This is a genomic window from Brevibacillus borstelensis, from assembly GCF_037834415.1.
In the GTDB taxonomy this organism is placed as follows: domain Bacteria; phylum Bacillota; class Bacilli; order Brevibacillales; family Brevibacillaceae; genus Brevibacillus; species Brevibacillus borstelensis_A.
Genome location: NZ_JAUMSJ010000017.1, coordinates 55,100 through 101,686 on the forward strand (window position 1 = coordinate 55,100; position 46,587 = coordinate 101,686).

The following is a 46,587-nucleotide window of genomic DNA, read 5'->3' on the forward strand; positions in this document are numbered from 1 at the left end:
CCTGCCGTTCATCCTGCACCAAGAGGAGCTGGTGGAGCACTTATGCAAATTACTTTTGAAGAGGTAAGTCATGTGTATGGGGTAGGCACACCATTTGAACGCCTCGCGCTGCAGGATGTTTCCATAAACATTCCATCCGGCTCTTTTGTGGGGATCATCGGACAGACTGGCTCGGGAAAGTCTACGTTGATTCAGCATGTCAACGGCCTGCTTCAGCCGACGAAAGGAACGATCAGGCTGGGCGATGCGACGGTGACACCGACCCAAAAGCTGCCGCATGAACGCAGACGCAGCATCGGACTTGTCTTTCAGTATCCCGAGCATCAGCTGTTCGAGGAGACCGTTGCCAAAGACGTGGCTTTTGGTCCGCTTAACTTTGACATGTCTCCAGAGATGGCTGAAGTTCGGGTGCGTGAAGCATTGGAGATTGTCGGCCTCGATTACCAGGAAATGAAGGATCGTTCTCCGTTTCTTTTAAGCGGCGGTCAAATGCGGCGCGTTGCCATAGCCGGCGTGCTGGCGATGCAGCCCAAGGTGCTGATTCTGGACGAGCCGACAGCAGGTCTCGACCCGGCAGGGAGGAAAGCGATTCTGGAGGCCATCTATCGCATACACCGGGAACAGGCCCTGACGACTTTGCTGGTGACGCACAGCATGGAGGAAGCCGCCCGTTATGCAGATCGGCTGATCGTCATGGCAGGCGGCAGGGTAGCGTTGGAGGGGAAGCCTGATGAGGTATTTGCCCAGGCTGATGCTCTGCGCGAGCTTGCATTGGATGTGCCGGAAACGGTCTCCTTGATATCGCAGCTGAACCGGCATCTTCCCAAAGAACAACAGCTCCCCGCTTCCATCTATCGGGAAGAAGAACTGATTGGGCATCTGCTGGAACGGATGTCGGTCCGAGGGGAGAGATAACGGATGCTGCAAAATATTGCTATCGGCCAGTACGTCCCTGGCACTTCCTTTCTCCATCGGGCTGATCCTCGCAGCAAGATGCTGTTTATCATTTTGTTTGCGGCTTTGGTCTTTCTGGCCAACAATGCAATCACCTACGGCATCCTGATCGCATTTACCGCAGTGACCGCCATGCTCTCGCGACTGTCTCTCGTCTATATTTTGAAAAGTCTTCGCCCTGTTTGGTTTCTCGTCTTGTTTACCGTGATCCTCCACGTGTTGATTACCAAAGGCGGAGAGGTTTACTTTCAGTGGGGCTGGTTTTCCATCGAGGAGACCGGTGTCAGGCAAGCGATATTTATCTCGCTTCGGGTCAGCTTATTAGTGCTGGTCAGTTCATTGCTGACACTGACGACCTCGCCGATCGATCTGACGGAAGGCCTGGAACGCTTGCTGAAGCCATTTGGCCGAATGGGCGTGCCGGTTCACGAAATTGCACTTATGATGTCTATTGCACTGAGGTTCATCCCTACGCTTATGGAAGAGACGGATAAGATCATCAAGGCGCAAATGGCGCGTGGCGCCAATTTTACGAGCGGCAATCTGATTCGGCGTGCGCAAAATTTGATTCCCATCGTAATCCCCCTGTTTATCAGTGCTTTCAGGCGTGCCGAAGAACTCGCATTGGCTATGGAAGCGCGCGGGTATCGCGGCGGCGTTGGACGGACGAGGCTGCGGACGTTGACGATAAGCTGGCGTGACGGCTCGATCGCCCTCGCTGCATGCGTCTTGGCCATCGTGATAGGATGGTGGCGTACATGAAGCGGTTAAAATGCGTGGTAGCCTATGACGGTACAGATTTTAGCGGCTTTCAGGTACAGCCGGACCAGGTGACGATTCAGGGAGAAATCGAAGCGGCGCTGCAGCGGATCACGGGGGAGACGATACAGATTTCCGGTTCGGGCCGGACAGATGCAGGTGTGCATGCACGCGGCCAGGTGTTTCATTTTGATACCAACAGCGAAATTCCGTTGGACAAATGGCGGTTTGTTCTGAACAACCAGCTGCCTGACTCCATCGTGCTCGTTTCCGTGGAAGAGGCACCGCCGTCGTTTCACGCCCGCTTTGACGTCAAGGTCAAGGAGTACCGCTACTGCATCGACAACAGTCCGGTTGCGGACGTATTTCGCCATCGCTATGCCGATCACATCCGCTCTCCGCTGGATGTGGAAGCGATGCGGCAAGCTGCCCGGCATCTGGTCGGCAGGCACGATTTTACCTCCTTTTGCTCGGCCAAGACCTTTGTGGAAGACAAGGTGCGGACCGTGTACGACGTGAGGGTCGAGACGCAGGGGCGGGAGATCTGGGTCATCTGCCGGGGAAACGGCTTTTTGTACAACATGGTCCGGATCATCGTCGGAACCTTGGTCGAAGTAGGGCAGGGGAAGCGGCATCCAGATGAGCTGCGGACGATTTTGCTCGCCCGGAACCGGGAGCTTGCGGGAAAGACAGCTCCAGCCAAGGGTCTTACCATGTGGGAGGTTTTGTACGAGGATTAGCTGTTTTTTGCCGCGAACAAATCCCGAAAAAAACAATGGTGCCAATGTTTAACATGCTCCGGGGCACTTGACTCAAAAGCTTCTATGTAGTACGATATTCCTTGGTATTTTCATACCCCGCCTAGCCCCACTCTAGCCCCGGGATTGAAAAACAAGTTCGTGTTTTTTTTTGAAACACCTGGAGAAGTTGCTCTCCCGTTACAAGACAGCTTTTCCAAAATCGATTTTCCCTGATTGTATATGGATGTGTAAGATATTTAGGAGGGACAAACATGCGTACCACATATATGGCGAAACCGCTCGAAGTCGAGCGTAAATGGTACATCGTTGACGCAGAAGGTCAAACGCTTGGCCGTCTGGCTAGCGAAGTTGCTTCCATTCTGCGCGGCAAATTGAAACCGGAATTCACTCCGCACGTTGATGCCGGTGATTTCGTAATCGTGATCAACGCCGACAAAGTCAAGCTATCCGGCAACAAGCTGCAAGACAAGAAATACTACTCCCACTCCCTGTATCCGGGTGGTCTGAAAGTAACCTCTGCAGGTGAAATGTTGAAAAACAAGCCAGCCCGCATGTTTGAAATCGCTGTAAAAGGCATGCTGCCGAAAAACAGCCTGGGACGTCAAATGTTCAGCAAGCTGAAAGTGTACGCTGGTACTGACCATCCACACACAGCTCAAAAACCAGAAGTATGGCAAATCCGCGGTTAAGGTAAAGGGAGGAAAGACACGTGGCACAAGTACAATACTACGGCACAGGTCGTCGTAAGCACTCCGTCGCACGCGTTCGCCTGGTTCCAGGTGAAGGTCGCATTGTGATCAACAAGCGTGACATGGATACTTATTTTGGTCTGGAAACACTGAAACTGATCGTAAAACAACCACTCGTACTGACTGAGACTCTGGGTCGCTACGATGTATTGGTTAACGTAAAAGGCGGCGGTACCACTGGTCAAGCTGGTGCGATCCGTCACGGCGTATCCCGCGCTCTCCTGAAGGCAGATCCGGAACTGCGCGGCGCTCTGAAGCGCGCTGGCTTCCTGACTCGCGACCCTCGTATGAAAGAGCGTAAGAAATACGGTCTCAAAGCAGCTCGTCGCGCGCCTCAATTCTCCAAGCGCTAAGAGCCTGCTGTATCAAGGATTATTGCCCTTGGCCTTCATTGGTCAGGGGCTTTAATTTTTTCTCCGGAACACCGTGACCATATTTTGACCATATTTGAGCGGTCATTTCTCCATGAATTTTTCAAATCGAGATGCAGTTTGTTCTTTGACCGTTCTGGTCACATGGGTGTAGATGTTCATGGTCATTTTTATATCAGAGTGACCTAAACGTTCCTGAACCTCCTTGATGCTTGCACCAGCTTCAAATAACAGTGAAGCGTGGGTATGACGTAAACCGTGAACAGTGATAGGGTGGAGATCATGGGATTCGATAATCTCATCCAATTTATCATTAGGGTAAGCAAGGCGCAGGGGTGATCCATCTTCACGAGTAAAAACCATTTCGTTGTCTTTTGAGTGGAGATGCACGACTGACGCTCCAGATTGCCCTGTACGGTACTTTTTGAGTAACCCTGCCGTTGTGTCATCTAAGCTGATAAAACGCCTAGAAGCGGCGGTTTTGGACGTCAGCGATACATACTGTCCTTTTTCATAGAACAAGGTTTTGTGGAAATGAATAGTTTTGGTTTTAAAGTCGATGTCTTTCCAGCGCAGCGCTAAAACCTCACCCTTACGCCCGCCGGTGTAAATTAAGAGATGGAACATCATATAATCTCGCATGGAGCATTCACGTTTTACGATCTCAAGGAATTTCTTTATCTCCGACTTCTCCCAATAATTTCTATCCTCGTCATAATGATCGACAACAAACGCTTCATTTTTCTTCGGAATAATAACTCCTTTTAACGGGTTGCTTGTAATAATGTCCATTTTTATCGCATACTCAAAAATCTGGTTAATATACATTTTTGTGTTTTCAACCGATTTTATTTCCTTTGCTATTTTATTGATTACTTCTTGGCAATAAGATTTTGTAATGTCCTTCATTTTCAAGTTACCAAAGTGGGGGAGAATCCGTTTTTTGAATTTTGATATGACTGCTTTTTTAGTGCTAGGTTTATAGGTGCTAGAAATTGTCTCGTACCATTGATGATAGACCTGTTCAAAGGTGGTAACCTTGTCCTCAGTAATGAAAGTGCCGTCTGCTATCTCCTGTTCTGTACGAGATGCATCTAGTTGAGCTTCCTTTTTCGTTTTGAAACCTCTTTTTGTAGATTGTTTTCTTTTGCCTGTGGCCGGGTCAATTGTTGAGTAATACTTGTACATCCACCTTACACCGTCTTTGGTTGTATACTTCTGAAAACTTGCCATGCGTATTTACTCCCTTCTGTGTAGTCTACATGAATTTTTGAGGCAATCGGTTTATCTATACCACCCCCTTTTTTGCGAATGTTTGTTCGGTTTTAAGTGTATAGTAAACAGCCTAACGACGAGGTTGTTAGGATTAGTAAAAGACATGTAATTCTTCCGGGATGCAGCAACGCAAAAGGAAGGATTTTTTTGTCTCGCCGTATTCAGGCTGGCTGTTTCCGATTATCAGCTTAATTGCAAAACGGTTAGCTTCTCGCTCAATTTTATCAATCGAAAAAAGAGTGTTTTTACGTAGAAACGGTGTGTTTATGCCAGGATGTAAAAAGTGATGCCCTAGTTCGTGGGCTATTGCAAATCTTGCTCGGAATTCATCGAGTCGAAAATTTATGTGGATGCTTGGGATGCGGTTAAAGCATGCGTAATATCCCCAAATGTTTTTTCCTAAATCCTCAAACAGAACCTCAATTCTTTTCTGAGCTGCAACTCTCATGGGGTCGTTGGTTCCATGTATTTTGATAAGTTGTGTAATAGTTCGTTCCGTTAAATCCATGAGACAACCCCCGGAGCTTACTTACGATATTTTTTCGGTGTGAATTTCTTTTTAGCCATTTGCTTTGACATACGCAATGCGTTTTCTAAAGAAATTCGCAACAGTTCTTTATCCTCCTCATCCATAGGCTCTCCCATGAAAGCAATTGTCGAATCGCCTTCAAGCTCATCCATCATTTGTTGCAGCTTAATAGCTATATCCTTTTCCTCTTTACGGGTAAGAGGGTAGTGGTCAACCTGATCGGCCAGATCGGTTGCTTCAGTTGCACTCGTATCAGTGGAAAGGCCAAGTAGGTAGTCTGATGTGACACCGAATAAACTAGACAATTTTGCTGCCATCTCGGCACTTAATCTCTTTTTGCCTCTTTCTATCTCGTAATAATACTGTGGTGTAATCCCGAGAAATTCAGAGACCGTTGTCCCCGCAAGACCTTTCTTCTTACGTATTTCGCGTATTCTATTCTCCATTTTATTATTTCACCTTTCCAAACATAATGAACGGACTTTTTTAAACCATCTGCTTATAGATTATCAGCTTCCAGCTTAACAAACAACAAGCAAATAGTTGAAAATCAGAGCATTTATGAGTAAATTGAAGCAAATAGATTCATAAGCTTGTTTTTTGTGGAATTTGAAGCTAAATGCTTCATTTTCCTCTTTGTACCTATGAAGCTATTGGTTTAATATTGTTTCAGGAGGTGATCAACTATATGAGTATTTCTGATTCGATAAAAAATTTTTTACATGCTGAAAAATTAACGCCATCTGATCTAGCGAGGATGACGGGGTACACACCTCAATACATCCACGAAATACTGTCAGGTAAAAAAAGATGGAACGAGACAACCATTCAAAAAACATGTGAAGCATTAGGGCTGGAAATCAGTGTGACAAAACGTAAAGAGGACGAAATTGGCGAGAAGGGAGGAGTAGTTGTTTGACTACATCATCTGCAATTCAAGTAATTGTCGATGAGCAGTATATCCGTGAGCTTGTTAAGGAGAATGTCAAGAATGCCCTTGAGGATTCTGGTATCGGCTGTTGGTGGGATTTGAAGCGCCTTGAAGCAGAAACCTGCAGAAAACGCGATTGGCTCATCGAAAATATCCTTCTAAATCCTAATTTTAAGGAAGAGATGACATTGATATCTAACGGCCGGGAAAGCAGTAGGTGGATGTTTAGGGCTGAAGAAATGCGGAAGTTTTTAGATCAACACTTTCACTACCTGAACGCAAAAATGCGTTGAGTGGGTACACCTGAAAGGGGTGAACGGTGTGAGTGCAGTTCAAAAACGGCTTCTTGTCCTTGTCGGAATCCTTCTTGTACGCCCGCTGACAATTGAAGAAAGAAGAGACCTGCAGCAGGCGCACAAGTATCTGGTCAACCGTGAGTGGAAGCTCGGGCTATTGGAAACGCAATCGTATCTTGCGAGCCTGACAAATGATGTGGAGTGGCAGCACAAAATTTGTAAACAAATCGACGCTCTGGATGGGAGGTGAGGCGGTGAACGACGACAGACTGGATCGACTTGGAACGTACTTTGTTTTCCATCGGGTACGTCAGAGGTACGGCATCACATTCGAAACATTCGTTCAGAGGGTGCTGACAGGCGCCTGGGAAGCTCATCTGGCGTGAGAGGAGGGATTGGGAATGCCAAACCTGGCGACGCCAGCGGAAATGGTTGAGGACATCCTGGCCTATCCGGTTCTGCAAAGTCGGATTAGTGCGGATGCCTTTATCGGGCTGCTGATGATGGCAAACATGTCAGAAAAAGAAAAAGCCAACTGCGGCGAACAGTCGGCTTAAACAAAAATATCGGTACCTGTAGCTTATCACAGGGCTACGAAGGAGGGCAAGATCATGGCGCGTAAAGTGCCAACACACTGCGAAGACGGCTTGAGATACGACAGCATGGGCCGTATTCAATACCATCCTGATTTCCATTTCAGTCACCGGAAGCCTTTCACAGAGGAAGAGTTAGAGTACCTTTGTCGGTTTTATGAAGTGGATGACAGTCGAACAATTTCATTTGCTCTTGGAAGAACAGAATCAACGATTATGAGTAAGGTTTCAGATCTCAAAAAGCAAGGTCTATTCGAATACTACAAGCAGCGTTGGGATAGTCAGTATGCATAAAAAGAATGTCAAGCCTATGGAACTTCTTTCAACATAAGTCGAAACTGGGGCTCTCCGCCTCAGTCTGCCGGGGATGACCGTCCGGCACTGATGAGACAGGTCATACATAGCGAGGCCAAAGCGTGGAGCATTCAAGGAAGTGCAACGGCCGGCAGAGAGGTTGGGCTGTCGGCGGCCTCGTGTCTAAGGCGAAAGGAGGTGTATGAAATGGAGAAAATTTACCGCATTATCGCTCAAACTGAAACATTGACTATCACTGCTCAAACAAAAGAGACAACTGAAGATCAAGCGATCGCTGATGCAAAACAACATGTTCTTAGCCCTTCGGTTGTTGAAGCAGGAGGATATCAGCCATTTGTTATTTTGCCCATATGCACCGAGGAGCAATGGAAAGGTGGAAATATTAACTTTTGCCCAAGGTGTGGTGCTAGTTTGTTGGACGAAGATGACGATTCCATTAACGATTCTTTGTCACTTGATTGTTTAGAATGTAACGCCAGTTTGGACATTTCCATCCACGTCTACTCGGGCGCGGATTGAAAAAGACCCAGCGCGGCAACGCTGAGTCCTGAAAAATACCATGTTTCCTTCATCATATCACAGGTAAGGCCTGGGGGGGAAGAATGTTGATTTGTGTGAAGGGCGATGAAGTCAAGATGAAGTCGGGAGAAATAGGGGTAGTAACCGACACATGGGGAATCGCTCGGAACTGGTGCAAATTGAAGATGAGCGACGGAAGCATCGTTATTACCATGACTGAAAATATCGATTCGATCATTCGATGCAACCATCTGAAAAGGACAGGGAGGAAGCAATGATCAAAATCAACAAGCTCGAAATCGAAAACGTCAAGCGCGTCAAAGCGGTCAAAATCGAGCCGACTACTTCCGGCCTGACTATTGTCGGCGGGAAGAACAGTCAAGGCAAGACGAGCGTGCTGGACGCGATTGCATGGGGCTTGGGCGGCAATAAGTACCGCCCTTCTCAGCCCGCCCGCGAAGGATCGGCTGTTCCGCCTTATCTCCATATCGTGCTGTCGAATGGCCTGATCGTTGAACGTAAAGGCAAAAACAGCGACTTGAAGGTCATCGATCCGAACGGCCAGAAAGGCGGCCAGCAGCTGCTCGACAGCTTCGTCGAAGAGCTGGCGATCGATTTACCAAAATTCATGAACGCTACCAACAAGGAGAAGGCAAATATTCTGCTTCGCATTATCGGTGTTGGCGACCGGTTACATGAGCTGGAGACCAAGGAGCAGGAGATTTACAACCGGCGCCATGCCATCGGGCAAATCGCCGATCAGAAAGTCAAATTTGCCAAGGAGCAGCCGTATTATCCAGACGCACCGAAAGAGCCGATTTCGGCGTCGGAGTTGATCCGACAGCAGCAAGAGATACTTGCTAGAAACGGCGAGAATCAGCGTAAGCGCCAGCGATTGACGCAGATTCAGGCGGATTATGCCAGACAAGGACAGGAAGTCGAACGGCTGAAGTTGCTGCTGAACGAGGCTCAGGCCAAGTATGCCCAGCTCGCCGCCGATCTGGAGATTGCCCAAAAAGACACACTCGACCTGATCGACGAGTCGACCGAGGAACTGGAAGCCAATATCCGTCAAATCGACGAGATCAACCGTAAGGTCAGAGCGAATCTGGACAAGGACAAGGCTGAAACGGATGCCAACGACTACCGCGTGCAATATGACGCGCTGACAGCTGAAATCATGGCAATCCGCCAACAAAAGACGGACCTGCTGACCAATGCTAACCTTCCGCTTCCGGGCCTGTCCGTCGAAGATGGCGAGCTGATCTATAATGGCCAGCGCTGGGACAACATGAGCGGTTCCGAACAACTGCGGGTAGCCACGGCCATCGTCCGCCGGCTCAAACCGGACTGCGGGTTTATCCTGCTCGACAAGCTGGAACAGATGGACCTGGAGACTCTGCGCGAGTTCGGGGCGTGGCTGGAGCAGGAAGGGTTGCAGGCCATCGCAACGCGTGTCAGCACCGGTGATGAATGTTCAATCATCATCGAAGACGGCTACGTCACGGGGCAGGAACAGCTTCCGGAGCAGATGCCGGCGCAGGCCGAAACGAAGACATGGAAAGCAGGTGAATTCTAATGCAAGTCATCAGCGGTAAAGTTCAAAAGGCGAAGAAGGCCGTCCTGTACGGACCGGAAGGAATCGGGAAATCTTCTCTGGCCGCGCAATTTCCGAAGCCAATCTTTATCGACACGGAAGGATCTACCACGGAAATGGATGTCGACCGTCTACCGAAGCCGACAAGTTGGGAAATGCTCAAGCAGCAAGTCGCATGGGTAAAGCAGCAAGTAGGCCGGTTCGGTACGCTCGTCATCGATACCATCGACTGGGCTGAAATGCTTTGCGTGGAAAGTGTATGCGCGCAATACGGCAAGAAGGGAGTTGAGGATTTCGGTTACGGCAACGGCTATGTGTACACCAAAGAGGAATTCGGTCGGTTCCTTAATCTGCTAAGCGATGTCATTGAAGCCGGCATTCATGTCGTTCTGGTGGCTCACGCTCAGATCGTGAAATTCGAACAACCAGACGAAATGGGCGCCTATGATCGCTACCAGCTCAAGCTTGGAAAGAAAACGAGTTCGCAGACTGCACCACTCGTCAAAGAATGGGCGGACATGGTCTTGTTTATCAATTACAAGACATTCAGCGTTGCTGTTGACGATAAAGGTCGCAAGCACAAGGGGCAGGGCGGCGCGCGTGTGGTCTACGCTACACATCATCCGGCGTGGGACGCGAAAAACCGGCATGGTCTACCGGACGAGTTTCCACTGGACTATGCCCACATCGCCCATATCTTCGATGGATCCAGGACGGTAGCGTCATCTACGCCCCCACCGCAAACGTCTACCTCACCGCAGCCTGCAACTACAACGGTAACGCCGCCGGTAGCCGCTGAACTGCCGACACAACAGTCCGATCAAGCAGCGCAACCGCAGCCTGACGCCATTTGGCCACAGTTGGATCCGAACATCCCGCGATCATTGCGGGATCTGATGGTACAACATCAGGTGTCAGAAAACGAGATTCAGATCGTGGTAAGCAAAAAAGGCTACTATCCGATGGATACGCCGATCACCAATTACGATCCGGGTTTCGTCGAAGGGGTGCTTGTTGGGGCTTGGCCGCAAGTTTTCAAGATGATTCAGGAAACTAGAAATGATTTGCCATTTTAACAACGGGAGGAATAACACATGAGCCAAATTGAACGCGAATTGGGTTGGGACGATGAGATTCAAAAGGACGGCGGGGGCTTTGTTTTGCTCCCTGCCGGTGACTACAATTTCACGGTCACCAAGTTTGAACGCGGTCGGTTTGCCGGCAGCGATAAAATGCCGCCGTGCAATCAGGCGAAGCTAGAAATAACCGTCCACTCTCCAGAACATGGTGACGTAGTGGTTCCCCATAATTTGTTCCTACACAGCAAAACAGAAGGGCTGTTATCCAATTTCTTCACTGGAATCGGACTCAAAAAGAAAGGTGAACCCCTCAGAATGAATTGGAACGCTACGCTCGGGCGTAGAGGGCGGCTGAGACTTGAGGTGCGAAATTACACGTATAACGGTGAGGAACGTTCAAGCAACCAAATCAAGAGTTTCTATGCTTACGATGACGTACCCACACAACAGCAGCAGCCACAATACAACCAGGCTCCACAATACAATCAGCAGGCACAGCAAAACTTCCAACAACCGCCTCAACAGACATATCAGCAGCCACAACAGCAGCATCAACCTCCGTTCCCAACCGGCCAACAGAACGGCGGCTGGTCGGCTGGCCAGTTTTAGGAGGGGACCATGGAACTCAGACCATACCAACAGGAGGCGCGCGATTCCATTCAAACCGAGTGGGAAAAAGGTGTTAAGCGGACGCTTCTGGTACTTCCGACAGGCTGCGGAAAAACGATAGTATTTTCGAAAGTCATCGAAGACCGCGTAAGGCTGGGCGAGCGTGTGCTCGTCCTGGCTCACCGCGGGGAGCTGCTGGATCAGGCAGCCGACAAGCTGGAAAAATCCACTGGTCTGAAATGTGCCAGGGAAAAAGCAGAGCAAACTTCGGTCGGCAGCTGGTTTCGCGTTGTAGTTGGCAGCGTACAAACGATGATGCGTGCTAAGCGGCTGGAGCAGTTTGACCGCAGTTTCTTTGATACGATCATCATCGATGAAGCGCATCATTGCATATCCGACAGCTACCAGCGCGTACTGCAATATTTTGAGTCGGCTAACGTCCTGGGCGTTACGGCCACGCCAGACCGTGGAGACATGCGGAATCTGGGAGCGTACTTCGAAAGCCTGGCCTACGAGTACACACTTCCGAAGGCGATAAAGCAAGGCTATCTCAGCCCGATCAAAGCGCTAACCATCCCCCTGCAGTTGGACCTGTCCGCAGTCGGCCAGCAGGCCGGCGACTTCAAGTCGAGCGACCTGGGCACGGCCTTGGACCCGTATCTGGAGCAGATCGCAGCCGAAATGTGGCGGGTAGCGCATGATCGTAAAATCGTCGTTTTCCTGCCGCTGGTCAAGACCAGCCAGAAGTTTACCAACATTCTGAACGCGGTCGGCTTCCGGGCTGCCGAGGTAAACGGCGAATCGCAGGACCGGGCTGAAATCCTGGCCGACTTCGAAAACGACAAGTATAACGTCCTATGCAATTCCATGCTTCTGACGGAGGGCTGGGACTGCCCAAGCGTCGATTGTGTCGTTGTCTTGCGGCCGACAAAAGTCCGTAGCTTGTACAGCCAGATGGTCGGGCGTGGTACCCGGCTGTTCCCCGGCAAGACAGAGCTTCTGCTGTTGGATTTCCTTTGGCATACCGAACGGCACGAGCTCTGCCACCCAGCGCATTTGATCGCTGAAAATGAGGAAATTGCCAAAGCCATGACCAAGCAGATCGAACAGGCTGGCATTCCGTTGGACTTGGAAGCGGTCGAGAAGCAAGCTGCGGAAGACGTAATAGCACAGCGCGAGGAAGCCTTGGCAAAGCAGCTTGCTGAGATGAAAAAACGTAAGCGGACGCTTGTGGATCCGTTGCAGTTTGAAATGAGCATTCAGGCGGAGGATCTTGCCAGCTATGTGCCGTCGTTCGGATGGGAAATGGCACCGCCGAGCGAAAAGCAAATCAAAACGCTTGAGAAGCTGGGCATCTTGCCTGACGAGATCGATAACGCGGGCAAGGCGACTAAGTTGCTGGAGCGCCTGGATAAGAGACGAGCGGAGGGGCTGACGACGCCGAAGCAGATCCGTCTCCTGGAGCAACGCGGCTTCCAGCATGTCGGGACATGGTCGTTTGAGTCGGCCAGACGCCTGATTGATCGAATAGCAGCCAATGGTTGGCGGACGCCAAGTGACATCGATCCGAAAACCTATCGTGAGGATATGATCTATGGAGCATAAATTGGACTTGATTGCGCTGCTGGCGTACATCGATCCGACTTACCTGAGCTATCAGGAATGGGTCAACGTCGGCATGGCACTGAAATATGAGGGCTATACGGCCAGCGACTGGGACGAATGGAGTAAACGGGACATGGCCCGGTATAAGCCGGGCGAATGCTTCAAAAAGTGGACGTCGTTCGAGGGATCCGGCACGCCAGTCACCGGGGCCACGATTACCCAGATGGCCAAGGACAACGGTTGGATGCCAAGGTCGTCAGATCGTGAAGACCGGGAGTTGGGCTGGGACGATGAAATCGCTGGAGACTATGTCGTGGTCGACAAAAACTGGATCGAGGGCAAGGAGATCCACGAGCCAGCCGTCTGGAACCCTGTGCAGCAGCTGACCACGTATTTGGAAACGCTGTTTGAGGCGTCCGAAAACGTCGGGTACGTCGTAGATACGTGGCAGAACGATGACGGAAAGTATTTGCCCACCAAGGGGGCATGGGACCGGACGGCGGGCGAGCTGATCCAACTTCTTAACCAATGCAATGGTGACATCGGATCTGTCCTGGGCGACTACAATCCGGAAGCCGGCGCATGGATTAGGTTCAATCCGCTGGATGGCAAGGGCGTGAAGAACGAGAACGTGACCGAATTCCGCTATGCCCTAGTCGAATCTGACGACATGGACATCGAGAAGCAAAACGCCATCATGCGGGAGCTGGAACTGCCGATAGCCGTCATGGTGTACAGCGGCGGGAAGAGTCTCCACGCCATAGTGAAGGTCGAGGCGGCCAACTATGACGAATACCGCAAACGTGTCGACTACCTGTATAACGTCTGCAAACGTAACGGCCTGAGCATCGACAACCAGAACCGGAATCCGTCCCGGCTGTCGCGGATGCCGGGCGTCGAGCGGAACGGAAAGAAACAGTTCATCGTCGACACCAACATCGGAAAAAGCAGCTGGGCCGAATGGCATGAATGGATTGAGGGAGTCAATGACGATCTGCCGGATCCGGAGAGCCTGGCAAACTATTGGGACAACATGCCCCCATTAGCACCGCCTCTGATCGAAGGCGTGCTGCGGCAGGGACACAAGATGCTCATGGCCGGACCGTCTAAGGCCGGCAAGTCCTTTGCGCTGATTGAGCTCTCCATCGCCATCGCAGAGGGGACGAAATGGTTCGGCTGGCAATGCAGACAGGGCAAGGTACTCTACGTCAACCTGGAAGTAGACAGCGCGAGCGCCTTGGATCGCTTCAAGAATGTGTATAACGCTTTAGGGCTGCAGCCGCGGAACATCGATAAGATCGACATCTGGAACCTGCGCGGGAAATCCGTTCCAATGGATAAGCTCGCGCCGAAGCTGATCCGGCGCGCGGCCAAAAAGAACTACATCGCCGTCATCATTGACCCGATTTACAAGGTTTTGACAGGTGACGAGAACAGCGCTGATCAAATGGCCCACTTCACGAATCAGTTCGACAAGATCGCGACGGAGCTAGGGGCCAGCGTCATCTATTGCCATCATCACTCCAAGGGTGCCCAGGGCGGCAAGAAGTCGATGGACCGGGCCAGCGGCAGCGGCGTGTTTGCCCGCGATCCGGACGCGCTGATCGACCTGGTTGAGCTGGATATAACGGAGGCTCTGCTGAAGCAAGAAGAAAACAAGGCCATTTGCGCGGTCTATCAACAGCTCTTTGAAAAATTCAATCCGGACTATTTGGACGAACACGTCTCATTGGACGACCTGCTGAGCGCTAAGGCCATGGAGGACCACGCCAAACGAGCGATTCCGGAGCACTTGGACGCAGCTCAGGAAAGTATCAAGCAGGCCGTCAGGAGCGTCCGTATACGCTCTGCATGGCGCGTGGAGGGCACGCTCCGGGAGTATCCGAAGTTTGAGCCGGTGAACATGTGGTTCCAGTATCCGATCCATAAGGTCGACGAGGTCGGAAGCCTCAAGGACATCGAGCCGGAAGGGGATCGGCCAGCCTGGCAGAAGGCAGCTGGCAAACGGAAGGACAAGGCGAAAGAGCAGCGCAGAACCAAGGCGGAGGAGTTTGAGGACGTCGTCAATAACTCCAAATTTGGCGAGCCGCCTACGGTTAAAGACATCGTCGAATGGTATTCTTCAACCGGCAAAGAGGTCCCGGAGCGAACTGTGAGGGACTGGGTGAAGAGGTACGGATACAGGATCGATAAAGAGAACGGCAACGTCATTGTTAAGGTAGACGGCGGCGATGACCATGATTAATGCCGCCGCATGAAAATTCGCCGTAGGTCGGCGGCAACCATAAATTAATGGTTATCGCCGCAAATGATCATCGGCGGCAATCACAAAAATGATGGTCGCCGCCATTCATGAATTTTGCATAAATATACGGCGGCAATCATGATTTTAAGGTCACCGCTGCATGCTTTATACGGCGGCGGCAACCACTATATATAAATATATAGGGATAAGGGAAGGGCGTATAAAACGCGCCCTTCCCCCTCCCCCTAAATTTATTTGAAAGTCTGCCGCCAACAAAAGTTAATAAATGGAAGGGTGATTACGAGTGTCTTTGATCGCTAATATTAAACTGCTTTGTAAGCTAAAAGGAACATCAATCCTTAATACAGAAAAAACACTCGGTTTTGGACGTGGCACGATGTATAAGTGGGATACGAATTCCCCTTCAATTGATAAAATCCAAAAAGTATCTGAACATTTTAAAGTCTCAGTGGATCGTATTTTATACGGGTTTGATGTAAACGAACACCAAGAGACTAAAAATAAAACTACCCCAAATATAGCGCAAACGACTCATGACATCCGCATGTGGGCAACCGAAAGAGGTTTGATTGACGCAGACCCAAACAAACAAATGCTGAAACTGGGAGAAGAGTTTGGAGAACTTTGCCAAGGTATGGCTAAAGCGAAACCTGATCAAGTCAAGGATTCGATTGGTGACATTTACGTCGTGCTTACCATCTTGGCTCTACAGTTGGGGTTGAACGTAGAGGATTGCGTTCAGTCGGCATACGACGAGATCAAAGACCGTAAGGGTCGAATGATCAACGGTGTGTTCGTGAAGAAAGAGGACTTGTCATGATCACTGAATTCTTTATGCCGATGAAAAAAGTGCCGACCGTCACCCATCAGCAGAAACAGGTTACCGTCGTGAATGACAAGCCAGTTTTCTATGAGCCGGCCGAGTTGAAAGCAGCCAGGGCGAAGCTGATGGCTCATCTGGGGCAGCACGCACTGGAGAAGACGTATACCCGGCCTGTCAGGCTGGTCGTGAAGTGGTGCTTCCCAATCACAGGCAAGCACCAGGATGGGGAGTATAAGGCGACGCGCCCGGATATAGACAACAGCCAGAAGCTGCTGTTTGACTGCATGACGGATTTGAAGTTCTGGAAGGATGACGCCCTAGTGGTCAGCCTGATCGCCGAAAAATTTTGGGCCAGGCTGCCGGGAATCTATATCCGGATCGAAGAGGTATAGCTCATGGACTACAGGGCGTTTTATGCGGACGTCGTCGAGTGGATCAACCAGGCCAATCAGGCAGCTGTCAGATACGGGATGCATGACGAGAAGTTCTGGGTATGGGTGGTCGATTCATGCGCTGCTATAAGCAAAAAGTATCAAGATAATCAGCTGGTCAGAAAACAAATGCTTATGCTCGTTAACTGGCTCGAAGATGTGTATGAAAACATTGCCCAAGGAGGTAGGAAGCCATGAAACAAAGCAACGATGTTGATACTTTGGTTCAAGAACATTTGCCTTTCGTCCACTTTATCCTAAAGAAATATTATCCGCCCGCGGGGCTTGATTACGATGACCTATTTCAGATTGGTTGCATCGGGTTAGTCAAAGCTGCCAAGAAATTCGATCCTTCACTAGGTTATCAATTCACTACCTATGCAGGAGGCTGGGTAGAGAATGAAATCAGGAAAATAATTCGCTCTCAGAGGGCGACAAAGAGAACAGGCGATGTCTTTTCGATGGATTGGGCCGGTGATGAGGAAGAGGGATCGCTTGCAGATTTGCTGGCAAACTACGATTCGGTGGAGGGAGAAGTTGAAGCAAAATGGCTGTTCTCCGAACTGATTCGTCAGGAGCCCGCTATTACGGTTCTAGCCTTGCAGGGATATAACCAAACAGAAATCGGTCGGAAATTAGGGATCAGTCAGGTGCACGTATCAAGGAAAATGCAGTTCATGAAACAAACAGCAGCTGCACTGTACTGATATGGTTTCCAGGGCAAGGTTTTTTGGACGATCCTCTCGACGTGGTGACATTCGCTTTCCAAGCAAGGAAGAGGACATGCAGCCTGGAGAGGTTGTCACCTACCAGTTGCCGCCCGAAGAGTTGAAAAAGTACAAGGAAGGGGATGGGAAGCAGATGGGAGCTGTAGTGAAGATAAAAGGTGACCAGCAGAAGCAAAAATTAACCAAAGCCGATCTGACCAAAGCTGTCTACCTGAAGCTGGTCAAGGAGGGGATGCTGGATGCGCAGATCCGGAAGCAATACAACATTTCAAGCTGGACCATTTTGAAACGCCTAAAGGATTCCTGGGGGATTACCACCGATCCGCAAAAGAAAACTAAGACGAATCCAGTGGAACCAAACGTATCTAATGAGCAAGTCTTGAACCAATTAAATCAACTGGCCGAAGAGCAAGTGGAAACAAAAAAACAGCTGAATGAGATCAGAGAACTGCTCATCCAACTGTCAAAAGAGATAAAAACACCTAATTGTGAGTATATCCAAAAAGAGGACGAAGAGTCCAACAAAGATCGAACCGTTGAATTGATTCGCAAGCTGCTGAAAGAGTTGTTGTGAACGGCAAATGATGTCACTAGGGGGGCGGCCGGCTCGGCTGCTCCTGGATACACAACGGTAATTATGTTAAGAGGGAGGATATACATGCGAGATCGTCACAAAATCGGCCTGCCTCCAGAAGAGCAGGAGGAATATATCTTGCTCAAGACAGATCCTTACCTGGGGTATTACGGATGGAAGGCAGGAGATCGGCTGAAACGAATCTCCATTTGGCTTTCGGGAAATGGGTGCGGGGTACGGCAAGCTTATTTTGAACGGATAGATCGGCCGGGGCTCGATGGAACTGCTTGGGAAGATCACGTTAAACCATTGCTCGGGCAGATAGAGCTTGAAATATAAAAAGGCGGTGACGGCATGCTGCAGGAACATTGAGCAGTTGGAATATGTGGGGAAACGCATTTAACAATTTGTGTAGGAGGATAAAACCATGAGTGTAAAATTGTATGTTTCCGAAGGACAAAAATGCGTTGATCTGGAATTGGCCAAGGCGAATAACTTGCAGGTGATGAGTATCATTCAGGGGTTGTTTGGATTTCTGGGCTATGAAGTGGAGCCGGTCCTGTTGAAGGGGAAAAATAGCGTGAACGCTTCACCTCAGATTACAAAAGAGTCTGAGAACGAAGAGGATGGTAACCAGGTGGATCTACCAAAAATCACAGAAGAGATTTCAAAATTCGTAGATAACCCTAATGCAGATCAGGCAGTTGTCGAAAAAGGCAACCCGAAAGGACCGGCTCAGAAATCAAGGCAGCTGCCATATGTGAATGGCGAGCATACGCTGACTCATTCTCTGGGAGAAAAGCTTGGTCCGCTGCTCGGTATAGACGTCAAAGATGGAGCTGTCTGGGTGGACGGATCGGAGAATCCTCTTGTCTCTCAGGAAAACAAATCTCATATGACCATCCCGGTTGAAAAATCACTCATTGATCCTGCCAAGGAGTATCCAAGCATCCGTTACATTAACGATATTCCGCATTATCAGACTTACGTTTATTGCAAAAACCTGCAGTGTGGGCAGAGGAAAAAAGTATTTGTCAAAGAATCTCAGGCGTCTGTCTACTGCCCAGTATGCAATACCAAACATGCCAGACGAGATGCTACGAAGGGCGGTTTCCCCGAACAAGATGAATTCGGGAATTACTTCAAAGCGGATCGCCTTTGGGTGGAGAACCATAAGCCTCATCAGGAGCGCATTAAAAGCCCCTTAAAATAAACCGCGTCGGCACTACAGGCCGTGTGCAGCAAGGAGCGTGACAGCATGAATTTTGCCCATTTGTACTACGATCTTACAAAAGAGATCGAGATTCTGGAATTGCGCTTAATGGATCTCGAAAATGAATTGCAGGCTGCAAGAAAATTGTGCTTTACCGGGATGCTGCCGTCCGATCCGCAGCCCGTCCATGTGCCACTGGACGTTGCACTCGGGCAGTACGACGGCGTCATCGCAAAAATCCGTGAAACGTCGGAGCGTCTTGCTGAGAAAAAGCTGGTCCGCCAAAAGATGGAGTTGGCTATGCGTGATTTCAAAGGCATCGAGTACCAGGTAGCATATTTGCGCGATATCAAGGGGTTGCCCTTATACAAAATCGCCGAGGAATTGGGATACTCATACGATTGGATACGGAAAGTAAGCAGCCGAATAAAGGCACAAAGAAGGCACAAAAAAGTTGCAAAATCCTGATATACTGGAATCGTGAAAATGTGCAAACTTAGCCGCTTCGGGAAACCGAGCGGCTTTTTCTATGCAACAAAAAAGCGACCGTTATGGCCGCTTATCCACAATGCCCAATTTTTCTTTGATAGCGTACTGCAGAAGCTGGGAGAAGTTAATCCCGGCTTCTTCAGCTTCCTCGTTGAGCCATTGGGGGATAGTGAGTGTTTTCTTTACTGCCCGGTTTTGCAGTTCGTCGCGGATCGGTTCAGTACGAGCTTGGATGAGGGTCACAAAAGCGCTGGGCTCCGCATCATCTGGAATCAAGTGATCACCGACTTTAGATGCGGCAGGTATTGGATCGCCGTCTCGTTCCATTCCGTACAGGTGCAACGCCATCGCTTCGGCGGCCATTAACAGAGCATCGTCCAGGTTGTCACCTTCCGTCACGCAGCCGGGAAGATCGGGAAACGTCACTGTGTAACCGCCATTCTCGTTAGGATCAAAGACGGCAGGGTAAATATACTTTGCCATTTATATAAACCTCCTTTTGGCGGGCCCCTTATCGGAGCCCAGCCTGCTTGAGTATGCTGTTTACAGTCTTGGGTGCTAAATCTTTCTTGGGGTGAGGGATTGTCACTTTACCGGATTTGGTTGGATGCTTGAATTGATGATGACTACCGACTACTGCAACCAACTTCCATCCGTCTTTTTCGATTAGCTTTATCAAATCCCTCGAACTCATTCCCTCATCTCCTTTCTAATTCAATAATAACACGTATGATATGTACGTGTCAATAATCCGTTACGTATTTTTTATACGTGTTTATTGAGGTGGTACTATGTCATTTTATAAGTCTCAGAAGTGGAAGCGTAAGCGAGAGATGATCCTGAGGCGGGATGAATACATGTGCCGAGAGAGCAGAAGGTACGGTAAGACTGAACCGGCTACAACGGTGCATCATATCTATCCACTTGAACAGTATCCTGAGCTGGGGCTGGTTGATTGGAATCTTCTATCGCTTTGCGAGAAGTACCACAACGCCATGCATGACCGGACGACCGGCGAAGTGACGGAGTTAGGTAGGCAGTGGCAGGAGAGGGTACGGGATTATTTTGAGGAATGGAGGGAGAGACATGGATCGTGAAACGATGATTCGTGAATTGGACACAGCTTGCGGGATGCTGTTGGTTGCGTCGATGCGGGACAAACTTGTGAAGCAGGCCATGGAGAAGGTTAGCGCGGTATCGTTTCATCTGGGGCTGGCTGCTGAAGAGGAATGCGAGCATAGATTCATTCACTTGGACACCACAAGACAGGCAGGAAGCAGACCGTCATGGGGCATTTCGCCAGGACAGCAGTGGAAGAAAACGGCGCGCTTCTTTTGTGAGAAATGTCTTGAAGAAAAGGAGATAACCAAGACGGCAGAAGGCTGGGAAGAAAAACCGGACTGGTGGTAGATCCCCCCTCCTTCTCTATTAGCAGGGAAAGCCTCCAGGGACCGGAGGGGGGCCCCTTTTCCAATAGTGCGAGGTCTGGAAAACTTTTTTTCGGGAGGTGATGTAGAGATGGCGAAAGTGACAAAGGCATCGGTAAAACGTGCAACCATCCGGGACATGAAGGAGCTCGGAACGTACAAAAAGCAGTACGACCGAATAATCGAAATTTATGCCGAACTGGTGGAGCAGTATACTCGGCTGTCGGAGGAATTTGCTGCCGGAGGATACCAATACGAAGTTGCCACGGATCAGGGCGGTAGCAAGAAAGCGCCGATCGTTGCCACGCTCGAATCCCTCCGAAAAGACATACTGGCGTACACGGACCGGCTTTGCCTGAATCCGAAGACGATCGACGGGATCACCATCGAGACAAAAAAACAATCCGCGCTGGCCGCAGCGCTGAGCGCTCTTGAGTGATGCGAAAAACCTTGACGTTGTTTTGGAGTACGCCAGGAGCATAGTCGAGGGAAGAAAGATCGCCGGAAGAGAGATTGTCCAGGCTTGTCGGCGGTTTCTGAAAGACCTGGAAAACCCGGAATATGAGCTCCGGACGAAGGACCCGGAATTTGTCATCGGGATCATCGAGCGGACCTTTGTCCATGACAAGGGGGAAGCATTGGACGGCACGCCGTTACCCGGTAAGCCGTTCGTACTGGAGCCTTGGCAAAAATTTATCATATACAACCTACTCGGCTTCTGGAAAGCCGGGACCAACGAACGCCGCTACAAAGAGGCGTTTATTTTTATTCCCCGGAAAAACGGGAAGACTCGATTTGTCGCCGCGCTGGCGTGGGCGCTCGCGCTGCTTAGTCGCCGATCCGGGGCGACGATTTACATCACGGCGCACGCGCTTAAACAATCCAAGCAAGCTTTTGAATTCATTCTCTTCAACCTGAAGCGGATGGGGGAGGAAGAAAACTTCCGTATCCTGAACAACAACCAGGAACACAGCATCAGTGGTGACCTGGGCGACGGATCGATTTACATCGAAGCCCTGGCAGCCAACCCCGACCGGCAGGACTCATTGAACTGCAACATCGCCATTGCTGACGAACTTCACGCCTACACCCGGCCAAAGCAATACAACATCATCAAGGAATCGATGAAGGCCTATACAAACAAGCTCATGATTGGGATCACGACAGCCGGGGACGACATGAGCAGTTTTTGTTACCAGCGGCTGCAATACTGCAAAAAGATTCTGGACGGTACTGCCCGCGATGAGGCATATTTCGTATTCATTGCAAAAGCGGATCAGGACGAGCGCGGGAATGTCGATTACACCAGCGCAGAACAGCACGAAAAGGCAAATCCGAATTTTGGCGTGACCATCCGGCCTGAGGACATCATGAACGATGCGCTGCAGGCCCAGAACGATCCGCAGCAACGTAAGGATTTCCTCGCGAAATCGCTCAACATCTACACGTCTGCGATGCTCGCTTATTTCGATGTCCACGAATTCCGGGCGAGTGACCGGCAACATAAGTGGACGCTTGAGGAACTGGCCCGACTGCCGATCAGCTGGTACGGAGGGGCGGACCTTGCAAAGCTGCACGATCTGACAGCGGCGGCGCTTTATGGTGAATACCAGGACGTTGCTATCGTCATCACGCACGCTTGGTTCCCAATTGTCGCGGCCACGGCCAAAGCAGAGGAAGATGGGATTCCGTTGTTCGGCTGGAAGGATGATGGTTGGCTGACGATGACGAACACGCCAGTCACGAACCATGCGGAGGTTGTCAACTGGTTCAAGGCGATGAAGCAGAAGGGCTTTAAGATCAAGCAGATCGGATTCGACCGCAAATTCAGTGCTGACTTCTTCCGTGACGCCAAAAAGGCCGGCTTCAAACTGGTGGACGAGCCGCAATACTTCTGGCGTAAGTCACAAGGATTCCGTCGAATCGAACAAAAAGCCAAGTCCGGCAAGCTGTATTACCTGCACAGCGAGGCCTATGAGTATTGCGTTCAAAACGTCAGGGCAGTTGAGAAGGTCGACGACCTCATTCAATACGAGAAGGTCGATGAGAAAAAGCGTATCGACCTTTTTGACGCATCTGTTTTTGCCTGCGTCCGGTACATCGAAGACACCGACCAAGGCAAGGTAGCCGGTCAATGGTTGAAAGGAGGTGAATCGACAGCGTGAGTAGGAAAAGATCACAAAGAGCACGGCAACCGACAACAACGCGAGGCGTCCAGGGGGCAGAAAATACGCTACTTGGGTACTGGCTGAAGGGAGACGATCTATCGCTGCCGTCCGGCTATGTACGGCTCTGCGAAAACCCAGAAGTAAGGATGGCTATTGATCGCATAGCTGATCTGATCAGCAGTATGACAATTCATCTGATGCAGAACACAGAGGATGGAGACATCCGGATCCGTAATGAGCTGGCGAAAAAAATCGATGTCAACCCATATAGCCTCATGACCCGTAAGGACTGGATGTATTTCATTATCCATACGATGCTGCTTGAGGGGGATGGTAACTGCATCGTCTTCCCAACGACACGTGACGGGTTGATCGATGAGCTGATTCCTTTACCGTCGAATATGGTTTCGTTTCCGCCTCCGATACGAAATGGCATCGGGGCGGTGACTGGCTATCAGGTATCCATACAGGGACGCCTCTACAATCACGATGAGGTGCTGCATTTCAAAATCAATCCTGACCCCGACCAACCATGGATTGGGCGCGGGTACCGGTTGATCCTCAAGGATGTCGTTGCTAACCTTAAACAGGCTGCAGCAACGAAAAAAGCGTTTATGGGGGACAAGTGGCGTCCAGGAGTAATCGTCATGGTCGACGCTGACACCTCGCAGTTTTCAAGCGAAGAAGAACGTGACAAGCTGATTGAGCGATACATCGGGAGCGGCGATAGCGGTAAGCCTTGGATCCTTCCAGAGGGCATCATTCGGGTGGAAACAGTTAAACCCCTCAGTTTGCAGGACATTGCTATTCATGAATCGGTACAGATCGATAAGAGGACGGTAGCCGCCATACTCGGCGTACCGGCCTTTTTTGTTGGCGTTGGTGATTTCAAGAAGGACGAGTACAACGCCTTCATTCAAACCCGGATTGGTCCACTGGCAACGGGTATTTCTCAGGAGCTAACGCGAAAGCTGCTGTTTGCTCCAGATTTATATTTTCGCTTCAACAATCGGTCGCTCTATTCCTACAGTCTGATTGACATGGTCACGGCCGGAACGGCGCTTGTCGACCGGAATACGCTGCGACGCAATGAACTGCGGGACTGGATCGGCATGAGCCCAGACCCCGAAATGCGCGACTTGATCGTGCTTGAAAACTACGTCCCCGCTAACCTACTGGGAGAGCAGAACAAACTCAAGGGGATAAAAAAGGCACTTGAAGAGGGAGGTGATGACAGTGGATAGGGAGATCCGCCAGACGCGAGGCCTTAAAACCGAATTGAAGACGCGCGCGGATAGCGACGGGGGCGACCTAACGATTGAAGGCTATTTCTCTGTTTTTAACCGGCAGACCGAGCTCTGGCCGGGAGCGTTCGAGGAGATCGCGTCGGAAGCTTTCGACAAGACGCTTGGTAATGACATCCGGGCGTTAATCAATCACGAGACGCGACTTGTCCTTGGACGGAATAAGTCCGGCACGCTGGAGCTCAAAGTGGATAGCCACGGGCTATGGGGCCGGATTAAGATCAATCCGAACGACACGGACGCGATGAACCTATACGAGCGCGTCAAGCGCGGGGACGTGGACCAATGCAGCTTCGGCTTTAATATCGTTCGCGAGGAAACGGACTGGCGCGAAGACGGAACAGTCAAGTGGACGATCCGCGAAATCGACTTGCACGAGGTTAGCGTCGTCACCTTCCCGGCCTACGAGGAAACAGGCGTCGCCGCACGCCAGAAACAGGTCGAGGAGCACCGAGACCGACTGCTACAGGCAAAGCGGCAAAAACTTATCGAAAGGGTGAAGAGAATTGGCTCTTAGACAACTGCTTTTATCGAAAAAGATCGAACAGCGGAATAACGCACTGGCGGAGCTGCTGATTCAAGAAGAGGGCATCCAGACCCGTAGTGCAGAGCTGGAGGTGGCTGCATCCGAGGCTAACACGGATGAGGAAATTGCTGCTGTTGAGGAAGCAGTCACCAAACTGGAAGCCCAGAAGGGTGAGCTTGAAGAAAAGAAGTCCAAGCTCCAGGGCGAGATCGCCGAGCTTGAGGGGGAGCTTGAGCAGTTGAACGCGAAAGACCCGAGCGACCAACAGCGCTCCGCAAACAATCAAAAAAGAGGTGGAACCGAAATGCCGAAAGATTACCACATCTCGCAAGTCCGCAAAATGCTGGAAACTGGCGAATATTACAACCTCGCCGAAGTACGTGAGTTCTACGACAAATTCAAAAACCTCCGTGCTGTAACTGGCGGCGAGTTGACCATTCCGAATGTCGTCATCAACCGCATCCTCGACATCGTCGGTGACTATACAACATTGTACCCGCGTGTTGATAAGATTCGCGTGAGCGGAACAGCACGCATCCTGGTCGACACCGACACCGCAGCAGCAACATGGATGGAGATGGCTGGTTCCATCCCGACAGGCGACGTCGGTACGATCACGAACGTCGACTTCGACGGCTTCAAGGTTGGTAAGGTCACATTTGTAGACAACTATCTGCTACAAGACTCGATCATCAACTTGGATGACTACGTTGTACGCAAGATTGCCCGCGCCATCGCCAAGGCTCTTGATCTGGCAATCCTCAAAGGCGAGGGAGCGACCAAGAAGCAGCCTGCCGGCATCATCCCAGCAATCCCGGCAGGCAACAAAGCTACAGTTGCGGCAGACGCCAAGCTGCTCGTTAACCTGCTCAAAAAAATCGGCCTCATCGATACCGGTGACGACAGCGTGGGCGATGTTGTGGCAGTGATGAAGCGGCAGACCTACTACAATCGTCTGCTGGAGTACACAATCAACGTTAATGATCAGGGTAATGTTGTCGGGAAGCTGCCTAACCTGACGCAGCCTGATCTCGTTGGACTGCCGGTCGTCTTTAACCAAAACATGAATGTTGACCAAGTGCTGTTTGGCGTGCTCGATCAATACACGATGGTCATCCGCGAAGACATCAGCATCGACCGGTCTGAGCACGTTAAATTTGTCGAAGACCAAATGGCATTCAGGGGAAAAGGCCGGTTCGACGGCAAACCTGTTAAGCCAGCAGCGTTCGCCTTGGTAACGATTACGGATTCAGGGGGGGAGTAACAGCTTTCAGTTCCCCCAAGGCGACTCCAGACCTTGATACCATGACAAAAACAGAGCTCCTGCAGTATGCCTCCGATCATGGTATCGAGGGAGTATCGTCTACCATGCTGAAAGCTGACATCATTACGGCCATTAAGGGGGTAATGGGATGGACGTAAAAACCGTTGTGGATCTTGTCAAAGAGGGGCTTGGAATTCGGACGAATGTTCGGGACGGCTTTATTACCGCAATCGTTAACGGCGTAATAAAGGAACTGGAAGATGAGAAGGGACTGGCTCTTGACCCCGCCAATCCCTCTCATCTTATTTTTTGCGTTGATTATGCTGTGTGGCGGTATAAAAGCCGAGATGAAGGCAGGCACATGCCGCGTCACCTGCAGTATCGGTTACACAATCTCATTATTCATGTGGGAGGGAAGCGACCGTGAGGCGGGAGAAGCAGCTGCGTACATGGGATCATGAAGTATCGTTGATTGTTATGTCAGCCGGTGAAGATGAGGCCGGTTATCCCACGGAACCCAAGGAAATCAGCCGGAATACTGTATTTGCAAACAAATTGAGTGTGACACAAACAGAGTTCTATGCTGCCAATCAAAGCGACATGAAAGCTGATGCCGTCTTTGAAGTACACACGTTTGAATACGATGGTGAACGGATTTTGGAGCACGCGGGGAAACGATACGAGATCATCAGAACCTATCAGCCATCACCCGAAATAATGGAATTGACTTGCTCTGACTTGTCACAAAGGGGGCGAGATAGTGGCTAAATCTGATGTGGAATTGCTAGGCATTGATGAACTGATGACCAAACTACGCGAGAAACTTGAAGACGGTGCCGCGAGGGTAGAAAAGAACGCTCTCGCAAAAGGCGGCGAGCTGATTGCTGGAGAGATGAGAAAACGAGTAAGGGTGAGCTTGAAAACTCATAAGCACATGAGGGATGACATCAAGGTGAGCGGCGTCCGCACTAAAAACGGCATCAAGTTTGTAGCTGTAGGCCCAGGAAAGGAAACCGGCTGGCGCGCCCACTTTTTGGAGTATGGAACGAAAAAGATGGCTGCTCAACCGTTTATTTACCCGTCCTTCCACGAAAAGAAAGCGGAAGCTCTCGAAATCATGGCACAAGAAATGCGGAAGGGGTTGACATGATGGTTGACCTCAAGCCAGAAATCCTCCTAGCGATGCGGAACAGTGCGGTGCTCTCTACCATCCTCGGACGCGATAAAAATGGGCGTGTAAAAGTGTATCCGGAAACGGTTCCTGAATATGACAAGGCACCAATAACCGAGCCATATATCACCTTTTTCGAGCTGACCAACTTCGATGATTTTTTCACTGATGATCAGGCCGAAGGAAGCGAAATCCATTTTCAGATTGATATCTGGACAAAAGGCAACACATCACCTTTGGCAAAAGAAGTAGATAGGGTTATGAAGGAGCTAGAATTTAGTAGAACCGGCTCCGGCGATCTTTACGAAAATGATACCCAAACGTATCACAAAGCTTTACGATATAAAACATTTCGAATGATTGAGGAGTGAATGACATGGCAAAAGGAAAAGGCGTCCGCGTCGGACTTAATGATGTACACTATGCCATTATGAAAGACGACGAAACCTACGAAATACCGAAAAAACTTGCGGGGGCGATCCAGGCGAAGATTTCCCCAAAGTCGAACAAGGAGACTCTCTATGCAGACGATCAGGCATATGAGGTAGCTACTTCTCTTGGGGATATTGAGCTTGAACTGAATGTAGCTGATATTCCGTCTGAGGTGTTGAGAGACTTACTCGGTCATACGATCAATGCGGACGGCGTTCTCATTAAATCGTCGGAAGATAACGCTCCTTATGTTGCCCTCGGATTCCGCTCTAAAAAGTCGAACGGCAAATACCGCTATACATGGATATACAAGGGTAAATTCCAGCCAGAGGATCAGGAGTTTGCAACGAAGGAGGACAAGCCCAAGTTTCAAACTCCAACGATCAGCGGAACCTTTTTGCCGCGGGAAGACAACAAGCGCTGGCAGGCTCAGGTTGATGAGGACGACACTGGGGTGAAGCAGGAAGTCATTGACAACTGGTTTAAAGCTGTGTACGAAGAAACACCACCAACACCCTAGAGAGGGCCTGCCCCTCTCTTTTCTATTATTCGAAGGAGGAACGAATCATGGAATTGACACTAATCGTTGACGGTAAAGAAAAAACGTTTGTTGCCCCGTTCATCAGCGGGCGTATGTTTCGGCGGACGCTTGAGTTTCAAAAAAAATTTAAGGGAGATATCGATGAGACAACTCTTGATACCGCTGTTGATTATGTTGTGGAGCTTTACGGCAAACAATTTGACCGCGATACCTTTTACGATGGGATCGAGTCAAAAAAACTGCTCTCTACGATTACCGGCTGCATCGATGAGGTTGTCGACTCGGTTAATGGGGCAATCGGGGATGGCGGCGAAGCCCCAAACGAGTGAAGGGGGCGAACTACGACCCCCTTGACCAAGTGAAAGATTTGTATAAAGACCTACTCAAACAAGGATGGACCTTGCCTGAAATCGATGGCATGGACATCCTTTTCTTTTTTGAACTGGCGCAGCACGAGGGTAATAACGACCAACTACCAGAGGTCTGTATAGACCAACTCCCGTTTCTGTGAGGTGAGAGAAGATGGCTGAATTTGAAGTTGGTAATTTAGTCGCCAAGGTAAGCCTGGACGACACCGGGATAAATAAATCAATGGCAGAGCTTAACCGATCCATGAAGGTCGTACAGTCAGAGTTTCAGGCTGCAGGGGCAAAACTGGGGGACTTCGGAAAAAGCACGGAGGGTTTAAAAACCAAAGCCGAATCTCTCACCAAACAGATTGGTATTCAGCAGCAGATCGTGGCAAAACTCCGGGAAGAACACGCGAAAGCCGCCGCCGAAAAAGGCGAGGACGCCAAGCAGACGCAAAACCTTGAGGTCAAGCTCAACAAAGCCCAGGCCGAGCTATCAAAGATGCAAAACGAGCTGACGAAGACAAATGCGGAGATCAAATTACAAAGCTCAGCATGGACGAAGTTATCCGAAACGCTTAATGCTGCCGGTCAAAAGCTGAAGGATGTTGGCTCCAAGCTGACGAGTATTGGTAAGGACCTATCGGCCAAGGTGACTGCCCCGATTGTGGGCTTGGGTACAGCAGCCGTTGCCACTGTCAGTAAGTTCGACGACGGCATGAGCAAGGTACAGGCGATCACCGGGGCCACTGCTGCCGAGATGGAAAAACTGCGCCAACAGGCAAAGGATTTAGGCCGGGATACGCGGTTCTCTGCTTCGGAAGTCGCGGACGCATACAACTACCTGGGGATGGCAGGGTGGAAAACGAACCAGATCCTTGAGGCCACCCCGGCTATGTTGAATCTTGCTGCAGCCGGTGCTATTGATTTGGGGCGTGCGGCTGACATTGTGTCCGATACCATGAGCCAGTTTGGCCTTGACGCGAGCCAAGCAGGACACGCTGCGGATATCTTTGCTGTGGCGCAAGCGAACGCAAACTTGAATGTCGATATGCTCGGACACACCATGAAGTACGCTGGGCCGGTTGCGAATGCCTTTGGGGCTTCCCTTGAAGAAACCTCTGCAATGGCAATGATATTTGCTAACGCGGGGATAAAAGCAGATCAAGCGGGTACTGCCTTGAGATCAGGCTTTACAAGGCTGGCTGCACCTCCAAAAGAGGCAGCAGACGCTCTTGCCGAGCTGAATATCAAAACAAAAGACTCGGCTGGAAACATGCTTCCTTTGCAGGATATCGTTGCCCAACTCTCTACAAAATTTTCTGGTCTCAGTGAGAGCCAACAACTCTCAGCGGCGAAGGCAATCTTTGGGCAAGAGGCAATGGCTGCATGGATTGCAGCTATTCAGACGGGGCCAGAAACCTTGCAAAGATTTACGGATATGCTGATTAACTCCACTGGCGCTGCTGATAAGATGGCTAAGACGATGGAGGACAATATTGGTGGTTCCTTCCGTTCGCTTAAATCAGCGATTGAAGGCGCAGCGATAGCAATCGGCGACCGGCTGAAAGAGCCAATAAGGGCAATCGCTGATCACATCACGGCGCTGACACGAAAGTTTTCCCAGATTAGTCCCGCCATGCAGGACTTGATCATAAAAATCGGCCTGATAGCTGCTGCAATTGGCCCCGCGTTGGTTGTCATCGGTACGCTTGTTTCTTCTGTAGGAAGCATTGCTTCAGCATTTGGAGCCGTAAGCTTGGCTGTGGCAGAGGCGGGCGGCATCTTGGCCGTTCTCACAGGACCAATCGGGCTAACGGTAGGAGCAATTGCCGGATTAACAGTAGCAGGTGTTGGGCTGTACAACCATTTCAGTCAAGAGCTCATTCCGACCGTTAACCGTTTTGGTAGCGAGGTATCGGAGTCTACCCAAAAAGCAGTAGGGGCGTTTCTGGACCTCAATGATAGTGCGACTGTGGCGCTCAATCAATTGTCTTGGAGCGGCCAGGCTGTTACGAATGAGATGGCAACAAAGCTCACTGATACATTTTCGCAGATGGGACAACAGATCACTACGCAAATACAGACAGATCACGCCCAGCAGCTCCAGACCATGAAACAATTCTTTGAGCAAAGTTCTGTTTTGACGGATCAGGAGCAGGCGGCCATTATCGAGAAAATGAATCTGAACCACGAACAGCAGAGACAAACGATAGAGGCCGGTCAGCAACGGATCACGGAGATTCTCAACCTCGCCAAAGAGGAAAAACGCGCTATCACGGATGCAGAACGCCAGGAGATCAACCAAATACAGCAGCAGATGGTCCAAACCGGCATCCAAGTAATGAGCGAAAATGAATTGGAGCAGAAAGCGATACTTGAGCGGATGCGGTTGAATGCCTCTGACTTATCAGCGCTTCAAGCGGCAGAGGTTGTACAGAACAGCATCCAGCAACGAGATGGAGCAATCCAAGCCGCCAATGATCAGTATAACGAGATCGTAAAGGAAACGATCCGGCAACGGGACGAAGTGGGGAGCATCACAGAAGAGCAAGCAGATCGTATTCTTCTCCATGCGCAGGCTCAAAGAGATGGGGCCATATTAGCCGCTCAGCAGACGCATGCCGAAGTGGTGGAAGAAGCACAGGCTCAAGCTGGCGAACATATCAACGCGATAGACTGGGAAACCGGGGAAGTGTTGACCAGATGGGACATCTTCGCCAATTCCATGAAGGATACCTGGAACTCCATTAGAACAGCTGCAGTAGAGGCGTGGGAATCATTATCGGCGTACATCGCTCCTGTTGTCGAGGAAATATCCTCGTTCCTCAGAAGTACCTTCGGGGATTTTGCCGAGTGGTGGAAGCAGACTTGGCCGGACCTAAAGATTGCGTTTGAAAACATCTGGAACGGCATTGTCGCCTTCATCAGGCCAATCCTTGAAACGATTAAGGCTATATTCGAGACAACATGGCCTTACATCGAAAATATCATCGTTGCGACTTGGGAAACCATCAAGGGTGTTATCAGTGGATCGATTGAAGTGATCAAAGGAATCATTGATGTCTTTATCGGGGTGTTCACTGGGGACTGGGAGAGAGCATGGGAAGGTATCAAGAGTATCCTGTCAGGCGCTTGGGATGCTATTTACAGCATCTTTGAGGGCGCGTTTGACATCGTTGTGAACATTTTTTCCGGGATCATTTCAGGGATTGGCGAATATTTCGTAAGGTTCGGCCAAGAAATGAAAGATCACGGCGGGAACATCGTAAAGGGTCTTGGGCAAGGCATCATGGATATGGGTGGATGGATAAAAACCAAAGTAGCAGAGTTTGCAGCTTGGATTTCTGACGGGTTTAAGTCCTTTTTTGGTATTCATTCCCCCTCCAGGCTAATGTCCGAGTACGGGCAATATTTGGTTGAAGGTCTCTGGCAAGGCATTCAGGACATGGCTGGCTGGATCAAAGGCAAGGTAACGGAGTTTTCGTCCGGTATTGCCAACTCGATCAAGTCTTTCTTCGGTATCGCCTCTCCTTCCCGGCTCATGGCCGAATATGGCGGGTACATTGCCGAGGGTCTAGCCGTTGGTATGCGCCAGAACGAGAAGGCCGTGGCGGACGCCGCCAAGGCCCAGGCCGATATCGTAAAGAAAAAGACCCAAGAAGCCAAGGACGCCGCAGTCGCCAACTGGAAAGAGATGAATGCCAAGGTCAAAACTGAGGCAGACCTGATGGCCCAGGCAGTTACGGGCGCTCTTGAGAAAGTCAGAAGCACAACACAGCTTGAGCTGGCTATCTCCAAGCAGGAGTTTGAATTGTTCGCTTCCACATTGGGGAACACGACAGCCGATCAAGCGAAGAAGCTGGAAGCCCAAATGGAGCTTCTCCGAATTGAGCTGAACACTTCCAAAGAGACGGTAGATGTCCTAAACAAAGCATACGACGATATGGTCAAGGTTAAGGGCGCTAACAGCGAAGAGGCCAAAAAGTTGTATCTGGAATTGTTGAAAGAACAAACTGCCTACCAAGGTCTTAATAATCAGTTGAAAGAGCTCGAAAAAAATTATGGCAGTGCGGCCAATGCAGCTAGAAACCTGGTCATTGAGCAAGGGAAGATTTTCGAAAACATTAATGGTAATTGGGTTGAGAGTGGCAGAGTCGGAGATCGTGTAGGTGCTGACGACCCCATTTACGGCCCCGGAGGAGCCTGGGAAGACATGCCGGACTGGCTCAAGCCAAAACCATCTACTGGTGGCAGCAAAGAGGAAGACAGCGGACGAACCAGACCGAAGGACACAGACCGAGAGGGTTCCTACCAGAAAGACGTCGACAAGGGCAACTTCGGCGGCTCCGTTAACACGAATGTAAGGAGAGCTGCCAAAGAAGTCGGCGACTCCATCAGAGACGCATTCGACAAAGTAAAAGAGTCGTTCAGGTTCCCAGGCCTCGCAACGGGCGGAACGGTTACACAATCAGGCTGGACCTGGGTAGGTGAAAAGGGGCCGGAGCTGCTTAACCTCCCGCGCGGTTCTCAGGTGATTCCGAACTACGATCTTCCCCGTGTAGGCTCCTCTTCCCAGTCTGTACAGTTGGAGATCAATATCAATGGCCCAGTATACGGGATTGATGATTTGGATGGGCAGATCAAGCGAGTTGTCCAGACAGAAACTCTTCCAATCCTAACGAAGCAGCTGCGGCAACCGTCGAGATCAAGGGGGTAAGGTGATGCCAACCGATATTGGTGTAGTAGGAGAAGTAGTAACAAAACGCACTCCTTTTTCCAAACACTATCTTCTTTCAGACGGCTCTTATAGAGCCGTCATTTCTTTAGAACCTATGCATTATCAATGCGAGAGTGGCTACCTGCATAACATTGATACCGATCTACACGACGAAGCTGACTTTGACGTTGTAGAGGCACCAATATCAAAAGATGCAAAACTATTGTTCGATGAGCGGAGAACAGAGGTAGCAGCAGCAAAGAAGAAAAGAGTGCTTGACCGTTCCCGGCATGACTTTTGCGCATTGAAGGTACCGTTTCAAGCGGTTATTCCGCGTCAGTTCCGGAAGGGGTATACCATTGGTAAAGGGGCCGACTCGCTAACCTTCCGGCCTGTCGGCGTATCTCCAACAGTTGGACGGCAAAGACACGACGACCGATCTATCGTAGAGTACCAGGATGCTTGGCATGACACGGATGTAACGTTGCAGATTACACCAACCGGAGTAAAGGAGACGATTGTCCTCAAATCCATCGAATCCCCAACTTCATTTACCTTTGAAGTAGACGGGGATTTGAGTGAATCTCTTGAGGCAGGAGAATTGCAGTTGCAAGACGCATGGTTGGAAGATGCCCAAGGGGTAAAAAGAGACGTACAGCAGATTGTTCGCAGAGAAGGAGAAAGGACATACCTTGATCTTATTGCGGCTGTAGATGGACTATCTTACCCGATTACGATAGACCCAACAGTTAGCTTCTCAAAATGGAACTTCATTGTTGAAAGGAGAGAGGCGAAGACTTGGTCTGGACTCCAAAATGCTATAACAGAAACGGGTAGTGTTCGTGCCGATGCGTTTAAAAGCTGGCTACCTGCAACATATTCATACGTAGTAGCAGTATGTCTCATGTCATTCGATACCAGTGCTCTTCCCGACGACAGTTTCATCATTTCAGCGAGTTTAACTGTGGGGCCTGATGATCACTACGGGAGCAAGTTAAATGGAGAATACTGGAATGGGGCAACCGGTGGTTTTTGGTCGATAGATGTTGGGACTAATGCCTTTAGTACGTCCTTGTCTCCAAAACGACCGAATACGATTGCTTTAGGCACTTTAGGAATCAACAAGATTGGATATACGCGAATTAGGATGGGCTTGGCTGCAAGCAACCCTCCAACAGATCAAAACGGTGTTGTCAACCTTGCTTACTTACCAGGCACACCAGTCCTTGAAGTTCAATACAATATTACTCCTACAGTACCTACCCTATTAACTCCAAACGGCGGTGAGACTTGGAACGCTCTTCATACGATTACTTGGTTGGCCGCTTCTGATCCTGAGGAACCACAAAGCAGCCTGCGATACAATATCCAGTTATCAGTTGACAACGGTACGAACTGGAAGGATATTGTTCCGTTAACCCAAGCTGGCGTTACCTCATATTCTTACGATTTTTCACATGAGCCGGAAACATCCTTGGCTAGAGTTCGAGTACGAGCGTATGATGGATATTCTTACGGTCCTTGGGATGAATCCGATGGAGTTTTTACCATCATACACAACCAGGCTCCAACTGCACCGACACAACTCTCGCCAAGCGGAGGCGCAGCAGTTGATCGAGCATTAACCCAACGCCTGTCCTGGAAGCACAATGACCCAAACAGTAATGACCCTCAAAGTAAATTTGACTTGCAATGGCGCCCAGTGGGGACAACCACATGGAATCCTGTTTCGCAGACAACGCCTAATCAGTATTGGAATGCTCCTGGAAATACGTTCCCTCGTGGAAATATTGAATGGCGAGTTCGCACCTATGATCAGGCAGGCCTGAGTGGTCCATACTCAGCACAGGCAACCTTCTTCGCTGGGGATAAACCAGCTGAACCGACAATAATCGGTCCGTCTTCCCCTGTACCGATTGCTCGCCCTACGCTGGAATGGTCGAGTTTTGGACAGACAGCCTATCAGGTGCAAGTGCTAAATACGGTACGAGTGACCTTGTGGGACAGTGGTGAAGTAATCAGTACCAATAAGGCCCGAACGATTGGCATGGATCTGACGAATAACACGAGCTACATTCTGCGTGTCCGGATTAAGAATGCAGACAACCTATGGAGTAGTTGGGTAGAAAGGACAATAGCTGTCTTCTATACGACTCCACCCACTCCGCTCCTGACTGTCACCGGCCATGATCGGGAAGGGAAAATAACGGTGGCCATTAAAAATCCGGCTCCAAGTGGAACAGAACCAAATGTCAAAAGTAATGACCTATTTAGAAGAGAAGTTGGACAGACAGAATGGACAAGGATAGCTACTGGCATCCCAGTCAACGGCAAATTTGATGACTACACCGTGGCAAGTGGTACTCCTTACGAGTACATGGCTCGTGCACAGGGCACCAATGGAACGATTAAAGATACTCACTACTATCAAGGGAAGATATTCTTAGTCGGTGCCTGGCTTCACTGCGTAGACGATCCACTTGGTACAGCGCACCGCTTCGTATTGAGCAGTGGCAATAGTGAAGAGTGGAAAACAGAAGGGACACTAATGAAATTTGCTGGGCGGCATAGGCCAGTTGCGGAGTTTGGAGAAAATGATAGCGGTCGCATTTCAGTAAAGTTAAAGATGCTCCGTAAACAAGAAGATCGGGAAATCTTACAGAGCATTGTTCAGCGTAAAGCGACAGTTTGCTACCGTGACAACCGCGGCCGGAAAATGTTCGGCGTCATATTTGTCCTGCCGAGTTCCGATACGTTTTACGGATATGGTGTAGGCATTTCTATTGACGAGATCGACTACCGGGAGGATGTGTAATGCAGACACTAGCCAGAAACGGATACACTGCTGAGCAGGTGAAGAAAGCCTTGCACGCCCCCCACCGGTCCCTCCGTTTTCGATACGAGCTATTGGACAAGCAGAATCAGCTCAAGGCAAATCTATCAGGGGTTCTTAGCGGAAAAGTATCGTACCAATCGCTTGCCCAAATCAAGCGAACCGCTACGTTTAAGTTACGAGAGGACAGTTCGATTAACTTCCTTTCTGACCGAATCAAACCCTATGTCCTACTACGAATGTCGGACGGCGGATGGACAGAATGGCCGCTTGGCGTGTTTGTGCTTTCAACGCCGCCAAGAAGGGTAGATGGAGCCGGGGTCATTACCCGGATGGTGGAAGCCTATGACCTGCTGCAGGTATTGGTCGACGACAAGGTGGATGACCGGTATACGGTAACCCGAGGGACGAATTATATCGCAGCTGTAAAGACTTTGCTGGACCGATCCGGGATTGCTGGGCAGAATCTGACTGCAACGGATAAGACTTTGCCGTCGGATCGGGACTGGGACCCAGGAACGACCATTCTAAGCATAATCAATGACCTATTGGGGGCGGTAAATTACCGCTCCCTTTGGTTTGATGAGCATGGGATTGCTGTAGCGCAGCCGTACGTTACGCCTGCAAGTCGTGCCAGCGAATACACCTACCGAGACGACGATAAGTCAGTAATTTTCCCAGACGTTGAGCAGTCCCTAGACTTGTTTGCAGTGCCTAACAAATGGGTTTTGGTCGTATCCGAGCCAGACCGTCCGCCATTGGTCAGCACGTACACGAATAGCAATCCTGAGAGCCCTACAAGCACCGTAAGCCGCGGTCGAACAATCGTTGACTACCGCGAGTACGAAGAGGCAGCAGATCAGTCCACGCTTGATGCTAGGGCGCAAAGGATCGCCTCCGAAGCCAGCCAGGTTTACGAGTCCGTGGAGTTTGAGACGGCCATCATGCCGATGCACTCGGACATGGATTGCTTGACGCTTGAATTCACGGCTCTTAGCATTTCCGACAAGTACATCGAAACATCGTGGGAGTTTGATTTGCGGGCGGGCGCTCGGATGAGGCACCGTATCCGGAAGGTGGTGAACGTCTGATGAGTGCAGAGGATTTTCTGGACATTCTTTCACCGGAGCAGAACGTCCCTTCACCGTTCAGGATGGGCACTATTCCGGCCAGCTACACGAGCGGCCTCCCGCCAGTCCAGTTCGATGGGGAGACGAAAGCCAGCACGAAGCGTTATCCGTTCTTGGAAGGGTATACGCCAAGAGCCGGAGATCGTGTTTTGCTGGCCCGCGTTGGGCATGGCTGGGTGGTGGTAGGGAAAGTAAGGACCACGTAAGGCCTCGATTATTCGGGGTTATTTTTATTGCCGTTTGGCAAGGAGGGGAAAACCATTGAGTATGAAGGATACTTTAATCACGGCAGCGATTGGAGCGAACGGTAAGGAAACGGCAGTTGGCGGCGTGGTGGCCGTCGTTGGATCGACACTCAGCGCGTTCCTGGGCGGGTGGGACATTACACTCAAGCTTCTGGTTTACGCAATGATTGTAGATTATTTTACGGGTTTACTCGGGGCCATTCGGTCCAAAAATGTTGACTCGGAAGTCATGTTTTGGGGCGGGATCAGGAAGAGCGTCATTCTTGTTGTTGTCGGGATGGCGGTCATGTTGGATCAGCTCATGGGGAATGATACGCCAGTATTTCGAACGCTGGCCTTGTACTTCTATATTGGCCGTGAAGGGATCTCCATCCTTGAAAACCTGGGCCATCTTGGCGTTCCGTTTCCGGCCTTCTTTAAACAGATCATGGAGCAGCTGAACGAGAGGGGGAATCAACGTGGCAGCAACAACTAAAGGTATTGATTGCGCCGTCCCATTGACGGCTGAAAAGGCAAAGAAAATGAGCGAGGCGGGCATGCGTTTCGTCTGCCGGTATCTCGTTCCTGCGAGCATGGCGTGGAAGCGGTTGACGCGCAGCGAGGCTGAGGCGATCACAGCGGCCGGCATGCGGATCGTTAGCGTCTTCCAAAGAGGAACCAATGACGCTGCAGGCGGCGCTGTCAATGGGACAAGGGACGGCAAGGCAGCCTTCCAGGAGGCCAAGCTGATCGGGCAACCGGAAGGTACGGCGATCTATTTCGCCGTGGATTTTGACGCTCAGCCGAAGGATTACGCAGCCATTGAAGCGTACCTTCGTGCAGCTGCTAAGGAATTGCCCGGCTATTACGTTGGCGTGTACGGCTCCTATTCTGTCATTGAGGAAATGGCCCGACGTGGCGCGTGCTCTCACTTCTGGCAGACCTACGCCTGGAGTAAGGGGCGGCTTTCGCACGCGGCGAACATCTACCAGTACAAGAACGGGCAGGAGCTGGCCGGGCATCAAGTAGACCTCAACGACGGTCTGGGCAATGAGGGGTGGTGGGATACGACTGTGCAAAATGTGGAAAAGCCTGTTAATAACACTATCGACAAAGCGGCAGCCGAGAAGGTGATCGGCGTACTTGGGGCGCTCTGGACGGCCAGCTCGGACAAGCAAGTACAGGCAGCAGCTCACTTCGCCGCCAACTCGCTGCGGGATGCAGCAGGGATTCCGCGTCAATGAGTAACGCCCTCCGAAAAGGAGGGCTCTTTTTTTTGCGTTACTGAGATATTTGAATAGAGGATGCAATACCGTCCCTGAAGTAAATATAATTTGATCTAAACTTATCTTTGGTAGGATAGATCCACTGTTCATGTACGCCCCATGATTCCATTGATGTGTTAATCTTTTCTGGTTTTCCCACTGACATGAGCACCATTTCTTTCGTCATTCCTACAGCGACTTTCCCCTGTTTGATGCCTTCATATACAGCATTAGGCCACTTCTTGTCATACGGGTTTGTATAGGTAAGCATGTCTTTTAAGCTTTCTGCATTGACCATTCTTACTGCATAGAGCTTGTCGCCCGACTTCACATAAACTTTAAAAGTGTTTTGTAAATTCTCTGGCTCTACGTATTCGATTGTGACAGGTGTGAGGTTAGGTAGTTTAACCGGCTGATTAATTTTATCAGTGATGAATGGTGATCCGATAATCCAGTTGGTTTTTCCTAGATGCTCCTTGCCAAACTTTGCGAATTCGGCGATCAGGGCAACCCTGTGGTTATAGCTTGCATAAGGATCAAAGTTTTTGTTATCTGTTCTTTCGGAAATGGTGATGGTCTTGGAGTCAGAATTATATAGGGCTGAATAATTGAAAAGCTGGTTAATAGAGTATTTTGAAAGCATAAACGTGTTGTTGATAATTTTTGGAGGTACATCTATTAAAACAGGCTTATCTTTAAGGGACCCTATTTCTTGATCAGCAGTAAAAGAAAAGGTGTAGGGGGCAGTCCCTTTCAAAGTTTTTGTATTTGGGTCATATGTAAATTCAACTCCAAGGCTCTCAAGAAAAGGTCTGGCAGGAACGTACTCGAATCCACCGTTTACAATGACTGCTTTTGCCTCCACCTGTTTTCCGTTGATAATCAATTCTAATGGTGTGATTTGGTCAGAAGCGTTAACCATGTTTGGTAATGATAAGATGGCCATTAAGCAAAATGAAATTAGTGCCTTTCTCACTATGTGACTCCTCCTATGGGTTATTTAAATAGCTTTTTGAGAAAAGAAAAGAGATCAAAAGTTGTGCGATTGTATACCTTGTTGTATGCATACTTCTTGGGGTTTCGCAGCCATCCGTACCCGCGCGGCATCTTCAGGCCAGCTCTGTGGACGATCTGTCTCTTTAAGCTAGTGCGGGCAGAAATCCGTTTTTTCAGACTTGGCTTCCTCATCCCAAACTTCAAACCAATCCCTCCCTCTTTTTGTAACATTGTACCATTTTTGGTTCGATAGTCTCAGTGATTTTTGAAAAGATGTTTGCTCGATAACCAGACATAAGCATATAATGAACGCAAACAAACGTTCGTGAATAGGTGATATAGGATGGAGCCAAAGGAGTTACTGCACAATTGGTTTATTCTGAACAAGACCGTTTCCTATTTGAAGGACGATCTGACTTTAGCCCAATCGGCCCCGTTAAAGATTCCTGGCATCTTGGCAGGTGGGATCCGTGCCATGGGAAGTATGTTGTATGCCCAGGAGAGGGAGGCGGCCAAAGAGCTGCGACAGAATGGGGTGCGGATTGTTAAGGAATTTTACGACCAGCGGGAGTACTTTGTGGTATGGTCGCACCGGGGCCAGGTCGAGATGCTCCGGCTGCATGATAATTTGGTATTGATGGGCGTGCAGAAGAAGGTCAATGAAGTGAGGCAGCAATTGACATGGAGCAAAGAAAACCCGACACCATGAGAGAACGGAGCCGGGTTTTCGTGACCATATTTTGACCATATTCTTATCTGAACACATCCTAAGATACCGGATATAAAACGTGAAACTTCCTATATAATAGTAGGTAATCCTAGCGTATCCTAGGCATTCATTTAAGAGCGTAAGAAATACGGTCTCAAAGCAGCTCGTCGCGCGCCTCAATTCTCCAAGCGCTAAGAGAAGCTTTATGCAAAACCCCTTGTTCTTTGTGTATGCAAAGGCAGGGGTTTTTGTTTTGCTCTTAACGGATTGCAAACGGGCTTATTGAGTGTCCAAACGCGAACAAGCCGTCATATTTGCCGACCTTTGTCCATATGATGAAACGAGAATGGACAAAGGGGACGGTGCAAGGTGGCTCGAAAAGTAACGGGATACATCCTTTCATTTCTTTTGCTCGTGCTGTTGCTCACCTACGAAGCACCAGATCGTTCCTCCTGGACGACCTGGTCGTTGCCTCTGGCAGGGACAGTCATCGCTATCGATCCGGGACATGGAGGGAAAGATGGCGGAGCTGTTTCATCAGATGGCAGTGTGATCGAAAAAGAAGTGACATTGGCGATCAGTTTGTACTTGCGTGATTTCCTCCTGCAGTCAGGTGCGCACGTCATCATGACGCGGGAAGAGGACAAGGATTTGGCTACTCCGGAGGCTGAGCGGCTTCGGAAAAGAAAGTCGGAGGATATTCGCAACCGGGTCAAGTTCGTCAACGAAAATACCCCGGACTTCCTCGTCAGCATTCACGTCAACTCCATCCCCTCGCCAAAGTGGAAGGGAGCCCAGACGTTTTATTACCCCGCTTTTAAAAAGAGCGAGGAAATCTCCTATCTGATCCAGGATGAGATCAAACGGGTTCTGGAGAATACGGACCGGCTGCCGAGCAAAACAGGCAACGTATTTCTGATCCGCGAGGTGGACTGTCCAGCCGTATTGGTAGAGGTTGGTTTTATCAGCAATGAGGCAGAAGCGAAACGCCTGCGCTCGGTCGATTACCAAAAGGCGATGGCCAATGCGATTTACCAAGGGATATTGAGACACTACGCCGGCGAGAAGCCGCCAGCTGCCCCGTGATCAGCACTTGTTGTGGCTTTGGGTAATAATTGCGTGTGGCATGCGGCAGTTAGAAATACCCGCATCCGTGTGCGGTCTCGTCGGATATGCTATAATGGACGCGCATACCTCTGAAGAGCTTTTGTTTTCGTTTGGAAAATCTTGAGATCGAGGTGGACGAAAGTGTTGACCAAAGAAAGCGTACTGGAAGCGCTGCGCGATGTAAAAGACCCGGAAATAAACCGCAGCTTGGTCGAATTAAATATGATTCGGGACATTCAGATCGAGGGAGAAACCGTCAGTTTGACCGTTGTTCTCACCATCTCTGGCTGTCCGTTGAAAGCCAAAATCGAACAAGATGTAATTGCTGCCGTCAAAGAGTTGGGCGCCAAAGAAGTGAATCTGCGCTTCGGCTCCATGACAGATGAGGAACGCGCTGCGTTGAGTGCGCAGCTGCGCGGGGGACAAGCGTCCTCTCCTTCCCCGGCAGGACAAGCGACTGTACTGAATCCGATCCTGGCTAAAGACTCGATGACCACGTTTATTGCCGTCACTTCCGGAAAGGGCGGCGTAGGCAAATCGACCGTCACTGTCAACTTAGCCGTCTCTCTGGCCCGTTTTGGAAAAAAAGTCGGTATTATCGACGCCGATATTTATGGTTTTAGTGTGCCTGACATGATGAATATTGAACAGCGCCCGACCGTTATCGGCGAGACGATCCTGCCTGTTGACAAGTTTGGGGTAAAGGTTATGTCCATGGGATTTTTCGTAGAGGACAACTCCCCGATCATCTGGCGAGGACCGATGCTGGGCAAAATGCTGCGGAATTTCTTTACGGAAGTCCATTGGGGCGAAGATCTCGACTATCTATTGCTTGATTTGCCTCCCGGTACAGGCGATATGGCTCTCGACGTCCATACAATGATCCCGCAAAGCAAGGAAATCGTCGTGACAACTCCGCATGCAACTGCCGCCTTTGTTGCGGCTCGCGCTGGTGCCATGGCTAAGAAAACGGGACATGAAATTCTCGGTGTCGTCGAAAACATGGCTTGGTATGAGGCCAAAGACGGTTCCAAGGAATACGTCTTTGGCAGAGGCGGAGGTGCCAAGCTTGCCGAGACGCTTGCGACGGAATTATTGGCGCAAATTCCACTGGGGCAGCCTGAAAATCATCCGTCAGAGGTCGACTACTCTCCATCTGTATACCGGGCGGATACGGAGATCGGCAAGCTATACATGGACATGGCGAAGCTTGTTGTTGAAAAGTGTGAAGCGGCTGTTAATCAGTAAATCCTTGTATAGGAAAAGGTGGGCTCTGGGTGGAGCTCACCTTTTGTAATAATGGTGATTTTATACGCCATATCTGCCTATCGAATACGTGTAACGAAGGCTTGCGAAAAGGTGCGGAGCTGTTTGCTCATGTCGCATTGCCGCCGCCACCGCTGCCACCTCCGCCGCCGCCGCCTTCACCACCCTGACCGCCGCCTTTTTTCTTTCCTTTCTTCATTTCTTTTGGCTTCATCATGTCTTCGGTCGCCTTTGTCATCAATCTCATGAGCTCTTCCTGGAACAGAGGGCTTTGTAGGGATTCCTTCATAACTTGCATGGTTTGCTTTCGATATGCGGAGCTTCGCATCATTTCCATCAAATTTTTTTCAAACTCCGGATCCTTCATGATGCCAATCAACATTTTTTGATATTCCGGATCCTTCATCAGGTCCTTCATTAACGCTTTATGCTCGTTTTTCATCGATTTAGCCAGGGTGCTGGCAAACTTTGGATCCTTAAAGGCTTCTTTGATATGCCGGTTTTCCGGATTGGAAATGCTTTGGATCAGCGTTGTTTTCACGGTTGACTCGTCCATGATGAGGTTCTGCGTAAATTTTTCGTCCTTCATCATTTTCGCAACGGAATTTTTGGCCTCTTCCGTTTGCAGAATGTCGAGAACCATGTCCTTTACACTCTTATAATCAGGCTGTGCCGGGCCCTGTGCCTGTCCCCCGTTGCCGCAGCTTGTCATGATCAGGCTGACCGCCAGCAACAGCCACAAAGAAACGCTTTTCTTCCACATGAGGCGGTTACCCTCCTTTACCCTGTCTAAAAGTAACGTGCGCATTTTGTTTTGTTCTTACGCTAGTATTTTCTTGCATGGGTTGGTACAATCATAAGCGATGCAGATGGGAGGGACGTTCTGGTGAGCTTGCGCAAGTATGGCTGGCTGTTTTTTACTACCTTGCTGCTCGGCGGTTTGGGCGGTATTGTGGTAGGTCTTATCTTTGCTTCCGATAAATTACTGGGAGGCACGATGGCCAACTTTTTTATGGGAACCTTTATGCAAATGCTGTATGGAATGACGATCAGCATTGTGGCGCAAATGGGCCTCTTTGCTTATATGACGATCAGTTATTTTGCCAGAGGTCTTTTCAGAAACCCGGGCTTGTGGAAGAATATACAGATTTTTCTAGTGTTATTTGTGTTTTTTGACATGATTTATTTGCGGTACACCATGTTGGGAGAAGGCTCAGGGCTATCAGAATTTTTCGTCGAGCCCATCCTTTTGCTTGTTATTGCGGTTGTCACGGCTTATGCCAAGGCAAAGCTGACCAATCCAAGCGCTTGGGTGCCGACATTGTTCTTTATGTTTGTGTTTACTGCCGTTGAGTGGATTCCGGCTTTGAAACAACATAATTTTTATGCCACGATGTCGATGCTGGTTCCCCTATTGTTCTGCAACGTTTGGCAAGTGATGCAACTTCATCGGGTGGTAAAATAAGAAAAGCTGACCTGGCTTGGTCAGCTTTTTCAATTAATCTCCTGGGAATTAACCTGGGAGCCGGCGATCAACTCGGACACGGTGACAAATTCATATCCGTCAGCACGAAGCTTATCGATGATTGTAGGCAAGGCCAGATGGGTTTCTTTGCTCGTGTCGCTGGCGTGCAACAGAACGATGTCCCCCGGGTGAGCTTTTGACAGCACGTTATTCACGATTACGTCTACACCGGGGTTCGTCCAGTCCTGGGAGTCCGTATCCCATTGAATGACCGTGTACCCCATACTGCTTGCGATTTGCAGAACCCGCTTGTCGAAGTCCCCGTTTGGCAGGCGGATCAGCGTAGGTTTCTTTCCGATAAGCTCTGTCAAAATGGTGTGGGCCTTGCTGATCTGTGTCCGGATTTCCTCATCGGAATACTTGCTGTAGAAGTCGTGGTTGTTTCCATGTGAACCAATTTCAAAACCGTCTTCTTTGATGCGTTTGACAATCTCCGGATGTCGCTGACTCCAGGGGGCGGATAGAAAAAAAGTGGCCTTGCTCACCTTTTTCTCCCGGAGCACATCGAGAATGGGTGTGGCCCGGGTTTCCCCCCAGCTAATGTCGAAGGTCAAGGCTATTTTCTTCTCCTTGGTGTCAATCTTATAGATGGCTTGAGGGGCTTGAACCCCGTCGGAAATAACAGCGATGGCGTCACGCTCGGCATAGGCGATTCCAGCTGCCATCAGCAAGGCGGTCAGGATAATCATCCACTGTTTCAAGCGTTGTGCGCTCACGACAAACATAAACTTCATGAACAGCACCTCCTTTGTCCCATAACAGTTTATGCTGGGCAAACGAGGATATTCTTTGTCCTGTTGGGTTATGATGCGGTACAATGCATATAGTGTATTAACCAGGCTATAGCTATAAAGGAGCGTGGCTCATGAGAACGCAGTTTAACCGCCTTTGGACGGATAACAGAAAGTATTTCCTGACGGCTTGTCTGCTTTTTGGGGGAGGGGCCGTTTTGGGGTTTTTGCAGGCGCATGCATTGGAGGAAATGGTAAAATCCCTGCTGGGTCAGTTGAAAGATGTGATTGACCGGATACATGCGAACGGTGGCGGCGTATTCGCGACGTTTTGGGCTATCTTCTCCAATAACGTAACCAGCTCTCTCATGATGATGGCAATGGGGCTGTTTTTTGCCTTTTTTCCCGTGTTCGGCTTGATGGCGAACGGTGTGTTGCTTGGTTTCATCTTTGCGAAATACAGTTCTTTCGGTGTAAGCCCTTGGCTTGTGTTCGCAGCCGGCATTTTGCCGCATGGCATTTTGGAGCTGCCGGCAGTGTTGTTTGCCGCAGGGGTAGGGATACGTCTCGGCATGCTCAGCTTGCGATCGGTAGGAGCCTTGATCCAACCGGTAAAATGGGAGCAAGTGAAAAATGATTGGTACGATACGTTAAAGCAGTTTCCGATGGTCGTACTCACTGTCATCGGCATGCTGTTTCTGGCCGCTATTATTGAGAGCAGCGTTACTCCGCTGATTTTACAAGAAGTGCTTGGCGACCAGCTTAAGCAGCTGAATCTTATCAAATAGCAAAGTGAATCTTCAAGCACCTTAAAAAAGGGTGCTTTTTTTCTTTTCGAGTCTTGAAGGGAAAAAGATAAATCAAAACTTTCCCTGCTATGATACGAAACTGACCGAGCTTTTCGGATGAATACGGTTGAAATGCCTGGGCAATGATATAGGGTAGACTCGGAGAGGCGGAGGTTGATCTGATTGTTGGGTTTCCTGTTTACATCAAAAGAGGTGCAAGAGCTGGAGTATCTGCTGAAACGGGAACTGGAGGAAATGCTGCTTGATTTTAGCGACAAGCGTATTGATTATTTAGTGAAAAGAGCCATGGAGGAACGGTACTCGATTATCTTTCGAATGTACGCCCGAATCGCTTCCCCCAATGAGATTTCGAAGTATGTAAGACGTAAAAAAACGGGGGAAGAGAACTTTACTTAAAACTTTTTTAAAAAAACCTATTGACTCTAACTAGGCTAGCGTGATAGATTAATTCTTGTCCTCGAGAGAACGACTTGAAAAACTAGTTGCCTCGAGACGGTGAAATAGATGAAATGCTCTTTGAAAACTGAACAGCGAAGCGTTTTTACCGAAGTAATGCCAGATGTCACGCTGAGGCACTTCAGTATCGAAGTGATGCCGGTTGTGACTGCTGAAATACTTCGTTC

Annotated in this window: 61 protein-coding genes, 1 other RNA gene and 1 pseudogene (1 of these 63 running past the window's edge); 54 read left to right on the plus strand and 9 right to left on the minus strand. The window is 49.8% G+C overall.

Features of this window, described 5'->3' with window-relative positions:
- The 6 genes from Q3F21_RS14990 to rpsI (Q3F21_RS15015) form a co-directional block, all read left to right on the plus strand.
- Positions 1-67, plus strand: the end of a protein-coding gene (locus Q3F21_RS14990) for an energy-coupling factor transporter ATPase (protein WP_340254324.1). The gene continues 785 nt to the left of window position 1, outside the view; only the last 67 of its 852 coding nucleotides appear in the window; its start codon lies beyond the left edge, outside the window; its stop codon occupies positions 65-67.
- Entirely contained in the window at positions 43-915 is an 873-nt protein-coding gene (locus tag Q3F21_RS14995) for an energy-coupling factor transporter ATPase (RefSeq protein ID WP_340254327.1), read from the plus strand. The genes Q3F21_RS14990 and Q3F21_RS14995 overlap by 25 nt, the downstream gene beginning before the upstream one ends.
- Positions 916-918: 3 nt before the next feature.
- Positions 919-1,716 carry an energy-coupling factor transporter transmembrane component T family protein gene (locus tag Q3F21_RS15000; RefSeq protein ID WP_340254330.1) on the plus strand — a complete coding sequence of 266 codons (798 nt, stop codon included), beginning with the start codon at positions 919-921 and terminating at the stop codon, positions 1,714-1,716.
- On the plus strand, positions 1,713-2,453 hold the full coding sequence (truA, locus tag Q3F21_RS15005; protein WP_340254333.1) for a tRNA pseudouridine(38-40) synthase TruA: 741 nt from the start codon (positions 1,713-1,715) through the stop codon (positions 2,451-2,453). The genes Q3F21_RS15000 and truA overlap by 4 nt, the downstream gene beginning before the upstream one ends.
- Before the next feature lie 272 nt (positions 2,454-2,725).
- Positions 2,726-3,163, plus strand: coding sequence for a 50S ribosomal protein L13 (gene rplM / locus Q3F21_RS15010; protein WP_340254336.1), 438 nt, complete (start codon positions 2,726-2,728; stop codon positions 3,161-3,163).
- Between the two features lie 20 nt (positions 3,164-3,183).
- On the plus strand, positions 3,184-3,576 hold the full coding sequence (gene rpsI, locus Q3F21_RS15015) for a 30S ribosomal protein S9 (protein WP_003391912.1): 393 nt from the start codon (positions 3,184-3,186) through the stop codon (positions 3,574-3,576).
- 102 nt (positions 3,577-3,678) lie between these two features.
- On the opposite strand, the gene Q3F21_RS15020 is transcribed toward rpsI (Q3F21_RS15015), so the two are convergent.
- The 3 genes from Q3F21_RS15020 to Q3F21_RS15030 form a co-directional block, all read right to left on the minus strand.
- Complete coding sequence (locus Q3F21_RS15020; RefSeq protein WP_340254340.1) at positions 3,679-4,827, minus strand: tyrosine-type recombinase/integrase; 1,149 nt, start codon at positions 4,825-4,827, stop codon at positions 3,679-3,681.
- A gap of 133 nt (positions 4,828-4,960) precedes the next feature.
- Positions 4,961-5,377 (minus strand): ImmA/IrrE family metallo-endopeptidase, encoded by a 417-nt coding sequence (locus Q3F21_RS15025; RefSeq protein ID WP_340254343.1) that lies wholly within the window; start codon positions 5,375-5,377, stop codon positions 4,961-4,963.
- Positions 5,378-5,394: 17 nt separating this feature from the next.
- Positions 5,395-5,844: a helix-turn-helix domain-containing protein gene (locus tag Q3F21_RS15030; protein WP_340254346.1), complete on the minus strand. Its 450-nt coding sequence runs from the start codon at positions 5,842-5,844 to the stop codon at positions 5,395-5,397.
- Between the two features lie 242 nt (positions 5,845-6,086).
- Here Q3F21_RS15030 and Q3F21_RS15035 point away from each other — a divergent pair, with 242 nt between their 5' ends.
- The 22 genes from Q3F21_RS15035 (at position 6,087) to Q3F21_RS15140 (ending at position 19,445) form a co-directional block, all read left to right on the plus strand.
- On the plus strand, positions 6,087-6,317 hold the full coding sequence (locus Q3F21_RS15035; RefSeq protein ID WP_340254350.1) for a helix-turn-helix domain-containing protein: 231 nt from the start codon (positions 6,087-6,089) through the stop codon (positions 6,315-6,317).
- On the plus strand, positions 6,314-6,622 hold the full coding sequence (locus Q3F21_RS15040; protein ID WP_340254353.1) for a DUF771 domain-containing protein: 309 nt from the start codon (positions 6,314-6,316) through the stop codon (positions 6,620-6,622). Before Q3F21_RS15035 ends, Q3F21_RS15040 begins: the two co-directional genes overlap by 4 nt.
- Positions 6,623-6,650: 28 nt before the next feature.
- Positions 6,651-6,875, plus strand: coding sequence for a DUF7667 family protein (locus Q3F21_RS15045; protein WP_340254356.1), 225 nt, complete (start codon positions 6,651-6,653; stop codon positions 6,873-6,875).
- Between the two features lie 4 nt (positions 6,876-6,879).
- Positions 6,880-7,011 (plus strand): hypothetical protein, encoded by a 132-nt coding sequence (locus Q3F21_RS15050; RefSeq protein WP_340254359.1) that lies wholly within the window; start codon positions 6,880-6,882, stop codon positions 7,009-7,011.
- A gap of 15 nt (positions 7,012-7,026) precedes the next feature.
- Entirely contained in the window at positions 7,027-7,182 is a 156-nt protein-coding gene (locus tag Q3F21_RS15055; RefSeq protein ID WP_340254362.1) for a hypothetical protein, read from the plus strand.
- 54 nt (positions 7,183-7,236) lie between these two features.
- Positions 7,237-7,512: a DNA-entry nuclease gene (locus tag Q3F21_RS15060; RefSeq protein ID WP_340254365.1), complete on the plus strand. Its 276-nt coding sequence runs from the start codon at positions 7,237-7,239 to the stop codon at positions 7,510-7,512.
- 36 nt (positions 7,513-7,548) lie between these two features.
- Positions 7,549-7,617, plus strand: an RNA gene (locus Q3F21_RS15065) — hammerhead ribozyme type II.
- 102 nt (positions 7,618-7,719) lie between these two features.
- A complete protein-coding gene (locus tag Q3F21_RS15070; RefSeq protein WP_340254368.1) occupies positions 7,720-8,052 on the plus strand; it encodes a hypothetical protein in 333 nt (110 codons plus the stop codon).
- Positions 8,053-8,135: 83 nt separating this feature from the next.
- Entirely contained in the window at positions 8,136-8,330 is a 195-nt protein-coding gene (locus Q3F21_RS15075; protein WP_340254371.1) for a hypothetical protein, read from the plus strand.
- Positions 8,327-9,631 carry an AAA family ATPase gene (locus tag Q3F21_RS15080; RefSeq protein WP_340254374.1) on the plus strand — a complete coding sequence of 435 codons (1,305 nt, stop codon included), beginning with the start codon at positions 8,327-8,329 and terminating at the stop codon, positions 9,629-9,631. Before Q3F21_RS15075 ends, Q3F21_RS15080 begins: the two co-directional genes overlap by 4 nt.
- Positions 9,631-10,725, plus strand: coding sequence for an ATP-binding protein (locus Q3F21_RS15085; protein WP_340254377.1), 1,095 nt, complete (start codon positions 9,631-9,633; stop codon positions 10,723-10,725). Before Q3F21_RS15080 ends, Q3F21_RS15085 begins: the two co-directional genes overlap by 1 nt.
- Before the next feature lie 18 nt (positions 10,726-10,743).
- Positions 10,744-11,337 (plus strand): hypothetical protein, encoded by a 594-nt coding sequence (locus tag Q3F21_RS15090; protein ID WP_340254380.1) that lies wholly within the window; start codon positions 10,744-10,746, stop codon positions 11,335-11,337.
- A 9-nt stretch (positions 11,338-11,346) separates the two neighbouring features.
- Positions 11,347-12,942, plus strand: coding sequence for a DEAD/DEAH box helicase (locus Q3F21_RS15095; RefSeq protein WP_340254383.1), 1,596 nt, complete (start codon positions 11,347-11,349; stop codon positions 12,940-12,942).
- Positions 12,932-15,187, plus strand: a complete 2,256-nt coding sequence (locus tag Q3F21_RS15100; protein WP_340254386.1) for an AAA family ATPase — start codon at positions 12,932-12,934, stop codon at positions 15,185-15,187. The genes Q3F21_RS15095 and Q3F21_RS15100 overlap by 11 nt, the downstream gene beginning before the upstream one ends.
- A 304-nt stretch (positions 15,188-15,491) precedes the next feature.
- Entirely contained in the window at positions 15,492-16,028 is a 537-nt protein-coding gene (locus tag Q3F21_RS15105) for a MazG-like family protein (protein ID WP_340254389.1), read from the plus strand.
- Positions 16,025-16,423 (plus strand): RusA family crossover junction endodeoxyribonuclease, encoded by a 399-nt coding sequence (locus Q3F21_RS15110; protein ID WP_340254392.1) that lies wholly within the window; start codon positions 16,025-16,027, stop codon positions 16,421-16,423. The genes Q3F21_RS15105 and Q3F21_RS15110 overlap by 4 nt, the downstream gene beginning before the upstream one ends.
- A 3-nt stretch (positions 16,424-16,426) precedes the next feature.
- Complete coding sequence (locus Q3F21_RS15115) at positions 16,427-16,660, plus strand: hypothetical protein (RefSeq protein ID WP_340254395.1); 234 nt, start codon at positions 16,427-16,429, stop codon at positions 16,658-16,660.
- Positions 16,657-17,169 (plus strand): sigma-70 family RNA polymerase sigma factor, encoded by a 513-nt coding sequence (locus tag Q3F21_RS15120; protein ID WP_340254398.1) that lies wholly within the window; start codon positions 16,657-16,659, stop codon positions 17,167-17,169. The genes Q3F21_RS15115 and Q3F21_RS15120 overlap by 4 nt, the downstream gene beginning before the upstream one ends.
- 76 nt (positions 17,170-17,245) lie before the next feature.
- Positions 17,246-17,764 carry a hypothetical protein gene (locus Q3F21_RS15125; RefSeq protein WP_340254401.1) on the plus strand — a complete coding sequence of 173 codons (519 nt, stop codon included), beginning with the start codon at positions 17,246-17,248 and terminating at the stop codon, positions 17,762-17,764.
- A gap of 84 nt (positions 17,765-17,848) precedes the next feature.
- Positions 17,849-18,103 carry a hypothetical protein gene (locus tag Q3F21_RS15130; protein ID WP_340254404.1) on the plus strand — a complete coding sequence of 85 codons (255 nt, stop codon included), beginning with the start codon at positions 17,849-17,851 and terminating at the stop codon, positions 18,101-18,103.
- Between the two features lie 88 nt (positions 18,104-18,191).
- A complete protein-coding gene (locus tag Q3F21_RS15135) occupies positions 18,192-18,977 on the plus strand; it encodes a hypothetical protein (RefSeq protein WP_340254407.1) in 786 nt (261 codons plus the stop codon).
- 45 nt (positions 18,978-19,022) lie between these two features.
- Positions 19,023-19,445 carry a hypothetical protein gene (locus Q3F21_RS15140; protein WP_340254410.1) on the plus strand — a complete coding sequence of 141 codons (423 nt, stop codon included), beginning with the start codon at positions 19,023-19,025 and terminating at the stop codon, positions 19,443-19,445.
- 81 nt (positions 19,446-19,526) lie between these two features.
- On the opposite strand, the gene Q3F21_RS15145 is transcribed toward Q3F21_RS15140, so the two are convergent.
- Entirely contained in the window at positions 19,527-19,949 is a 423-nt protein-coding gene (locus Q3F21_RS15145; RefSeq protein WP_340254413.1) for a type II toxin-antitoxin system HicB family antitoxin, read from the minus strand.
- A gap of 28 nt (positions 19,950-19,977) precedes the next feature.
- Positions 19,978-20,160 carry a type II toxin-antitoxin system HicA family toxin gene (locus Q3F21_RS15150; protein WP_340254416.1) on the minus strand — a complete coding sequence of 61 codons (183 nt, stop codon included), beginning with the start codon at positions 20,158-20,160 and terminating at the stop codon, positions 19,978-19,980.
- Positions 20,161-20,257: 97 nt separating this feature from the next.
- On the opposite strand from Q3F21_RS15150, the gene Q3F21_RS15155 reads away from it, so the two are divergent.
- From Q3F21_RS15155 to Q3F21_RS15245, 19 genes are all read left to right on the plus strand, one after another.
- On the plus strand, positions 20,258-20,563 hold the full coding sequence (locus Q3F21_RS15155; RefSeq protein WP_340254419.1) for an HNH endonuclease: 306 nt from the start codon (positions 20,258-20,260) through the stop codon (positions 20,561-20,563).
- Positions 20,553-20,876, plus strand: a complete 324-nt coding sequence (locus Q3F21_RS15160) for a hypothetical protein (RefSeq protein ID WP_340254422.1) — start codon at positions 20,553-20,555, stop codon at positions 20,874-20,876. The genes Q3F21_RS15155 and Q3F21_RS15160 overlap by 11 nt, the downstream gene beginning before the upstream one ends.
- Before the next feature lie 108 nt (positions 20,877-20,984).
- Positions 20,985-21,332: a P27 family phage terminase small subunit gene (locus Q3F21_RS15165; protein WP_340254425.1), complete on the plus strand. Its 348-nt coding sequence runs from the start codon at positions 20,985-20,987 to the stop codon at positions 21,330-21,332.
- Positions 21,325-23,058: a terminase large subunit gene (locus Q3F21_RS15170; protein ID WP_340254427.1), complete on the plus strand. Its 1,734-nt coding sequence runs from the start codon at positions 21,325-21,327 to the stop codon at positions 23,056-23,058. The genes Q3F21_RS15165 and Q3F21_RS15170 overlap by 8 nt, the downstream gene beginning before the upstream one ends.
- The gene (locus tag Q3F21_RS15175) at positions 23,055-24,305 is read left to right on the plus strand and encodes a phage portal protein (protein WP_340254430.1); all 1,251 of its coding nucleotides are present in this window, start codon (positions 23,055-23,057) and stop codon (positions 24,303-24,305) included. The genes Q3F21_RS15170 and Q3F21_RS15175 overlap by 4 nt, the downstream gene beginning before the upstream one ends.
- Positions 24,292-24,882: an HK97 family phage prohead protease gene (locus Q3F21_RS15180; RefSeq protein ID WP_340254433.1), complete on the plus strand. Its 591-nt coding sequence runs from the start codon at positions 24,292-24,294 to the stop codon at positions 24,880-24,882. The genes Q3F21_RS15175 and Q3F21_RS15180 overlap by 14 nt, the downstream gene beginning before the upstream one ends.
- A complete protein-coding gene (locus Q3F21_RS15185; RefSeq protein ID WP_340254436.1) occupies positions 24,872-26,155 on the plus strand; it encodes a phage major capsid protein in 1,284 nt (427 codons plus the stop codon). The genes Q3F21_RS15180 and Q3F21_RS15185 overlap by 11 nt, the downstream gene beginning before the upstream one ends.
- A 148-nt stretch (positions 26,156-26,303) precedes the next feature.
- Complete coding sequence (locus Q3F21_RS15190) at positions 26,304-26,582, plus strand: hypothetical protein (protein ID WP_340254439.1); 279 nt, start codon at positions 26,304-26,306, stop codon at positions 26,580-26,582.
- Positions 26,579-26,923 (plus strand): phage head closure protein, encoded by a 345-nt coding sequence (locus Q3F21_RS15195; protein WP_340254442.1) that lies wholly within the window; start codon positions 26,579-26,581, stop codon positions 26,921-26,923. The genes Q3F21_RS15190 and Q3F21_RS15195 overlap by 4 nt, the downstream gene beginning before the upstream one ends.
- Complete coding sequence (locus Q3F21_RS15200) at positions 26,916-27,305, plus strand: HK97-gp10 family putative phage morphogenesis protein (protein ID WP_340254445.1); 390 nt, start codon at positions 26,916-26,918, stop codon at positions 27,303-27,305. Before Q3F21_RS15195 ends, Q3F21_RS15200 begins: the two co-directional genes overlap by 8 nt.
- Positions 27,302-27,697, plus strand: coding sequence for a tail completion protein gp17 (gene gp17 / locus Q3F21_RS15205; RefSeq protein WP_340254448.1), 396 nt, complete (start codon positions 27,302-27,304; stop codon positions 27,695-27,697). Before Q3F21_RS15200 ends, gp17 begins: the two co-directional genes overlap by 4 nt.
- Before the next feature lie 5 nt (positions 27,698-27,702).
- Positions 27,703-28,278 carry a major tail protein gene (locus Q3F21_RS15210; protein ID WP_340254451.1) on the plus strand — a complete coding sequence of 192 codons (576 nt, stop codon included), beginning with the start codon at positions 27,703-27,705 and terminating at the stop codon, positions 28,276-28,278.
- 47 nt (positions 28,279-28,325) lie between these two features.
- Positions 28,326-28,628, plus strand: coding sequence for a phage tail assembly chaperone G (gene gpG, locus Q3F21_RS15215; protein ID WP_340254453.1), 303 nt, complete (start codon positions 28,326-28,328; stop codon positions 28,626-28,628).
- Positions 28,629-28,821: 193 nt separating this feature from the next.
- Positions 28,822-33,369, plus strand: a complete 4,548-nt coding sequence (locus Q3F21_RS15220; protein ID WP_340254455.1) for a phage tail tape measure protein — start codon at positions 28,822-28,824, stop codon at positions 33,367-33,369.
- A 4-nt stretch (positions 33,370-33,373) separates the two neighbouring features.
- The gene (locus Q3F21_RS15225) at positions 33,374-36,184 is read left to right on the plus strand and encodes a hypothetical protein (protein ID WP_340254458.1); all 2,811 of its coding nucleotides are present in this window, start codon (positions 33,374-33,376) and stop codon (positions 36,182-36,184) included.
- Entirely contained in the window at positions 36,184-37,293 is a 1,110-nt protein-coding gene (locus Q3F21_RS15230; protein ID WP_340254461.1) for a hypothetical protein, read from the plus strand. Before Q3F21_RS15225 ends, Q3F21_RS15230 begins: the two co-directional genes overlap by 1 nt.
- Complete coding sequence (locus Q3F21_RS15235; protein WP_340254464.1) at positions 37,293-37,538, plus strand: hypothetical protein; 246 nt, start codon at positions 37,293-37,295, stop codon at positions 37,536-37,538. The genes Q3F21_RS15230 and Q3F21_RS15235 overlap by 1 nt, the downstream gene beginning before the upstream one ends.
- 61 nt (positions 37,539-37,599) lie before the next feature.
- Positions 37,600-38,052 (plus strand): phage holin family protein, encoded by a 453-nt coding sequence (locus Q3F21_RS15240; RefSeq protein WP_340254504.1) that lies wholly within the window; start codon positions 37,600-37,602, stop codon positions 38,050-38,052.
- Positions 38,036-38,800 (plus strand): DUF1906 domain-containing protein, encoded by a 765-nt coding sequence (locus Q3F21_RS15245; RefSeq protein WP_340254467.1) that lies wholly within the window; start codon positions 38,036-38,038, stop codon positions 38,798-38,800. Before Q3F21_RS15240 ends, Q3F21_RS15245 begins: the two co-directional genes overlap by 17 nt.
- Before the next feature lie 37 nt (positions 38,801-38,837).
- On the opposite strand, the gene Q3F21_RS15250 is transcribed toward Q3F21_RS15245, so the two are convergent.
- Both Q3F21_RS15250 and Q3F21_RS15255 read right to left on the minus strand, forming a co-directional pair.
- The gene (locus Q3F21_RS15250; RefSeq protein WP_340254470.1) at positions 38,838-39,797 is read right to left on the minus strand and encodes a copper amine oxidase N-terminal domain-containing protein; all 960 of its coding nucleotides are present in this window, start codon (positions 39,795-39,797) and stop codon (positions 38,838-38,840) included.
- A gap of 20 nt (positions 39,798-39,817) precedes the next feature.
- A complete protein-coding gene (locus Q3F21_RS15255; protein WP_340254473.1) occupies positions 39,818-40,021 on the minus strand; it encodes a hypothetical protein in 204 nt (67 codons plus the stop codon).
- Between the two features lie 139 nt (positions 40,022-40,160).
- Between Q3F21_RS15255 and Q3F21_RS15260 the strand changes: the two genes are divergently transcribed.
- The 4 genes and pseudogenes from Q3F21_RS15260 to Q3F21_RS15275 all read left to right on the plus strand — a co-directional run bounded on the left by Q3F21_RS15260 (position 40,161) and on the right by Q3F21_RS15275 (position 42,881).
- The gene (locus Q3F21_RS15260; RefSeq protein ID WP_340254476.1) at positions 40,161-40,526 is read left to right on the plus strand and encodes a hypothetical protein; all 366 of its coding nucleotides are present in this window, start codon (positions 40,161-40,163) and stop codon (positions 40,524-40,526) included.
- Positions 40,527-40,661: 135 nt separating this feature from the next.
- Positions 40,662-40,721, plus strand: a pseudogene (gene rpsI / locus Q3F21_RS15265) (30S ribosomal protein S9); the annotation flags it as partial.
- A gap of 174 nt (positions 40,722-40,895) precedes the next feature.
- The gene (gene cwlD / locus Q3F21_RS15270) at positions 40,896-41,612 is read left to right on the plus strand and encodes an N-acetylmuramoyl-L-alanine amidase CwlD (protein WP_340254479.1); all 717 of its coding nucleotides are present in this window, start codon (positions 40,896-40,898) and stop codon (positions 41,610-41,612) included.
- Positions 41,613-41,774: 162 nt separating this feature from the next.
- Positions 41,775-42,881, plus strand: coding sequence for a P-loop NTPase (locus Q3F21_RS15275; RefSeq protein ID WP_340254482.1), 1,107 nt, complete (start codon positions 41,775-41,777; stop codon positions 42,879-42,881).
- Positions 42,882-43,008: 127 nt separating this feature from the next.
- On the opposite strand, the gene gerD is transcribed toward Q3F21_RS15275, so the two are convergent.
- A complete protein-coding gene (gerD, locus tag Q3F21_RS15280; RefSeq protein WP_340254485.1) occupies positions 43,009-43,662 on the minus strand; it encodes a spore germination lipoprotein GerD in 654 nt (217 codons plus the stop codon).
- A gap of 123 nt (positions 43,663-43,785) precedes the next feature.
- Here gerD and Q3F21_RS15285 point away from each other — a divergent pair, with 123 nt between their 5' ends.
- A complete protein-coding gene (locus tag Q3F21_RS15285; RefSeq protein WP_340254488.1) occupies positions 43,786-44,364 on the plus strand; it encodes a KinB-signaling pathway activation protein in 579 nt (192 codons plus the stop codon).
- Positions 44,365-44,393: 29 nt separating this feature from the next.
- On the opposite strand, the gene pdaB is transcribed toward Q3F21_RS15285, so the two are convergent.
- Positions 44,394-45,158 carry a polysaccharide deacetylase family sporulation protein PdaB gene (gene pdaB / locus Q3F21_RS15290; protein ID WP_340254491.1) on the minus strand — a complete coding sequence of 255 codons (765 nt, stop codon included), beginning with the start codon at positions 45,156-45,158 and terminating at the stop codon, positions 44,394-44,396.
- Positions 45,159-45,289: 131 nt separating this feature from the next.
- On the opposite strand from pdaB, the gene Q3F21_RS15295 reads away from it, so the two are divergent.
- Positions 45,290-45,943 carry a stage II sporulation protein M gene (locus Q3F21_RS15295; protein ID WP_340254494.1) on the plus strand — a complete coding sequence of 218 codons (654 nt, stop codon included), beginning with the start codon at positions 45,290-45,292 and terminating at the stop codon, positions 45,941-45,943.
- 183 nt (positions 45,944-46,126) lie between these two features.
- Positions 46,127-46,360 carry a hypothetical protein gene (locus Q3F21_RS15300; protein WP_340254497.1) on the plus strand — a complete coding sequence of 78 codons (234 nt, stop codon included), beginning with the start codon at positions 46,127-46,129 and terminating at the stop codon, positions 46,358-46,360.
- Positions 46,361-46,587: the final 227 nt, after the last annotated feature.

Bases quoted from the DNA above. Each gene is read 5' to 3' on its own strand.
- Q3F21_RS15120 (WP_340254398.1), top strand. From the start codon at position 16,657: ATGAAACAAAGCAACGATGTTGATACTTTGGTTCAAGAACATTTGCCT.
- Q3F21_RS15240 (WP_340254504.1), top strand. From the start codon at position 37,600: ATGAAGGATACTTTAATCACGGCAGCGATTGGAGCGAACGGTAAGGAA.
- Q3F21_RS15000 (WP_340254330.1), top strand. From the start codon at position 919: ATGCTGCAAAATATTGCTATCGGCCAGTACGTCCCTGGCACTTCCTTT.
- Q3F21_RS15095 (WP_340254383.1), top strand. From the start codon at position 11,347: ATGGAACTCAGACCATACCAACAGGAGGCGCGCGATTCCATTCAAACC.
- Q3F21_RS14995 (WP_340254327.1), top strand. From the start codon at position 43: ATGCAAATTACTTTTGAAGAGGTAAGTCATGTGTATGGGGTAGGCACA.
- Q3F21_RS15260 (WP_340254476.1), top strand. From the start codon at position 40,161: ATGGAGCCAAAGGAGTTACTGCACAATTGGTTTATTCTGAACAAGACC.
- gerD (WP_340254485.1), bottom strand. From the start codon at position 43,662: ATGTGGAAGAAAAGCGTTTCTTTGTGGCTGTTGCTGGCGGTCAGCCTG.
- Q3F21_RS15085 (WP_340254377.1), top strand. From the start codon at position 9,631: ATGCAAGTCATCAGCGGTAAAGTTCAAAAGGCGAAGAAGGCCGTCCTG.
- Q3F21_RS15210 (WP_340254451.1), top strand. From the start codon at position 27,703: ATGGCAAAAGGAAAAGGCGTCCGCGTCGGACTTAATGATGTACACTAT.
- pdaB (WP_340254491.1), bottom strand. From the start codon at position 45,158: ATGAAGTTTATGTTTGTCGTGAGCGCACAACGCTTGAAACAGTGGATG.
- Q3F21_RS15180 (WP_340254433.1), top strand. From the start codon at position 24,292: ATGACAGTGGATAGGGAGATCCGCCAGACGCGAGGCCTTAAAACCGAA.
- Q3F21_RS15090 (WP_340254380.1), top strand. From the start codon at position 10,744: ATGAGCCAAATTGAACGCGAATTGGGTTGGGACGATGAGATTCAAAAG.
- Q3F21_RS15060 (WP_340254365.1), top strand. From the start codon at position 7,237: ATGGCGCGTAAAGTGCCAACACACTGCGAAGACGGCTTGAGATACGAC.
- Q3F21_RS15080 (WP_340254374.1), top strand. From the start codon at position 8,327: ATGATCAAAATCAACAAGCTCGAAATCGAAAACGTCAAGCGCGTCAAA.
- Q3F21_RS15220 (WP_340254455.1), top strand. From the start codon at position 28,822: ATGGCTGAATTTGAAGTTGGTAATTTAGTCGCCAAGGTAAGCCTGGAC.
- Q3F21_RS15145 (WP_340254413.1), bottom strand. From the start codon at position 19,949: ATGGCAAAGTATATTTACCCTGCCGTCTTTGATCCTAACGAGAATGGC.
- rplM (WP_340254336.1), top strand. From the start codon at position 2,726: ATGCGTACCACATATATGGCGAAACCGCTCGAAGTCGAGCGTAAATGG.
- Q3F21_RS15140 (WP_340254410.1), top strand. From the start codon at position 19,023: ATGAATTTTGCCCATTTGTACTACGATCTTACAAAAGAGATCGAGATT.
- gpG (WP_340254453.1), top strand. From the start codon at position 28,326: ATGGAATTGACACTAATCGTTGACGGTAAAGAAAAAACGTTTGTTGCC.
- Q3F21_RS15135 (WP_340254407.1), top strand. From the start codon at position 18,192: ATGAGTGTAAAATTGTATGTTTCCGAAGGACAAAAATGCGTTGATCTG.
- Q3F21_RS15125 (WP_340254401.1), top strand. From the start codon at position 17,246: ATGCAGCCTGGAGAGGTTGTCACCTACCAGTTGCCGCCCGAAGAGTTG.
- Q3F21_RS15295 (WP_340254494.1), top strand. From the start codon at position 45,290: ATGAGAACGCAGTTTAACCGCCTTTGGACGGATAACAGAAAGTATTTC.
- Q3F21_RS15150 (WP_340254416.1), bottom strand. From the start codon at position 20,160: ATGAGTTCGAGGGATTTGATAAAGCTAATCGAAAAAGACGGATGGAAG.
- Q3F21_RS15165 (WP_340254425.1), top strand. From the start codon at position 20,985: ATGGCGAAAGTGACAAAGGCATCGGTAAAACGTGCAACCATCCGGGAC.
- Q3F21_RS15160 (WP_340254422.1), top strand. From the start codon at position 20,553: ATGGATCGTGAAACGATGATTCGTGAATTGGACACAGCTTGCGGGATG.
- Q3F21_RS15070 (WP_340254368.1), top strand. From the start codon at position 7,720: ATGGAGAAAATTTACCGCATTATCGCTCAAACTGAAACATTGACTATC.
- Q3F21_RS15230 (WP_340254461.1), top strand. From the start codon at position 36,184: ATGCAGACACTAGCCAGAAACGGATACACTGCTGAGCAGGTGAAGAAA.
- Q3F21_RS15055 (WP_340254362.1), top strand. From the start codon at position 7,027: ATGCCAAACCTGGCGACGCCAGCGGAAATGGTTGAGGACATCCTGGCC.
- gp17 (WP_340254448.1), top strand. From the start codon at position 27,302: ATGATGGTTGACCTCAAGCCAGAAATCCTCCTAGCGATGCGGAACAGT.
- Q3F21_RS15155 (WP_340254419.1), top strand. From the start codon at position 20,258: ATGTCATTTTATAAGTCTCAGAAGTGGAAGCGTAAGCGAGAGATGATC.
- Q3F21_RS15035 (WP_340254350.1), top strand. From the start codon at position 6,087: ATGAGTATTTCTGATTCGATAAAAAATTTTTTACATGCTGAAAAATTA.
- truA (WP_340254333.1), top strand. From the start codon at position 1,713: ATGAAGCGGTTAAAATGCGTGGTAGCCTATGACGGTACAGATTTTAGC.
- Q3F21_RS15235 (WP_340254464.1), top strand. From the start codon at position 37,293: ATGAGTGCAGAGGATTTTCTGGACATTCTTTCACCGGAGCAGAACGTC.
- Q3F21_RS15025 (WP_340254343.1), bottom strand. From the start codon at position 5,377: ATGGATTTAACGGAACGAACTATTACACAACTTATCAAAATACATGGA.
- Q3F21_RS15100 (WP_340254386.1), top strand. From the start codon at position 12,932: ATGGAGCATAAATTGGACTTGATTGCGCTGCTGGCGTACATCGATCCG.
- Q3F21_RS15190 (WP_340254439.1), top strand. From the start codon at position 26,304: ATGGACGTAAAAACCGTTGTGGATCTTGTCAAAGAGGGGCTTGGAATT.
- Q3F21_RS15075 (WP_340254371.1), top strand. From the start codon at position 8,136: ATGTTGATTTGTGTGAAGGGCGATGAAGTCAAGATGAAGTCGGGAGAA.
- Q3F21_RS15110 (WP_340254392.1), top strand. From the start codon at position 16,025: ATGATCACTGAATTCTTTATGCCGATGAAAAAAGTGCCGACCGTCACC.
- Q3F21_RS15115 (WP_340254395.1), top strand. From the start codon at position 16,427: ATGGACTACAGGGCGTTTTATGCGGACGTCGTCGAGTGGATCAACCAG.
- Q3F21_RS15225 (WP_340254458.1), top strand. From the start codon at position 33,374: ATGCCAACCGATATTGGTGTAGTAGGAGAAGTAGTAACAAAACGCACT.
- Q3F21_RS15020 (WP_340254340.1), bottom strand. From the start codon at position 4,827: ATGGCAAGTTTTCAGAAGTATACAACCAAAGACGGTGTAAGGTGGATG.
- Q3F21_RS15130 (WP_340254404.1), top strand. From the start codon at position 17,849: ATGCGAGATCGTCACAAAATCGGCCTGCCTCCAGAAGAGCAGGAGGAA.
- Q3F21_RS15030 (WP_340254346.1), bottom strand. From the start codon at position 5,844: ATGGAGAATAGAATACGCGAAATACGTAAGAAGAAAGGTCTTGCGGGG.